This is a genomic window from Limnohabitans sp. MORI2, assembly GCF_027925025.1.
Taxonomy (GTDB): Bacteria; Pseudomonadota; Gammaproteobacteria; order Burkholderiales; family Burkholderiaceae_C; genus Limnohabitans.
The window spans coordinates 280,840-336,206 of sequence record NZ_AP027058.1 but is presented as its reverse complement, the minus strand read 5'-3'; the positions used below and the strand labels follow the sequence as shown (position 1 = coordinate 336,206).

The 55,367-nt window shown below is 57.4% G+C and carries 57 protein-coding genes and 1 pseudogene (2 of these 58 only partly in view); 37 read left to right on the top strand and 21 right to left on the bottom strand.

Translation table 11 applies throughout. The annotated features are described in order from the left end of the window. A protein-coding gene (locus tag QMG27_RS01730) for an OsmC family protein (protein ID WP_281812542.1) crosses the window boundary here: on the bottom strand, positions 1-10 show its 5' portion. The gene continues 440 nt to the left of window position 1, outside the view; 10 of the gene's 450 nt are visible here — the first part of the coding sequence; its start codon is at positions 8-10; its stop codon lies off the left edge, out of view. Between the two features lie 177 nt (positions 11-187). On the opposite strand from QMG27_RS01730, the gene ilvA reads away from it, so the two are divergent. After that, on the top strand, positions 188-1,777 hold the full coding sequence (ilvA, locus tag QMG27_RS01725; RefSeq protein WP_281812540.1) for a threonine ammonia-lyase, biosynthetic: 1,590 nt from the start codon (positions 188-190) through the stop codon (positions 1,775-1,777). Positions 1,778-1,871: 94 nt separating this feature from the next. Here the strand turns inward: ilvA and QMG27_RS01720 are convergent, their stop codons facing one another. After that, entirely contained in the window at positions 1,872-2,339 is a 468-nt protein-coding gene (locus QMG27_RS01720) for a general secretion pathway protein C (RefSeq protein WP_281812538.1), read from the bottom strand. A gap of 48 nt (positions 2,340-2,387) precedes the next feature. On the opposite strand from QMG27_RS01720, the gene gspG reads away from it, so the two are divergent. From gspG to QMG27_RS01655, 13 genes are read left to right on the top strand one after another with little or no spacing between them, the layout of a single operon-like run. Beyond that, entirely contained in the window at positions 2,388-2,828 is a 441-nt protein-coding gene (gene gspG / locus QMG27_RS01715) for a type II secretion system major pseudopilin GspG (RefSeq protein WP_281814705.1), read from the top strand. Positions 2,829-2,848: 20 nt separating this feature from the next. Continuing rightward, complete coding sequence (locus QMG27_RS01710) at positions 2,849-3,325, top strand: prepilin-type N-terminal cleavage/methylation domain-containing protein (RefSeq protein ID WP_281812536.1); 477 nt, start codon at positions 2,849-2,851, stop codon at positions 3,323-3,325. Next, complete coding sequence (gene gspI / locus QMG27_RS01705; protein WP_281812534.1) at positions 3,322-3,675, top strand: type II secretion system minor pseudopilin GspI; 354 nt, start codon at positions 3,322-3,324, stop codon at positions 3,673-3,675. Before QMG27_RS01710 ends, gspI begins: the two co-directional genes overlap by 4 nt. Continuing rightward, on the top strand, positions 3,675-4,364 hold the full coding sequence (locus tag QMG27_RS01700) for a prepilin-type N-terminal cleavage/methylation domain-containing protein (protein ID WP_281812532.1): 690 nt from the start codon (positions 3,675-3,677) through the stop codon (positions 4,362-4,364). The genes gspI and QMG27_RS01700 overlap by 1 nt, the downstream gene beginning before the upstream one ends. Next, entirely contained in the window at positions 4,361-5,311 is a 951-nt protein-coding gene (gene gspK, locus QMG27_RS01695; protein WP_281812530.1) for a type II secretion system minor pseudopilin GspK, read from the top strand. The genes QMG27_RS01700 and gspK overlap by 4 nt, the downstream gene beginning before the upstream one ends. A gap of 7 nt (positions 5,312-5,318) precedes the next feature. Beyond that, entirely contained in the window at positions 5,319-6,512 is a 1,194-nt protein-coding gene (gspL, locus tag QMG27_RS01690) for a type II secretion system protein GspL (protein WP_281812528.1), read from the top strand. After that, entirely contained in the window at positions 6,509-6,979 is a 471-nt protein-coding gene (gene gspM / locus QMG27_RS01685) for a type II secretion system protein GspM (protein WP_281812526.1), read from the top strand. The genes gspL and gspM overlap by 4 nt, the downstream gene beginning before the upstream one ends. Positions 6,980-7,004: 25 nt before the next feature. Then, a complete protein-coding gene (gene gspN / locus QMG27_RS01680; protein WP_281812524.1) occupies positions 7,005-7,844 on the top strand; it encodes a type II secretion system protein N in 840 nt (279 codons plus the stop codon). Between the two features lie 5 nt (positions 7,845-7,849). Beyond that, complete coding sequence (gspD, locus tag QMG27_RS01675) at positions 7,850-10,021, top strand: type II secretion system secretin GspD (RefSeq protein WP_281812522.1); 2,172 nt, start codon at positions 7,850-7,852, stop codon at positions 10,019-10,021. Positions 10,022-10,023: 2 nt separating this feature from the next. Then, positions 10,024-11,412 (top strand): ATPase, T2SS/T4P/T4SS family, encoded by a 1,389-nt coding sequence (locus tag QMG27_RS01670; RefSeq protein WP_281812520.1) that lies wholly within the window; start codon positions 10,024-10,026, stop codon positions 11,410-11,412. Between the two features lie 26 nt (positions 11,413-11,438). Further along, the gene (gene gspF / locus QMG27_RS01665; protein WP_281812518.1) at positions 11,439-12,653 is read left to right on the top strand and encodes a type II secretion system inner membrane protein GspF; all 1,215 of its coding nucleotides are present in this window, start codon (positions 11,439-11,441) and stop codon (positions 12,651-12,653) included. A 3-nt stretch (positions 12,654-12,656) separates the two neighbouring features. Next, on the top strand, positions 12,657-13,559 hold the full coding sequence (locus tag QMG27_RS01660) for a 5'-nucleotidase (RefSeq protein ID WP_281812517.1): 903 nt from the start codon (positions 12,657-12,659) through the stop codon (positions 13,557-13,559). Between the two features lie 5 nt (positions 13,560-13,564). Further along, on the top strand, positions 13,565-15,397 hold the full coding sequence (locus tag QMG27_RS01655) for an ABC transporter ATP-binding protein/permease (RefSeq protein ID WP_281812515.1): 1,833 nt from the start codon (positions 13,565-13,567) through the stop codon (positions 15,395-15,397). A gap of 56 nt (positions 15,398-15,453) precedes the next feature. On the opposite strand, the gene queC is transcribed toward QMG27_RS01655, so the two are convergent. Beyond that, the gene (queC, locus tag QMG27_RS01650; RefSeq protein ID WP_281814703.1) at positions 15,454-16,167 is read right to left on the bottom strand and encodes a 7-cyano-7-deazaguanine synthase QueC; all 714 of its coding nucleotides are present in this window, start codon (positions 16,165-16,167) and stop codon (positions 15,454-15,456) included. 48 nt (positions 16,168-16,215) lie between these two features. Beyond that, entirely contained in the window at positions 16,216-16,806 is a 591-nt protein-coding gene (locus QMG27_RS01645) for a TIGR00645 family protein (RefSeq protein ID WP_281812514.1), read from the bottom strand. Between the two features lie 57 nt (positions 16,807-16,863). Between QMG27_RS01645 and QMG27_RS01640 the strand changes: the two genes are divergently transcribed. From QMG27_RS01640 to QMG27_RS01630, 3 genes are read left to right on the top strand one after another with little or no spacing between them, the layout of a single operon-like run. Beyond that, entirely contained in the window at positions 16,864-17,424 is a 561-nt protein-coding gene (locus tag QMG27_RS01640; RefSeq protein ID WP_281812512.1) for a YggT family protein, read from the top strand. A gap of 19 nt (positions 17,425-17,443) precedes the next feature. Beyond that, a complete protein-coding gene (locus QMG27_RS01635; protein WP_281812510.1) occupies positions 17,444-18,007 on the top strand; it encodes a lipocalin family protein in 564 nt (187 codons plus the stop codon). A 14-nt stretch (positions 18,008-18,021) separates the two neighbouring features. Continuing rightward, complete coding sequence (locus tag QMG27_RS01630; protein WP_281812508.1) at positions 18,022-18,231, top strand: hypothetical protein; 210 nt, start codon at positions 18,022-18,024, stop codon at positions 18,229-18,231. Positions 18,232-18,248: 17 nt separating this feature from the next. Here QMG27_RS01630 and QMG27_RS01625 read toward each other — a convergent pair whose 3' ends face one another. Then, positions 18,249-18,470 carry an HNH endonuclease signature motif containing protein gene (locus QMG27_RS01625; protein WP_281812506.1) on the bottom strand — a complete coding sequence of 74 codons (222 nt, stop codon included), beginning with the start codon at positions 18,468-18,470 and terminating at the stop codon, positions 18,249-18,251. Between the two features lie 10 nt (positions 18,471-18,480). Continuing rightward, positions 18,481-19,758 (bottom strand): annotated as a pseudogene (locus QMG27_RS01620) (malic enzyme-like NAD(P)-binding protein); the annotation flags it as partial. 124 nt (positions 19,759-19,882) lie between these two features. Between QMG27_RS01620 and QMG27_RS01615 the strand changes: the two are divergent. Next, complete coding sequence (locus QMG27_RS01615; RefSeq protein ID WP_281812504.1) at positions 19,883-20,821, top strand: class I SAM-dependent methyltransferase; 939 nt, start codon at positions 19,883-19,885, stop codon at positions 20,819-20,821. An 11-nt stretch (positions 20,822-20,832) separates the two neighbouring features. Here the strand turns inward: QMG27_RS01615 and QMG27_RS01610 are convergent, their stop codons facing one another. Further along, the gene (locus QMG27_RS01610) at positions 20,833-21,792 is read right to left on the bottom strand and encodes a sodium-dependent bicarbonate transport family permease (protein ID WP_281812502.1); all 960 of its coding nucleotides are present in this window, start codon (positions 21,790-21,792) and stop codon (positions 20,833-20,835) included. Between the two features lie 90 nt (positions 21,793-21,882). Between QMG27_RS01610 and QMG27_RS01605 the strand changes: the two genes are divergently transcribed. Both QMG27_RS01605 and QMG27_RS01600 read left to right on the top strand, forming a co-directional pair. Continuing rightward, entirely contained in the window at positions 21,883-22,278 is a 396-nt protein-coding gene (locus QMG27_RS01605; RefSeq protein WP_281812500.1) for a YkgJ family cysteine cluster protein, read from the top strand. Between the two features lie 58 nt (positions 22,279-22,336). Next, positions 22,337-22,927, top strand: coding sequence for a hypothetical protein (locus QMG27_RS01600; RefSeq protein WP_281812498.1), 591 nt, complete (start codon positions 22,337-22,339; stop codon positions 22,925-22,927). Here QMG27_RS01600 and QMG27_RS01595 read toward each other — a convergent pair. Beyond that, positions 22,913-23,353 (bottom strand): SET domain-containing protein-lysine N-methyltransferase, encoded by a 441-nt coding sequence (locus QMG27_RS01595; protein ID WP_281812495.1) that lies wholly within the window; start codon positions 23,351-23,353, stop codon positions 22,913-22,915. The two genes, QMG27_RS01600 and QMG27_RS01595, sit on opposite strands and share 15 nt — an antisense overlap. Further along, positions 23,346-23,873, bottom strand: coding sequence for a MarR family transcriptional regulator (locus tag QMG27_RS01590; protein WP_281812493.1), 528 nt, complete (start codon positions 23,871-23,873; stop codon positions 23,346-23,348). The genes QMG27_RS01595 and QMG27_RS01590 overlap by 8 nt, the downstream gene beginning before the upstream one ends. Positions 23,874-23,943: 70 nt before the next feature. Here QMG27_RS01590 and QMG27_RS01585 point away from each other — a divergent pair, with 70 nt between their 5' ends. After that, the gene (locus QMG27_RS01585; RefSeq protein WP_281812491.1) at positions 23,944-24,912 is read left to right on the top strand and encodes a tripartite tricarboxylate transporter substrate-binding protein; all 969 of its coding nucleotides are present in this window, start codon (positions 23,944-23,946) and stop codon (positions 24,910-24,912) included. A gap of 5 nt (positions 24,913-24,917) precedes the next feature. Continuing rightward, positions 24,918-26,249, top strand: a complete 1,332-nt coding sequence (locus QMG27_RS01580) for a sulfatase-like hydrolase/transferase (protein WP_281812489.1) — start codon at positions 24,918-24,920, stop codon at positions 26,247-26,249. Here QMG27_RS01580 and QMG27_RS01575 read toward each other — a convergent pair whose 3' ends face one another. Further along, entirely contained in the window at positions 26,250-28,157 is a 1,908-nt protein-coding gene (locus QMG27_RS01575) for an FAD-dependent monooxygenase (RefSeq protein WP_281812487.1), read from the bottom strand. A gap of 130 nt (positions 28,158-28,287) precedes the next feature. On the opposite strand from QMG27_RS01575, the gene QMG27_RS01570 reads away from it, so the two are divergent. Beyond that, complete coding sequence (locus QMG27_RS01570; RefSeq protein ID WP_281812485.1) at positions 28,288-28,725, top strand: MarR family transcriptional regulator; 438 nt, start codon at positions 28,288-28,290, stop codon at positions 28,723-28,725. Here the strand turns inward: QMG27_RS01570 and glmS are convergent. After that, entirely contained in the window at positions 28,708-30,600 is a 1,893-nt protein-coding gene (glmS, locus tag QMG27_RS01565) for a glutamine--fructose-6-phosphate transaminase (isomerizing) (protein WP_281812483.1), read from the bottom strand. The genes QMG27_RS01570 and glmS overlap by 18 nt on opposite strands. 134 nt (positions 30,601-30,734) lie before the next feature. Here glmS and QMG27_RS01560 point away from each other — a divergent pair, with 134 nt between their 5' ends. Further along, entirely contained in the window at positions 30,735-31,226 is a 492-nt protein-coding gene (locus QMG27_RS01560; protein WP_281812481.1) for an Lrp/AsnC family transcriptional regulator, read from the top strand. Positions 31,227-31,299: 73 nt separating this feature from the next. Here QMG27_RS01560 and glmU read toward each other — a convergent pair whose 3' ends face one another. Beyond that, positions 31,300-32,697 carry a bifunctional UDP-N-acetylglucosamine diphosphorylase/glucosamine-1-phosphate N-acetyltransferase GlmU gene (glmU, locus tag QMG27_RS01555; RefSeq protein WP_281812479.1) on the bottom strand — a complete coding sequence of 466 codons (1,398 nt, stop codon included), beginning with the start codon at positions 32,695-32,697 and terminating at the stop codon, positions 31,300-31,302. On the opposite strand from glmU, the gene QMG27_RS01550 reads away from it, so the two are divergent. Next, positions 32,696-33,589 (top strand): DUF6279 family lipoprotein, encoded by an 894-nt coding sequence (locus QMG27_RS01550; protein WP_281812477.1) that lies wholly within the window; start codon positions 32,696-32,698, stop codon positions 33,587-33,589. The genes glmU and QMG27_RS01550 overlap by 2 nt on opposite strands. Positions 33,590-33,612: 23 nt before the next feature. On the opposite strand, the gene QMG27_RS01545 is transcribed toward QMG27_RS01550, so the two are convergent. Further along, positions 33,613-34,188 carry a 5-formyltetrahydrofolate cyclo-ligase gene (locus QMG27_RS01545; RefSeq protein WP_281812475.1) on the bottom strand — a complete coding sequence of 192 codons (576 nt, stop codon included), beginning with the start codon at positions 34,186-34,188 and terminating at the stop codon, positions 33,613-33,615. Positions 34,189-34,318: 130 nt separating this feature from the next. On the opposite strand from QMG27_RS01545, the gene QMG27_RS01540 reads away from it, so the two are divergent. The 3 genes from QMG27_RS01540 to groL all read left to right on the top strand — a co-directional run bounded on the left by QMG27_RS01540 (position 34,319) and on the right by groL (position 38,439). Then, entirely contained in the window at positions 34,319-36,241 is a 1,923-nt protein-coding gene (locus QMG27_RS01540; RefSeq protein WP_281814700.1) for a lytic transglycosylase domain-containing protein, read from the top strand. A gap of 224 nt (positions 36,242-36,465) precedes the next feature. Next, positions 36,466-36,753, top strand: coding sequence for a co-chaperone GroES (groES, locus tag QMG27_RS01535; protein ID WP_281812473.1), 288 nt, complete (start codon positions 36,466-36,468; stop codon positions 36,751-36,753). Between the two features lie 33 nt (positions 36,754-36,786). Then, positions 36,787-38,439 (top strand): chaperonin GroEL, encoded by a 1,653-nt coding sequence (gene groL, locus QMG27_RS01530; RefSeq protein WP_281812471.1) that lies wholly within the window; start codon positions 36,787-36,789, stop codon positions 38,437-38,439. A 92-nt stretch (positions 38,440-38,531) separates the two neighbouring features. Here the strand turns inward: groL and tal are convergent, their stop codons facing one another. Then, complete coding sequence (gene tal / locus QMG27_RS01525; protein WP_281812469.1) at positions 38,532-39,473, bottom strand: transaldolase; 942 nt, start codon at positions 39,471-39,473, stop codon at positions 38,532-38,534. Between the two features lie 58 nt (positions 39,474-39,531). On the opposite strand from tal, the gene QMG27_RS01520 reads away from it, so the two are divergent. Both QMG27_RS01520 and QMG27_RS01515 read left to right on the top strand, forming a co-directional pair. Next, positions 39,532-40,446 (top strand): complex I NDUFA9 subunit family protein, encoded by a 915-nt coding sequence (locus tag QMG27_RS01520; protein WP_281812467.1) that lies wholly within the window; start codon positions 39,532-39,534, stop codon positions 40,444-40,446. After that, a complete protein-coding gene (locus QMG27_RS01515) occupies positions 40,446-41,666 on the top strand; it encodes a multifunctional CCA addition/repair protein (protein ID WP_281812465.1) in 1,221 nt (406 codons plus the stop codon). Before QMG27_RS01520 ends, QMG27_RS01515 begins: the two co-directional genes overlap by 1 nt. Positions 41,667-41,996: 330 nt before the next feature. On the opposite strand, the gene QMG27_RS01510 is transcribed toward QMG27_RS01515, so the two are convergent. Together QMG27_RS01510 and QMG27_RS01505 are read right to left on the bottom strand one after the other, a co-directional pair. Next, positions 41,997-42,191 (bottom strand): DUF2905 domain-containing protein, encoded by a 195-nt coding sequence (locus QMG27_RS01510; protein ID WP_281812463.1) that lies wholly within the window; start codon positions 42,189-42,191, stop codon positions 41,997-41,999. An 8-nt stretch (positions 42,192-42,199) separates the two neighbouring features. After that, entirely contained in the window at positions 42,200-43,333 is a 1,134-nt protein-coding gene (locus QMG27_RS01505) for an SAM-dependent methyltransferase (protein ID WP_281812461.1), read from the bottom strand. Between the two features lie 68 nt (positions 43,334-43,401). On the opposite strand from QMG27_RS01505, the gene QMG27_RS01500 reads away from it, so the two are divergent. From QMG27_RS01500 to ttcA, 4 genes are read left to right on the top strand one after another with little or no spacing between them, the layout of a single operon-like run. Next, positions 43,402-44,235, top strand: coding sequence for an SDR family oxidoreductase (locus tag QMG27_RS01500; protein WP_281812441.1), 834 nt, complete (start codon positions 43,402-43,404; stop codon positions 44,233-44,235). Next, positions 44,232-44,621 carry a dihydroneopterin aldolase gene (locus QMG27_RS01495; RefSeq protein ID WP_281812439.1) on the top strand — a complete coding sequence of 130 codons (390 nt, stop codon included), beginning with the start codon at positions 44,232-44,234 and terminating at the stop codon, positions 44,619-44,621. The genes QMG27_RS01500 and QMG27_RS01495 overlap by 4 nt, the downstream gene beginning before the upstream one ends. Before the next feature lies 1 nt (position 44,622). After that, positions 44,623-44,994 carry a dihydroneopterin aldolase gene (locus QMG27_RS01490; RefSeq protein ID WP_281812437.1) on the top strand — a complete coding sequence of 124 codons (372 nt, stop codon included), beginning with the start codon at positions 44,623-44,625 and terminating at the stop codon, positions 44,992-44,994. 4 nt (positions 44,995-44,998) lie between these two features. Then, positions 44,999-45,910, top strand: a complete 912-nt coding sequence (gene ttcA / locus QMG27_RS01485) for a tRNA 2-thiocytidine(32) synthetase TtcA (RefSeq protein ID WP_281812435.1) — start codon at positions 44,999-45,001, stop codon at positions 45,908-45,910. Positions 45,911-46,088: 178 nt separating this feature from the next. Here ttcA and QMG27_RS01480 read toward each other — a convergent pair whose 3' ends face one another. The 4 genes from QMG27_RS01480 to QMG27_RS01465 form a co-directional block, all read right to left on the bottom strand. Continuing rightward, the gene (locus QMG27_RS01480) at positions 46,089-46,952 is read right to left on the bottom strand and encodes a fumarylacetoacetate hydrolase family protein (protein ID WP_281812432.1); all 864 of its coding nucleotides are present in this window, start codon (positions 46,950-46,952) and stop codon (positions 46,089-46,091) included. Positions 46,953-47,033: 81 nt separating this feature from the next. Further along, positions 47,034-47,672, bottom strand: a complete 639-nt coding sequence (slmA, locus tag QMG27_RS01475; protein WP_281812430.1) for a nucleoid occlusion factor SlmA — start codon at positions 47,670-47,672, stop codon at positions 47,034-47,036. Positions 47,673-47,687: 15 nt separating this feature from the next. Further along, entirely contained in the window at positions 47,688-48,560 is an 873-nt protein-coding gene (gene argB / locus QMG27_RS01470) for an acetylglutamate kinase (protein WP_281812428.1), read from the bottom strand. Positions 48,561-48,592: 32 nt separating this feature from the next. After that, positions 48,593-49,450, bottom strand: coding sequence for a hypothetical protein (locus QMG27_RS01465; protein ID WP_281812426.1), 858 nt, complete (start codon positions 49,448-49,450; stop codon positions 48,593-48,595). Between the two features lie 138 nt (positions 49,451-49,588). Between QMG27_RS01465 and galE the strand changes: the two genes are divergently transcribed. From galE to QMG27_RS01450, 3 genes are read left to right on the top strand one after another with little or no spacing between them, the layout of a single operon-like run. Then, a complete protein-coding gene (galE, locus tag QMG27_RS01460; protein ID WP_281812424.1) occupies positions 49,589-50,611 on the top strand; it encodes a UDP-glucose 4-epimerase GalE in 1,023 nt (340 codons plus the stop codon). Continuing rightward, on the top strand, positions 50,608-53,394 hold the full coding sequence (locus QMG27_RS01455; RefSeq protein WP_281812422.1) for a sugar transferase: 2,787 nt from the start codon (positions 50,608-50,610) through the stop codon (positions 53,392-53,394). Before galE ends, QMG27_RS01455 begins: the two co-directional genes overlap by 4 nt. Position 53,395: 1 nt before the next feature. After that, positions 53,396-54,421, top strand: a complete 1,026-nt coding sequence (locus QMG27_RS01450; protein WP_281812420.1) for a glycosyltransferase family 4 protein — start codon at positions 53,396-53,398, stop codon at positions 54,419-54,421. Between the two features lie 17 nt (positions 54,422-54,438). On the opposite strand, the gene QMG27_RS01445 is transcribed toward QMG27_RS01450, so the two are convergent. Continuing rightward, positions 54,439-55,367 carry the 3' portion of an ATP-binding protein gene (locus QMG27_RS01445; RefSeq protein WP_281812418.1) on the bottom strand. Its footprint extends 253 nt past the window's final position, so 929 of the gene's 1,182 nt are visible here — the last part of the coding sequence; its start codon lies off the right edge, out of view — the gene reads right to left on this strand; its stop codon occupies positions 54,439-54,441.

Genomic DNA, 55,367 nt, shown 5'->3' with positions numbered 1-55,367 from the left:
TGCATTCCATGAGTGTTTCTCCAATAAATTTCTAGCGTGATTGTCTGCGAAATGTTGCACCGCAACAAAATTTGCATACAATTTGGGCTTGTCTCCTCCACCCTCAAAAGTGGATTCATGCCCCGAGTTGCAAAACTCGGGGCTTTTTTTCGCCTGTGCTGATTTTTTCATAAGAGACAATCACCTCATGTCTACCCGCACCACCAAAGCGCGCGCGCTGCAGCCCGCCGATTACTTGAAAAAAATCTTGACCGCCCGTGTGTACGACGTGGCGAGTGAATCTGCGCTGGAGGTGGCGAAAAACCTCAGCCGTCGAATTCACAATACCGTGCTCTTGAAGCGCGAGGACCAGCAGCCCGTGCACAGCTTCAAACTGCGCGGCGCGTACAACAAGATGGCGCACCTCACGCCCGAGCAGCTAAAGAAAGGCGTAATTTGCGCCTCAGCTGGCAACCACGCCCAAGGAGTGGCATTGGGCGCAAAGCGACTGGGTGTCAAAGCCATCATCGTCATGCCCACCACCACGCCCAGCGTGAAGATTGAGGCCGTTAAGGCTTTGGGCGGCGAGGTGGTGTTGGCAGGCGATAGCTACTCGGACGCCTACACCCACGCCCTCACGCTGGAAAAGAAAAACGGCATGACGTTTGTCCACCCGTTTGACGACCCCGATGTGATTGCCGGCCAAGGCACGATTGCCATGGAAATGCTGCGCCAGTTGCAAGGCCTCAACCTGCACCAACTCGACGCGGTGTTTGTCGCCATTGGCGGCGGTGGCCTGATCAGCGGCGTGGCCAACTACATCAAGGCCGTGCGCCCCGAAATCAAAGTAATTGGCGTGCAAATGGACGACTCGTCCGCCATGATGCAGTCGGTGCAAAAAGGTAAACGCGTCACACTCAACGACGTGGGTTTGTTCTCCGATGGCACAGCCGTGAAGCTGGTGGGTGAAGAAACCTTCCGCGTGAGCAAAAACTTGGTGGACAGCTACATCACGGTTGACACCGATGCCGTGTGCGCCGCCATCAAAGATGTGTTTGTGGACACCCGAAGCATCGTTGAGCCTGCAGGCGCCTTGGCCGTGGCCGCGATCAAGCAATACGTGGCTGAGCACAAAACCAAGGGTGAGACTTACGCCGCCATTTTGTGTGGGGCGAACATGAACTTCGACCGCTTGCGCTTTGTGGCCGAGCGCGCCGAGGTGGGTGAAGAACGCGAAGCCTTGTTCGCTGTGACCATCCCCGAGCAACCGGGCAGCCTGCGCCGCTTTTGCGAGCTGATTGGCAAGCTGCCTAGCTTTGGCGGCAGCAAATCGCCCCGCAATGTGACCGAGTTCAACTATCGCATGAGCGACCAAGCCAAAGCCCATGTGTTTGTGGGTTTGACCACTGGCATCAAAGGCGAAAGCAGCAAGATTGCAAGCCACTTCACCAAGAGCGGCTTTGAGGCCATTGATCTCACCCACGACGAGCTGGCCAAAGAGCACATTCGCCATATGGTGGGCGGGCATTCGTCGCTCGCGCATGAAGAACGCATCTTGCGCTTTGAGTTCCCCGAGCGCCCCGGTGCACTGATGAAGTTCTTGCTGGCCATGCGCCCCGGCTGGAACATCAGCCTCTTCCACTACCGCAACCAAGGCGCGGACTACGGTCGCATCTTGATGGGCTTGCAAGTGCCAAAGACCGACAACAAAGCGTTCACCGCATTCTTGGATGGCTTGGGTTATCCGTATGTGGAAGAAACGCAAAACCCAGCGTATCGCTTGTTCTTGCAGCGTTAAATCGATAAGCGCAAAAAGCAAAAGGGGTAGCTTGGCTACCCCTTTTTAGTTTGCATCAACGCTTGGTTGGTGGCTTGTTTGTCTCATAGCCAGCTTATTTCTTAGCGGGCAGTTCAAGCGCCAAGGTTTGCGGCCCGTCCAGCGCAGCACCTAGCGTCACGCGCCGCCCCTCAGCCGATTGCAACACCAAGCCATCCGCCACCACAGCGCCCACGCGGAAGGGCTTGGCGGCTTTGCCGTCCACCGCGATGAGCGCAGCGCCTGCATTGGGCCCACCTGCCATCACGCCTTGCAACTGAAACCGGCTGGCCAGCGTCGGCGCAGCCACTGCTTGCACAGGCGCAGCACCCAGGCTACGCGCAGCGGCAGAGACATCTACCTCAGGCAAGGCCTGCGCAGCAGTGGTGGCATTGCTGGGTGCAGCACCCGTGGCCGACCAACGCAAGCCCCAAGTCACCGCACTGAACGCCACAACGCCCCACACCAACAAGGTGGCGGCGGGCAACACCACACGCGACGAAGCGCTCAAGGCGGTGGCAAATGAAGGGCGGTAGCGAAGCATGAGCGGATTATGATTGATCATTGATAGGAAATTTTTGAAATGCCTGATATGCAAGCCCAACAAAACGCCCCCAAAGCCAAACGCCAACGCGGCTTCACGCTGATCGAACTGATGGTCGTGCTCGCCATCATTGGCGTGTTGGCTGCACTGGTGGTGCCTAACGTGCTCAACCGTGCCGACGACGCACGCGTGACCGCAGCCAAAACCGATGTGGGCAACCTCATGAACGCGCTCAAGCTCTACCGCTTGGACAACCAAAACTACCCCACGGCCGAACAAGGTCTGAACGCCTTGGTGGTCAAACCCACGGCAGGCCAAGTGCCGCTGAACTGGAAGCCCTACATCGACAAGCTCCCCAACGACCCTTGGGGCCGCCCTTACCAATACATGAATCCTGGCGTGAAGGGTGAAGTGGATGTGCTGTCACTCGGCGCTGACGGCCAACCCGGCGGCGAAGGCAAAAACGCCGACATCGGCAGCTGGCAATAAAACAATCGCGCCCATCAGCCATGCAACGCCAGCACGGCCTCACTTTGTTGGAGCTGTTGGTGGTGCTGGCCATCATTGGCTTGAGCGTGGCTGGTGTGAGCTTGTCACTACGCGACAGCAGCCAAACTCAGCTAGAGCGTGAAGCACAACGCTTGATCGCCGTTTTAGAAGCAGCCCGTGCGCAATCGCGCACCAGTGGCATTGCCTTAATTTGGCAAGCCACACCCGAAGGCTTTGTCATTCGGCCTGCAATCGCACCCAACCCAATTGCAGCCCGCACAGAAACTTGGCTAACGGCGGGGACCCAAGCAGTGGTCAGCACGGTCAATGTTTCACCAAGCAACGTTGCGCCTACCAACTTGGTGGTGCTAGGCCCCGAACCCATCTTGGCGCCCGCTCGCATCACACTCAGCGTGGCAACGGCCAACAACGCAAAAGCAGCCCCTGCGCTGACCCTTGGCACAGACGGGCTGCGCCCCTTTCAGGTGTTGCCATGAAACAGCGCGGCTTCACACTCATCGAGGTGTTGGTGGCGCTCGCCATCGTGTCGATTGCTCTAATGAGTGGGCTCAAGGTCAGCGGCGCGCTCACACGCAACGCGCAACGCCAAGCCGATGTGCTGCTTGCGCAAATTTGTGCGGACAACGCCTTGAACCAATTACGCCTCTCGCAACAACTGCCCAGCGTGGGCGACTCGCGTCTACCCTGTCCGCAGGCCGAGCGCAACTTTGAAGTGGCGCTGACGGTGCGCACCACGCCCAACCCTGCGTTTCGTCGTGTGGACGCACAAGTGTTTGACACTGCCACCCCTGTGCTCAACATCACCACCGTCTTGGGGCGTTACTGATGGCCAACGCCAAGGATCAACGCGGCTTCACGCTCATTGAGCTACTCATCGCCATCACGCTCATGGCGGTGCTGGCGGGCTTGGGCTGGCGTGGGCTCGACAGCCTCATGCGCAGTCGCGACATCACGCAAGCGCAGGTCGACCAAACCGCCGTGCTGCAGACCGTGCTCGCGCAATGGCAAGCCGACCTCAATGCGGTGCAACCCGTGCCTAGGCTTTCCGAAGCAGGCGTACTGTGGGATGGCCGCACACTGCGCATCACGCGCCGCGCCACCGCATGGCGTGCCGATGGCGCTGACGCAGGCTTGTGGGTGGTGGCGTGGACATTGCGCGGCAACCAATGGCTGCGCTGGCAATCGCCGCCCCTGCAAACGCGTGCAGCTTTGCAACAAGCATGGGCCAATGCCGAACGCTGGGGCCAAAACCCGAGCAGTGATGACGCGTTGCTTGAGACCCAATTGATCCCCCTTGACGCATGGCAGCTCACCTACTTTCGTGGCAATGCGTGGACCAACCCACTCTCGAGCGCGAGCGACAGCTCGGGCGTGAGCCAGCAAACCAACACGCCTAACCAAGGCGCAATGCCCGACGCCATTCGCCTACAAATTGACCTGCCCGCCACCACCAGTGTGCGAGGCCGCATCACCCTCGACTGGGTGCGCCCCAACTTCAGCAACACCAAAACATGAAGCACATGGCAGGCTCCTCACAACGTGGCGCAGCTTTACTCGCCGCCATGCTCACTGTGGCTTTGGTGGCTACGTTTGCGGCAGGCGCTTTGTGGCAGCAATGGAAATCCATCGAAGTGGAAGGCGCGGAGCGCCAACGCACGCAAGCACGTTGGTTGCTGACGGGCGCACTGGACTGGGCACGCGTCATCTTGCGCGAAGACGCGCGTGCGGGCGACGCCAGCGCACCTACCGATCACTTGGCTGAGCCTTGGGCTGTGCCGTTGCAAGAAGCCCGTTTGTCTAGTTTTTTGGCTGCGTTGCCCGATGGCACAGGCAACACCATCGATGACGAAAAGTTTGCACGCCATGTGCTTTTATCAGGTGCTGTGAGCGACTTGCAAGGCAGGCTCAATGTGACCAACTTGATCCAGGGCGAGCAACTCGATGGCAAAGCCATGCTCGCTTTTGAACGCCTGTTTGACGCCTTGAGCATCCCGCCAGCCCAACTCAACCTACTCGCCCAAGGCTTGTTGGCCGCACAAAAGCAAACCAGTAATTCCCCCCTGATGCCACAACGCGTGAGCCAACTGAGCTGGTTGGGTTTATCGCCTCAAGCCGTGCAAGCTCTGAGCCCACACATTGCCTTGCTGCCCACTCGCACGGCTGTGAACCTCAACACGGCCAGCGTGCAAGTGCTCTACGCCAGTGTGCCAGGCCTGAGCATGTCAGATGCCCAGCGCTTGGTGCAACAGCGCGAGCGCCAACACTGGACCAGTGTGGATGCTTTTCAAAAGGCATGGGGTCGCCCCATCAACTTGACCGACACCCACAGCGTGAACACGCAATACTTTGAGGTGCTGGGCCGTCTACGCATGCCACAAACCACCCTGCAAGAACGCTCTTTGGTGCAGCGAGACAACCAAGAAGTGAAGGTCATTTGGCGCGAGTCTGGCTCTCTACAATGACAAATCCATGCTGATCATCGCGCTGCCCCACTCTACCCACGCCAACACTGGCTATGCCCACGTTCATTCGGACGGGCACAGTGTGTTGCGCAGTGCCACGGGGGCGGCTACCACCCTGTCTGCACACGCGGGCGAAGTGGTGGCGGTCGTACCGCACAGCCGTTTGGCTTGGCTGCGCGTGCAGCTGCCGCCCGCCAGCCATGGCCCACGTTTGCAAAGCGTGTTGCACGGCTTGTTAGAAGACCGTTTGCTGGACGAGCCGCAACAACTGCACATCGTGCTTGCGCCTGATGCCGAACAAACCGCCCGCACTGGCGGCGACACCTTGGTGGCCGTGTGCGACAAACAATGGTTGCGCGAGGCACTCTCGCCCTTGCAAGCGGCCGGCCTAACGGTGCAACGCATCGTCCCCGAGCTGTCGCCCAGCGACACACCCGTGCTGCAAGTGATGGGTGAACCCGACCATTCGCAAAGCGTGCTGTGCCACGCGCACGGCGTAACGCTGCTGCCACCCAACACGGCTCAATGGCGCGCGTTTACCGAACTGAACCAAGACGATTTACAAATCCAAGCCGAGCCAGCCATGGTGACCCGCGTGCAACACACCCTGCAGCGCCAGCCCATGATGCAAAGCGCGGCGCAACGTTGGGTCAAGTCCAGCCAGTCGGCTTGGGACTTGGCACAAGGCGAATGGGCCCAAGGCCCACTTCAACGCCTGCAACGCCAAGTGCTCGCCGCATGGCAAACCGTTTTAAACGCGCCCGATTGGAAGCCAGTGCGATGGGGCGTGGTGGCGCTGATCGCTTTGCAAGTGCTGGGTCTCAACGCTTTGGCATGGCGTGAGCGCAGCGCTTTGAACGCACAGCAAGCCTCGCTGCAAAGTATTTTGCAAACCACGTTTCCGTCGGTCACCTTGGTCATCGATGCACCTTTGCAAATGCAGCGCGAAGTCGATGCATTGCAACAAAAATCAGGCTCGGCATCGAGTACCGACCTTGAACCTTTGCTCGCAGCCTTGGCCGGTGTGCTCCCAGCAGGGCAAACACCGCAGCAAATTCACTATGCCAACCATGCGCTGCGTGTGCAGGGCGTGACGTTTGACAGCCATGCCCCTGGCATGGCTCGCCTCAGTGCTCAGGGCCTGAACCTGCGCCAAGACGGCAACGACACTTGGGTGTTGCAAGCGGAGGGCATGAAATGAAACGCTGGCACACCTTGAGCCCTCGCGAACAACGCAGCATCTCGTTGCTGGGCGCATTGCTTGCCGTGCTGCTGTTTTGGTTCATCGCCATCGCACCCGCGCTCAACACCTTGCGCGATAGCGATCACCGCCGAGCGCACATCCATCAACAACAAGCCCACATGTTGGCCTTGCAAGCGCAGGCCCAAGCACTGCAAGGCCGCACACCGCTTGCGCGTGACGAAGCGCTGCGCAATTTGCAAGGCCTCACACCCAGCGCACAGATGCAAATCAACGTGCAAGGCGATCGCGTGAGCGTGCAGCTCAAAGCTGTGCCCGCCGCAACCTTGGCCAATTGGTTGGCGCAAGCCCGCAGCCAAGCCCAAGCTTTGCCGTTGGAAGCACATTTGACACGCGGCAGCACCGCCATGACATGGGACGGAAGCCTTGTGTTGAGCTTGCCCAACCGTGGCGTGACAGCCAATTGATCGACACGCCACAGACTCACCCACCATGCAACGCCATCCAAGCCCCATGACACACACCCCCACACGCTGGGCGTGGACTGGCGCGGTCATTGGCTTGGTGTTGGCGTTCATCACCCAAGCCCCCGCACATTGGTTGACGCACGCCATCGAGCAAGCCACCGGTGAACGTGTGCTGTTGCCCGATGCACAAGGCACGGTGTGGAATGGCACAGCGCAGTGGGTGTTGAATGAAGGTCCACTCAACATCGCGGCCACGCCCAACACGGCACGACCTGCCAGCACCACAACGCTGCCAACACGCGTGACGTGGCAGCTGGGGCCTCGCATCGACTGGACCAACTTTCGCGTCAGCCTCAGCGCCACCGTAGCTTCTGCGTGTTGCACGCCACAACCTGTGCGCGTGGATGTTTCACCTGTGTGGCGCGGCCTGCGCATGCAAATGAGCGACCACACGTCCAACTGGCCTGCCAATTGGCTGGTGGGCTTGGGTGCACCTTGGAACACCGTGCAACCTGAAGGCCAAATGCAACTGCACACCACGCAGCTGCAATGGACACAACAAGCAGGCAAAGAGACGTTATATGGCCAAGTCGAGCTGCAAATGCAACAGCTCTCCACGCGCCTATCCACATTGCGCCCCTTGGGCAGCTACCGCGTGCGTGTGCAGGGCGGCGACACCGTAGCCCTCACACTGGACACGCTCGAAGGCAGCTTGCTTTTGCAAGGCACAGGGCAACTGATCAATGGGCGCGTGCAATTCAACGGCGAAGCATCTGCAGCATCAGATGCTGAAGCAGCGCTCTCTAATTTATTGAACATCCTTGGCCAACGCCAAGGCGCTAAGTCGATTTTGAAAATGGGTTAATGCGTATGGCTAAGCAACACACTGTTTTTCATCCCTCAGCTTTGGCACTCGCCATCAGCCTGAGCCTTACACCTGCGCTCATCGGCTTATCGCTTTCGCATGCAGCACCGCCGGCCAAGAAATCTGCCGCACCCACCTCGCAGCAACCCATCACCCTGAACTTTGTGAATGCAGAGATCGAGTCTGTTGCACGCACCTTGGCCACACTCTCCAATCGCAACTTGGTGGTGGACCCGCGCGTCAAAGGCACGATCAACCTCACCACTGAGTTGCCTGTGTCACCCAACGAAGCCTGGAGCCAATTCTTGGCAGCCTTGCGCTTGCAAGGCTTTGCGATGGTCGAAACCAAAGGTCTTTACAAAATCGTGCCCGAAGCCGACGCCAAGCTGCAAGGCGGCAATGTGCAAGAGATTCAACCCGGCCGAGGCGGCTCGGGCAGCGGTCAAATCGTCACGCACATCTTCAAGCTCAACTTTGAGCAAGCCAACAATTTGTTGCCCGTGTTACGCCCACTCATCAGCGCCAACAACACCATCAACGTCAACCCTGGCAACAACTCCATCATCATCACGGACTACGCCGATAACTTGCAGCGCATGGCCCGCATCATTGCCACGCTGGATGTGTCCAACGCCAGCGATGTGGAAGTGATTCAACTCAAGCACGCCATTGCGGTGGACTTGGCGCCTCTAGTGCTGCGCTTGGTCGAGTCCGGCAGCAATATGCCCCAAGCGGCTGCAACACCTGGTCAGACCGGTGCCGAATACAAAACCACACTGCTGGCAGAGCCACGTAGCAACACCCTCATCTTGCGAGCGGCCAACCCTGCTCGGGTGGCTTTGGTCAAATCTTTGGTGGCCAAACTAGACCAACCCGGCGGCACGAACCCCAGTGGCAACATTCATGTGGTGTACTTGAAAAATGCCGACGCCACCAAACTGGCCACCACACTTCGCGCCGCAATGAGCGGGCAAGCCACGGGCGTAACAAGCACAGGTGCAGCGCTGACCACAGCACCCACACCCACAGCGTCACCCTTGGCGAACAACCCCTCATCAGCGGTCAGCACGACCGCATCGGCTGGCGCAGCCACAGGCGGTCAAATCCAAGCAGACACAGCCACCAACTCACTCATCATCACCGCACCTGAACCGCAATACCGCCAACTGCGTGCCGTCATTGACATGCTCGACCAACGTCGCGCCCAAGTGATGGTGGAGAGCTTGATTGCCGAAGTGAACGCAGACAAAGCCGCTGAGATGGGTATCCAATGGCAAACCGCCAATGGCCAAAAAGGAGGCACGGTGGGCATCATTGGTACCAACTTCAACAACCCCATCACCACCACTGCAGGACAAGGCAACATCTTGAGTGCCTCCGGCGGAACATCGACAGCCTTGAGCGCACTAGGCGGTGGCTTGAACATCGGCAACGCCAAGCAAATCAATGGCACGTATGTACTCAGCAGCCTAGCCACTTTCTTGCAGCAAAACGGCGAAGGCAACGTGCTGTCAACACCCACACTTTTAACCCTCGATAACGAAGAAGCCAAGATCGTGGTGGGCCAAAACGTCCCCTTCGTCACAGGCCAATACACCAACAACAACACGACCAACGGCTCAGTCAATCCCTTTCAAACCGTCGAACGAAAAGACGTGGGCTTGACGCTCAAAGTCAAACCCCAAATCAGCGAAACGGGCACAGTCAAACTCACCATCTTCCAAGAAGTGTCTAGCGTGGTGCCTAACTCTGTGGGCTCATCCACGGGCTTGATCACCAACAAGCGCAGCATTGAATCCAACGTATTGGTCGATGATGGCTCCATCATCGTGCTGGGTGGTTTACTGTCTGACGAATACTCTGGCGGGGCAAGCCAAGTACCTTTGTTTGGCGACATTCCAGTGGTGGGCTGGTTGTTCAAAAGCGAAAGCCGCAGCCGCGCCAAAAAGAACTTGATGGTCTTCTTGCGCCCCGTGGTCATGCGTGATGCAGCAGCATCCGATGCGCTGAGCAACAGCCGTTACCAACAAATGATGGGCCTGCAACAAAACGCACAACCCGGCTTCAACCCCATTTTGGGTTCCGGCAATTCGCCTGTGCTGCCCCCTGCCCCCGTGCCCAAGCCCAAAGCTGAAAAAGCAGACACGCCTGCACCTGCAGCCACACCCGTCCAATAAACATGCGCCGCCCGCTGCCCTACGCCTTTGCCCGCACCCACCAGCTGTTGCTGGAGGACGATGGCCACACGCTCACGCTGTGGCACAGCGATGCACCTGACCTGAGTGCGTGGAGCGAAATCACACGCACCCACGACGTGCAAGCGTTTGAGTACTTGGACAAAACCACACTCGCCAAACGCATCAGCGAAGCCTATGCCCAAGCCGACAGCAACGCCGCTGCCGTGGTGAGCGAGGTGGAGAGCGACGCGGACCTGACCCGCATGATGCAAGAGCTACCCGCCGTGGAAGACTTGCTCGAAGCTGCCGACGACGCGCCCATCATCCGCATGCTTAATGCACTGCTGACGCAAGCCGCACGCGATGGCGCGAGCGACATTCACATCGAACCGTACGAGCGCCATAGCAGCGTGCGTTTCCGTGTCGACGGCACGCTGCGCGAAGTGGTACAACCCAACCGCGCTTTGCATGCGGCGCTGATTTCGCGCTTGAAGATCATGGCCGAGCTGGACATTGCCGAGAAGCGTTTACCGCAAGACGGCCGCATTTCGCTGCGTCTCGGCCAGCGCGCGATTGACGTGCGTGTGTCCACCTTGCCCAGTGCGCACGGCGAACGCGCGGTGCTGCGTCTGCTCGATAAAACTGAGAGCAAGCTCACGCTGCAAGCGGTAGGCATGGAAGGCGACACCCTGCGCCGCTTTGAAGCGCTGGTGCATCAGCCCCACGGCATCATCTTGGTCACTGGCCCCACAGGCTCGGGCAAAACCACCACGCTGTATGCCGCGCTGCAAGGGCTCGACGCCACGCGCAACAACATCATGACGGTGGAAGACCCGATTGAATACGAGTTAGCGGGCGTGGGCCAAACACAGGTGAACCCCAAGATTGATTTGGACTTTGCCAAGGCGCTACGCGCCATCCTGCGCCAAGACCCAGACATCATCATGATTGGTGAAATTCGCGACTTTGAAACCGCGCAAATCGCCATCCAAGCCTCGCTCACCGGCCACTTGGTGTTGGCCACGCTGCATACCAACGATGCAGCCAGCGCCATCACCCGATTGACCGACATGGGTGTGGAGCCTTTCTTGCTCAGCTCGTCGCTCTTGGGCGTGTTGGCACAACGCTTGTTGCGCAAGACGTGCATGCATTGCGCTGGCCAAGGTTGCGATGAATGCGGTCACAGCGGCTACCAAGGCCGCACGGGTATTTTTGAATTACTCACCACCAACGACGACATTCGCGCACTCATTCACAACCAAGCCAGCGAAGCACAGCTGCGCGATGCAGCGCTGCGCAACGGCATGACGCTTATGCGTGACGATGGCGAGCGCTTGGTGCGTGCGGGCATTTCCACTCGCGAAGAACTGATTCGCGTTACGCGTGACTAACGCTGAGCGACCGAGCCACACCCACCATGCCCGCCTATTCGTTTGAAGCCCTCGATACCCAAGGCCAAACGCGCCGTGGTGTGCTAGAGGCCGACACCGCACGCACGGCACGCAGCCAGTTGCGTGCGCAAGATTTGGTACCGCTCAAGGTCGAACCTGTGCAACGCACAGGCAGCGGCTTGAACACCGTGATTTGGGAAAGCAAAGTTTTCAGCAGCACCGCGCTGGCGGTGTGGACGCGTCAGCTCTCGGGCTTGGTCAATGCTGGCCTACCGCTCGAACGTGCCTTGAGCGCCTTGGCCGACGAAGCCGAAACACCCCGCCAACGCGACTTGGTGTCTGCTCTGCGCACCGAGGTGAATGCAGGCGCGCCGTTTGCCAAAGCACTGAGCCAACACCCCCGCGAATTCAGCGCCATCTTCACCGCTGTGATTGGTGCAGGCGAGCAAAGCGGGCACTTGGGGCTGGTCCTCGAACGCTTGGCCGACGATTTGCAAGAGCAACAAAACTTGCGTGGCAAGTTGTTGGCTGCTGGCTTGTACCCCGCCATCGTGTGCGTGGTGGCCTTGGTCATCGTGCTGTTTTTACTGGCTTACGTTGTGCCACAAGTGGCGCAGGTGTTTGGCAGCAACCAGCAGCAACTCCCCGCGCTCACCAGCTTCATGCTGGCCCTGAGCAGCTTTGTACAGAACTCTTGGCTGTGGGGCTTGGTGTTGGTCGCCTTGCTTTCCGCAGGCGGACATATCGCTTTGAAACAAGCCGATGTGCGCTTGCGTTTTGATGCCATGTGGTTGGAGCTACCTCTCATTGGCCGCTTGGCTCGCGGCTACAACGCCGCGCGATTTGCCAGCACGCTGGCCATGCTCGCCACCGCAGGCGTGCCGATTTTGAAAGCCCTGCAAGCGGCAGCCGACACACTCAGCAACACAGCCCTCAAACGCGATGCACAAGACGCATTGGTGCTGGTGCGTGAAGGTGCGCCATTGGCATCGGCCATTGCACAGCACCCACGCTTTCCGCGTTTGTTGGTGATGTTCTCTCGCTTGGGTGAACAAACCGGCACACTGCCCACCATGCTGCAACGCGCCGCAGCACAACTGAGCGAAGAAGTGCAGCGGCGCGCTTTACAACTGGCCACCATACTTGAGCCCTTGCTCATCGTGGCGATGGGCGCAATGGTGATGCTCATCGTCTTGGCAGTGATGCTGCCCATCATTCAACTCAATCAATGGGTGAGGTAAATCATGGGTGTTTCTCTCGACGGTAAATTGGTGGTGGCGATTTCGTCACGCGCCTTGTTTGACTTTGAAGAAGAAAACCAAGTCTTCGAACAAGGCGACGACCGCGCCTACATGAACTTGCAACTCGACCGCCTGGAAACACCCGCCAAACCCGGCGTTGCTTTTTCGTTGGTACAAAAGCTCTTGGCCTTCAACACGGCTGAGGCACAGCGCGTGGAAGTGGTCATCCTCTCACGCAACGACCCAGTGAGTGGCATGCGTGTGTTTCGCTCGGCGCAGCACTACGGCTTGCCGATTCAGCGTGGCAGCTTCACGCGTGGGCAATCGCCTTGGCGTTATTTGCGCCCGCTTAACGCCAACTTGTTTTTGTCCACACATTTGTCAGATGTGCGCTCGGCACTCGATGCCGGCGTTCCCGCCGCACAGGTGTACCCACACTCAGCCCACGCCTCAGACGCCAACCCGCATGAAGTGCGCATCGCATTTGACGGTGATGCCGTGCTGTTCAGTGATGAAGCAGAACGCGTGTTTCAAGCCCAAGGCCTCGACGCGTTTCAGCAACACGAAAAAACCAAAGCGGCACAGCCTTTGTCGGCAGGCCCCTTCAAGCCCTTGCTCGCCGCATTGCATCAACTGCAACAAGCAGGCACAGCGCACATGCGCATTCGCACCGCACTCGTCACCGCCCGCAGCGCGCCTGCACACGAGCGCGCCATTCGCACGCTGATGGACTGGAACATTGAAGTGGACGAAGCCATGTTCTTGGGCGGCTTGGAAAAAGGCGAGTTCTTGCGCGAGTTCGAACCCGACTTTTTCTTTGACGACCAAACCGGCCACATCGAATCCGCCGCCCGTCACGTACCCGCAGGCCATGTGGCCAGCGGCGTGCGCAACACCGAAGTCTAAAAAACATGAACGCATTCAGAAGCGTTGCCCATAACGTGGCAACCAATTGGCAAAAAAGCCGTTTGCAACTCAGCCGCGTCTGGGCTTTGTCGCTGCCCTATTTCCAATCCGAAGAAAAGTGGCGGGCCCGTTTGCTGCTGGCCGCTTGCGTGGGCTTGAACCTCGGCATGGTTTACATGATGGTGTTGCTCAACGACTGGAACCGCGTGTTTTACGACGCGCTGCAAAACCGCAATGCCGAGGTGTTTTGGCATCAGCTGGGGGTGTTCGCCATGCTGGCCACTTGCTTCATCATCGTGGCGGTGTATCGCTTTTACCTCACACAGTTGCTTGAGCTGCGCTGGCGTGCATGGATGACGCGCGACTACTTGCAACGCTGGCTCAACGGCCATGTGTTTTACCAAATCGAATTACAAAGCAAGCACGGCACCGACAACCCCGACCAACGGATTCAAGAAGATGTGCAGCAGTTCACCGCCGACACCGTGGGCTTGTCGCTCGGCTTGCTTGATGCCACCGTCACGCTGCTCAGCTTTGTGGGCATCTTGTGGTCGCTCTCAGGCGGTTTTAGTTTTGAGGTAGCGGGCGAGACCTACAACATCCCCGGCTTCATGGTGTGGATGGCTTTGGCCTACGCTTTGGCCGGCAGCTTGATTGGCCACTTCATTGGTCGCTCCATGGCCTCGCTCAACTTTGCGCAACAACGCTTGGAAGCTGACTTTCGTCACCACCTCATTCGCGTGCGTGAGTACAGCGAAGCCATTGCGCTCGACCGTGGCAACAGGGTGGAGCGCCAATCACTGCAAGAACGTTTCAAGCTCGTGCTCGACAACTTCATGCGCTTGCTGCGCGTGCAAAAGCGCTACACCTGGTTCAACTCAGGCTACGGCCAAGCAGCGGTGGTGTTTCCCATGTTGGTGGCGTCGCCCCGCTATTTCAGCGGTGCGATTCAGCTGGGTGAGTTGATGCAAATTTCATCCGCATTTGGCCAAGTGCAAGAGTCGCTGAGTTGGTTCATCAGCAACTACAGCCGATTGGCGTCGTGGCAAGCCACCACGCTGCGTTTGACCTCGTTTCAAGATCAGATGAATGCGGTTCAAACCAGCACCCATGCATCCAACAGTGATGGCCCTTCGTTGACGCCGCCACGAACCGGCATCAATGTGTTGCACACCACGCCACTCACCATCTCGCTGCCCAACGGCGAGGTGTTGTTGGCCGACACCTCGCTCAACGCCAACGCAGGCGACACGGTGCTCATCAGCGGCCCTTCGGGCTGCGGCAAGTCGACCTTGCTGCGCGTGCTCGCGGGCATTTGGCCGCACGTCAGTGCACCCACGCACGACCGTCGTGGTGAGCCCATCACCTATGGCCCCGTGGTGCTGCCCGACCGCAGCATGTTCATGCCGCAGCGCCCATACTTTCCGCAAGGCACCTTGCGCCAAGCACTGGCCTATCCCGACAGTGCCGAACACTACAGCGATGAAGCCCTGACGAACGCGCTGTACGACGCCCAGTTGCCGCATTTGGTGGATGAGCTCGACACCGCAGGCCAATGGACGCAGCAGCTCTCAGGTGGCGAGCAACAACGCTTGGCCTTGGCCCGCGTGCTGCTCAAGCGCCCTCGTTGGGTCTTTGCCGACGAAGCCACCAGCGCCTTAGACGAAGCCACTGAAAAAGTGCTGTACGAAAAGTTATTGAAGATGGTGCGTGAAGAAGGCGGCGGTTTGGTGTCCATCGCCCACCGTGCCAGCGTGGCCAGCTACCACGACAGCACTTGGCAGTTTGAGCCTGCGCCCGAGGGCAGTAGCGCAAAGTTTGTGCTCGTGACGCAATAAAAAAGCGTGTGCTTCGCAGCACACGCTTTTCGCTTACCCAATTAACGGCTCTGCGCTCACTCTTTCCAGCGCGCCCACCCCTTGGCCCGCAAATCGCACGCTGGGCATGTGCCGCAGCCATAGCCCCAATCCTGGCGGTGCGTGCGGTCGCCCATGTAGCAGGTGTGGGTGTGCTCGACGATGAGATCGACCAACTGATCGCCACCCGTGGCGTGTGCCTTTTGCCCGAGGTCGTGCGCGAGCTGCCAGGTTTGCGCTTTGTCGATCCACATGAGGGGCGTTTCAATCAACAAGCGGCGGTCCATGCCGAGTGACAAGGCGATTTGCATGGCCTTCATGGTGTCGTCGCGGCAGTCGGGGTAGCCCGAGAAATCGGTTTCGCACACGCCGGTGACGATGACATCCAAACCACGGCGATACGCCAGCGCCGCCGCGAGGGTGAGGAACAACAAATTGCGCCCCGGCACAAAGGTGTTGGGCAGGCCTGAACTTTCCATTTGAAACGCCATGTCGCGCGTGAGCGAGGTTTCGCTCACTTGGCCCAGCACGCCCAAGTCGAGCAAATGGTCTTCGCCCAATTTCGCCCCCCACTCAGGGAACTGTGCGCGCACTTGGGCCAGCACTTGCATACGAGCTTCGAGCTCTACCAAGTGACGCTGGCGGTAGTCAAACGCCAAGGTTTCGACGCGCTCGTATTGCGCCAAGGCGTGCGCCAAACAGGTGGTGGAATCTTGCCCGCCCGAAAACAGAACGAGTGCGTTGCGGTGAATGGGATTGCGTGCTTGCATGAGAGTGGCGTGCTGCTGAATGCGGGCTATTTAGTGTGAAGAAGGCGCGTGCGAGGTGTGAGCTGCGTGCGAGATCTTGTCAGTCAATGCAATGGCCAAAGCGCTGAGCAAGAAGGTGATGTGAATGATGGTTTGCCACATCAACACTTTCTCGTCGTAATTGGCCGCATTGATGAAGGTCTTGAGCAAGTGGATGGACGAGATGCCAATGATGGCCATGCCCAACTTGACCTTCAAAATCGACGCATTCACATGGCTGAGCCACTCAGGTTGGTCTGGATGGTTTTCAAGGTACATGCGTGAAACAAAAGTTTCGTAGCCACCGACGATGACCATGATGAGCAAGTTAGAGATCATCACGACGTCTATCAGACCGAGCACCACCAACATGGTGATGGACTCACTCAGATGTGTGAGTGTCATGCCGTTTTTGTAGCCAATGCTGGTCACCAACGCATCTAGCGCAGCCTGGCTGCCAAATGCAGCCTCAATCAAATGCACCAGCTCCACCCAAAAATGAAAGACGTACACCGCCTGTGCCGCAATAAGGCCTAAATACAAAGGCAGTTGCAACCAACGACTGGCAAAAATAAATCGAGGCAAAGGAGGAATTGGCTTCATAGGGAACAATCTGAAGTGAACGCACAAATTTTGCCTGAGCCCGCCTAAACTCCAGCCATGTTGATACAAATTTTCTCTTTGATCCTGCATTTCATCGTGGGCCTGGTGGCTGGCACCTGTTTGCTACGTATGTACATGCATTTGCAGCGCATCAACCTGTCGTCCAGCGGCGGTAACCCTCTTGCACCCTTTGTGTTCAGCATCACCAACTGGATTGTGTTGCCGGTGCGCCGCTTTGTGCCGGCCATTGGCCGCTTGGACACAGCCAGCTTGGTCGCCGCGTATGCGGTGCTGCTGGCCAAGCACTCGTTGCTGTGGATCATGGCGGGTGCGAGCGCTCATTGGTTGAGTTTGGTGACCAACGCAGGCTTTGAGCTAGTGAGCGTCATTCTGTCGAGCATGATGTGGATGGTCATCGGCTACGCGCTGATCTCTTGGTTCATCGCTGCATCGGATGTGCGCTACTTTTTCGCTCAGTTGGTCGAACCATTGCTGCGCCCCATTCGCCGCGTATTGCCACAAATGGGCGCTGTGGATTTGTCGCCCATCGCGTTGATGTTGTTGATTCAAATCGCTGAAATCGTGCTGCACAACGTGCAGATGCAAGTGGTTTTCTGAACTCAGACGAGGGGTGATCATGTCGCTCAAACACATCAGCTTAGCCGTCGTTTTGACGGTGTCCGCATTGGGTGCATATGCACAAGCCACTGCAGCGGCCACGACCTTACCGCCTGTCAATACCATTGATTCGCTGAACGTGTCGCGCTACATGGGCACTTGGTATGAAATTGCCAAATTTCCCAATCGTTTTCAAACCAAATGCGTGGCGAATACACGCGCCCAATATTTGGCTCAAACCGATGGATCCGTACAGGTGCTCAACAGCTGCATGACGGGTGATGGCAGCACCATCGACGCGCTAGGCAAAGCACATCAAGTCGGCCCAGCCACATCACCCAAACTGCAAGTGCGATTTGCGCCTGCATGGTTGAGTTGGTTACCGATGGTATGGGGCGATTACTGGGTGATAGACCTCGATACAGACTACCAACTAGCAGCCGTGAGTGACGCCAAACGCGAGTACCTGTGGGTGTTGTCGCGCACGCCACAGGTGAGCCCCAAAGCATATGACGCTTTGCTGTTGCGCCTCAAAGCGCAACACTTTGACGTGCAAAAACTCGAACAAACACCTCAACGCTAGAAAGAGAGTCCACCATGCGGGTCAAACAAATTCTCACCGATGTGCAACTGGTCATTGCCGATCTTGAAGTGCATTTGAATGGCGAACTTCGCTGCAGCCCCACACTGTGCGCACTCATTCCTGCAGCGAATGGTCATGACGAAAAGATCGTGCCACTCAACACGCCGGATGGTCGACCTATTTTTATGAACCTAGAAAACGCGATTCAGCCAACTCACGACTGATTCGGGACACAACACCATCAAGCCTTGGTTTTGGCATGCCGCAGGTTGTTGCAGCGGTCATGGCTGATGGCCAAATTTTCTTGATGGCTATTGCCGCCCTCGCTGAGCGGCTGAATGTGTTCTAGCGTGGCATCGGCATGCGCCACATGCTCCCCGCAGACCCAACACGGCACCACACCATGCAATTGGCGTGAGACCGTTTTATAGATCTTGTCGCGGGTGAGCTTGAGCCGACTCAAGGCTTTACTTGATCCATGCTGCCAAAGTTTTGGCGTAAGCGTCAAAGTCTTTGATGGGGCGCTTGGCCACACCCGACGCTTCAGCCGCACGGGCTACCGCAGGCGCGATGCGCTGGATAAGGCGTGTGTCGAATGGCTTGGGAATGATGTTGTCCACACCAAAAGCCAAGTCCAAGCCAGGATAGGCGGCTTGCACTTCGGCAGTCACTTCGAGCTTGGCCAAGTCGGCGATTTCACGGACGCAAGCAATCTTCATCTCTTCTGTGATTTTGGTTGCACCGCAATCCAAAGCACCACGGAAGATGTACGGGAAGCACAACACGTTGTTCACTTGGTTGGGGTAGTCCGAGCGGCCCGTGGCGATGATGCAATCAGGGCGCACGGCTTTGGCCAACTCTGGGCGAATCTCAGGCTCGGGGTTGGCCAAGGCCAAGATGAGCGGCTTGTCGGCCATGGTCTTGACCATGTCTTGCGTCAATACGCCAGGCGCAGAGCAGCCCAAGAACACATCGGCGCCATTCACGGCATCGGCCAAGGTGCGTGCATCCGTTTTTTGTGCAAAGCGAGCTTTGGATTCGTCGTAGCCACCGGGGCGGTCTTGGTAAATCACGCCTTTGGAGTCACACACATAAATGTTCTCGGTCTTCACGCCCAAGCCCACAAACACGCCCAAGCAAGCCAAGGCCGCAGCACCTGCACCAGACACGGCCACTTTGACCTTGGTGATGTCTTTGCCAGCCAACTCCAAGCCGTTCAGCATGGCGGCAGCGGAGATGATGGCCGTGCCGTGTTGGTCGTCGTGGAAAACGGGGATGTTCATGCGCTTGCTCAGCTCGCGCTCGATGTAGAAGCACTCGGGGGCTTTGATGTCTTCGAGGTTGACGCCACCAAACGTGGGCTCCATCGCCGCGATGATGTTCACCAGTTTGTCTGGGTCGTGTTCGTCGAGTTCGATGTCAAACACATCAATGCCTGAGAACTTCTTGAACAAGCAGCCCTTGCCTTCCATCACAGGCTTACCGGCCAATGCGCCGATGTCGCCCAAGCCCAACACCGCTGTGCCATTGGTGATGACGCCCACCAAGTTGCCACGGCTGGTGTATTCGTAAGACGTGAGAGGGTCTTTTTCAATCTCCAAGCAAGGGTACGCGACGCCAGGTGAATAGGCCAAGCTCAGATCGTGCTGGTTGTCCAGCGGATGAGTGGGTTCCACACGGATCTTGCCCTTGGTAGGCGAGCGGTGGTATTCAAGTGCGGCTGTGCGTAATTCTTGTTCTGCTGGGGTCATGAGATGTCCGAACTATTTTCTAAAAAAGGGTCCATATCCTAACGCGCAGCCCTTACCCTCTTGGCTCATCGGGCTAGTACATACACTTACGCACTTTCCTCCTACTTTGCCCTGCCAAGCCCACATGCAAGCCTTGCTCAACGCCATTGCCACCAAGGCCCTATCCACCGACGCACAACGCGTGTTTCATGGCCGTGGCGGTTTACACCCTGGCTGCGAGCAGTGGGCCTTGGATGCTTTTCCACCGGTGATTTTGTTGACCAGTTTTCAACCCGTGAGCGAGGAAGACCTTGCTGTGATTGGTGTCGCGCTGTCGACACGGTGGGCACAGATTGCGCCCAACCAGCCTTTGAACTGGGTGTTTCAATGCCGCGCCGAAGGCCACCTTGAAACGCGGCTGATGAGTGGCTCAGTGCCTGATCCGCATGTGGTGACAGAGAACGGCAGCCGCTTTCGGGTGCATGTGCTCAAAGGCCAAAACCATGGCTTGTTTTTAGACATGGCTGAAGGTCGCGAATGGGTGCGAAGGTTCGTGCACAACTACGGCGCGGACCAACCACGTCTGAAAGTGCTCAACCTGTTTGCCTACACCTGCGCCTTCTCAGTCGTGGCCATGCAAGCCGGCGCTAAGCAAGTGGTGAACGTGGACATGAGCCACGGTGCGATGGCCATTGGCCAACACAACCATGCGCTCAACGGCATCAGCACAGGCGCGACATTTTTGATGCACGACATTTTCAAGACGTGGGGCAAGATCACGCGCAGTGGGCCTTATGGCTTGGTCATCGTCGATCCACCCAGCTATCAAAAAGGCAGCTTCGTCGCCACCAAAGACTACGCCCGGCTCATGCGCCGCTTGCCCGAGTTGCTGGCCCCAGGTGGCTATGCGCTGTTATGCCTCAACGCGCCCGAGTTGGGCTTGGACTTTTTGCAAGACCAAATGAAAGCACTTGCACCTGAATTGAACTTTGTCGAACGCGTGGCCAACCCCGCGGTGTTTGCCGATGTGTCGAGCGAGCGTTCGCTCAAAGTGTTGGCATATCAGCTGCCAGCTTTATCTTGAGCGCCATTCATTCACAGACGACTGGCGATGTCCACATAAATGGGAATGCCAAAAATGATGTTTAATGGGAACGTCACCCCCAGCGACAAACCAAAATACAAGCTAGCGTTGGCTTCGGGAATGGCGTAGCGCACCACGGCCGGCACAGCGATGTAAGACGCGCTCGCAGCCAGCACCATCAGCAAAGCAGTGTCTCCGTGCGACAAGCCCAACCACCCACTGAGCACAAATGCCATGCCCGCGTGGCAGATAGGCCCCATCACGCCATAGGCCATCAACAAGGGTGAAGTGCCCTTCAAATGGTTGAGATTTCTGGCCGTTGACAAACCCATGTCTAACAAGAAAAAGGCCAACATGCCTTTGAACAAGTCAATCGAAAACGGCGCCATCATGGCCTTACCCGTTTCTCCCGACACATACCCCACCAACATAGCACCCAAGAGCAATAGCTGCGCACCATCTGTGAATGACTCATGCAACACATGCGTGATAGACGTATTGCTAGACGCTACACCTGCTGTTGATGTGCGTCGTGCTGCACTTGCAAATAAAACAGCCATGATGATGGCGGGAGATTCCATCAACGCCATCGCCGCAGCCATATGGCCTGAATAAGCGATGCCATGCGTATCTAAGTACTGCACCGTCGTGATGAAAGTCACCGCGCTCACCGAACCGTAGGTTGCAGCAATGGCTGCGGCATCAAACTTAGAGGTCAAACGCTTGAGTATTTGATACCCCACAAACGGGATCACAGTTGCTAAAAATAACGCAGCACACAACCCCTCCATCACCTCTAAAGTCAGGCCCGTTTTAGCCAATGCAAAACCACCCTTGAGGCCAAGAGCCATCAACAGGTAAAGTGCTAAAAATCTTGCCACTTGAGGTGGTATTTCTAGGTTTGAACGGACCAATCCTGCAAAAATACCAAGCAAGAAAAACAAAATGGCGGGATCAAAAAAATTACTCATAAGCATTCCTGGATGCATTCTGAGCGGTTTTTGATCTCCCTAATAAATCTATGTTTAACGCCGACAAAACGGCCGAATAAGGTCTGATGCATGCGATCACACATTTCGATTGTTGATGTCGACAACTGCGACACTTGGACCCGCTACCGCAGCGGCCTGTGCAACACCTGCGCTGCCAACTGTTGCACCATGCCCGTTGAGGTGAAGATGGCCGATTTGATTCGCTTAGAACTGGTCGACACCTTTGAAGCTGAGCACGAAGAGCCCAAACAGATCGCCAAGCGTCTGCAAAAAATGGGGGCGATCGAGCACTTCAATTTCAAGAACAGCATCTTCACGCTGTCGCGCCGGGCTAATGGCGATTGTCAGAATCTAGACGCCAAAACACGGCGTTGCACCGTGTACGACAAGCGCCCCAACACCTGCCGCTTACACCCACAGGTGGGCCCCAAACCGAACTATTGCCCATACGGAGCTGTGCGCTAAAGTTGATCAACGCGTCTCTCACATCTGCGTGATGTCACACCACCAAAGGGGAACTTAGATGCATCAACCGTTGATCAGCCTCAAATCATGCATTGTCAAAATGGCTATCGTCATGACGCTCATGGCGATACTTCAAAACAGCTTCGCCGCTGAGCCAGCGTTAGAAGGACGCAAACAGGTCTATGCCGTCACACGCGATGGAAATCGGCTCGCCATTGGCCATGTGAAGTTCACCCCCATTGATAGCCAAACCTCTCGTTTTCAGTTGACACTGGACAGCCCGCTTTTTGTGGACCACTTTCTGTCGATGAAAGAGTTCAAGTGCATTGACAGTGCTGTCGAGGTGAGTTGTCATGTGCCCTACCCGTATCGCAACCCGCAGACGGTCACGCCAAACAACTTCGCATGGCTGGAGCACAGCTTGTTGTTTTTATTCAAGCAACCCAGGGATTTCGGTGCGAAGCTTTGGAATGGCAGCTATTACCAATTTGAAAAGGTCGGCTCTCGCTTGATCGGACGAGCTCAAGCGATTGACCTCAATCACATCAGCGCCCCGTCTGACACGCCAGAACTAGCGCCCTACACACCCGACCTACGCACTGATGCAACAGCGGGCAGTCGATGGATTGACCATTTAGTCATTGAGTAACGTGCCTTTGCATTTTTTGGCCCCGCATCGGCAAACGTATTTGGCCTTCAGCTCATCCGTCACAGGTTCGTCACTCACCAAGCCATAGTTGAACGTGAGTTCTTCACCGCGCCACACTTGTCGACGGGTGTGAATAAAGATTCGACCATCGATCTCTACCGGCTCACAGTTGGGGCGACACGAATGGTTGATCCAGCGCGAGGCATTGCCGCCATACAAACCATCAATCACACGCGTGTCGTCAATGTGAAAGTAAAACGTGTGCTCTGGGTTGTTCGGGTCATGCGGGTGGCGGCGTTGTGCCTCGGCCATCGAAATGATTTCACCCACGTACTCGACAACCCGCTCGCCCGCAGCCATATGGCGCAAGGCAAACACGCCCTTGCCATGCACGGCCGATGAGAGAACCTCAATGTCATTAGCCACGCGCACGTTTCCCTAATTTTCGATCGGCCTTCACATCGGTCGCAAAAGTCGCATTGATGTGATGCGCTTGCCGCGTCAAAGCTGACAGCATGTTTTGCAACAACGTCAGTTCTGCATCACTCAACACTGAAACCCAATGGCGATGAATATCCGCCACTTGAGGAAAAATCTCCTGGACCACTGTCAGCCCCTGCGCTGTCAATGACACCACCGCACGGCGCGGGTCGTTGGTGAGCTTGTGGCGCTCAATCAAGCCCTTCGTCTGCAATATGCCGATGGCTTTGGACGTACGGGCACGATCTAACCGAATTTCTTGCGCCAAGCTCGACGGAGACAGCGCACCCGCCTGCCACAAATGCGCCAACAAGCGCCACTCTCGCCTCGTGATGCCGTAGCGCCCTTCCAGCAAGCGAATCACCGACGCGCCGCCAACCGCATGCAAGTGATGCAGCTGAAAACTCAGCAAGTCTTCTAGTCGCGCAGGCTCGCGCATGGTCGTCATTTCAGGGTTTTCGATCATTTGAGTTGATTTGATCAATTCAAAACAAGCATCGTATTCTTCACCGTAGCAACCTTTCACGGAGACATCAATGACAAAACGCTTGTGGATAAAGACCATTATGCTTGCCGCAGCCAGCGCGATGTGCGGATCAGTCTGGGCACAAAACGGCCCCATCAAAATCGTGGTGGGCTATCCACCGGGTGCCACATCTGACATCCTCACACGCGTACTTGCTGACGCCATGTCCAAGCGATTGAACCAACCCGTCATCGTTGACAACAAAGCTGGGGCAGGTGGTCAACTGGCCAACTTGGCCGTGAAGGCGGCCGCCAATGATGGAACCACCTTGCTGATGACACCCGTGGCATCCATGTCGATCTTTCCGCACAGTTATGCAGGGCAGCTGAAATACGACCCCTTCAAAGACTTCACCCCTGTCACACACCTCACCAATTTCCAAATTGGTTGGGGCGTGTCGAACAAGGTGCCTGCCAATAACTTGAAAGAGTATGTGGCTTGGGTGAAATCAAATCCAGCACAAAACGGTTTCTTTGGGTCGGCTGCACCCGGGTCTTTGCCGCATTTCATGGGGCTGATGTTTGCCAAAGATTCAGGGTTCAACTTAGAGCATGTGTCCTACCGTGGCACTGCCCCTGCCATGCAAGCCCTGGCCTCTGGTGAAATTCCAGCTTTGTCTACCGTGGCCGCCGATATCCAATCGTTGGTCGATGGCAAAAAAGCAAAATTGATTGCCGTGGCTGGCGAAAAACGTAGCATTCGCTTTCCAGATGTTCCCACATTCAAAGAGCAAGGTTTTGATGTGGTCGCCTCGGCTTGGTATGGCCTGTTTGCGCCTGCCGGCACACCACCATCCGTGATTCAAGCGTTGTCAAAAGCAGCCATGGATGCTGTCAACGACCCTGTCGTTCGCAAAAAACTCATCGACATGGAACTTGAACCCACAGGCTATGGCCCCGAGAAATTGGCCGACATCATGAAATCCGACTACGACAAATGGGGCCCACCTATCAAAGAGTCGGGCTTTAAACCACAGTGAATCTCATGACACATACTCGCCCCAACATCATCTTCATCGTGGCCGATGATTTAGGCTACGCCGATCTAGGCTGCTATGGAGGACGAGAGGCCGAATTCGGCCCTGTCTCCCCTCACATTGATGCACTGGCAGCCCATGGTCTGCGACTGACGCAAGGCTATAGCAACTCGCCTGTGTGCTCTCCCACACGTTTCGCATTGATGACGGGACGCTACCAATACCGCTTGCGCGGTGCAGCAGAAGAACCCATCAACAGCAAGAGCAAAGGCAGCAGCACCTTAGGGCTGCCACCTGAGCACCCCAGCTTGCCCTCATTGCTCAAAGCTGCGGGCTACAACACGGCACTCATTGGCAAGTGGCACTTGGGTTACCCACCTCACTTCAGCCCCTTGAGCTCGGGCTATGACGAGTTCTTTGGCCCCATGTCAGGCGGTGTGGACTATTTCAGCCACTGCAGTAACAACGGCACGCACGATCTCTATGCCGGAGAAGAAGAGGTTGAGTCGATCGGTTATTTGACCGACTTGCTGTCACAGCGTGCTGTCGATTACGTGCAGCGGCAGTCCAAAGACGCGGCTAACGACAAGCCCTTCTTTTTGAGTCTGCACTACACAGCCCCTCATTGGCCCTGGGAAACACGCGAAGATCACGCCTTGGCCGAAGAAGTCAAAAGCAATCTGTTTCATTTACACGGTGGGAATATCCATACCTACCGCCGCATGATTCATCACATGGACGAAGGCATTGGTTGGATCATCGACGCGCTCAAAGCCAATCAGCAATTCGACAACACCCTGATTGTTTTCACCAGTGACAACGGCGGCGAACGTTTCAGTGACAACTGGCCTTTGGTCGGTGGGAAGATGGACTTGACAGAGGGCGGCATCCGCGTGCCATGGATCGCCCATTGGCCACAGGTCATCGCCCCAGGCAGCGTTTCCACTCAACACTGCATGACGATGGATTGGACGGCAACTTTGCTCGATGTAGCAGGTGCCACCGCCGCGCCCGACTACCCTTTAGACGGTGTGTCTTTGAAGCGCCTCTTGCACGATCCAACGCATGTGTTTGAACGCCCCATGTATTGGCGAATGAACCATCGTGGGCAATGCGCCATGCGCCTTGGTGACTGGAAGTATTTACGGGTCGACAACAACGACTACCTGTTCAACATCAGCCAAGACGAGCGCGAGCGCGCGAATCTAGCGCATCGCGAAACAGAGCGACTTCAAACCATGCGTGACGCTTGGGAGCAGTGGCATAAAACCATGCCACCGATCCCAGCCGATGCCACTGTCAGCTTAGGCTACAGCGTCAAAGACATGCCTCAGCGCTGATTACTTCAACACGCCTGCAAAGTAGGCGGATAGCTCATCGTAGGCATCCAGCGGTAACACGTGCGCCACGTACTGGTCTGGGCGCACCACGATCATGCAACCTTGGTCGCGGTTGATGCCGCGCATGTCGTAAATATCGCCGACGCCTTTGTGATCCACACAGAACACTTTTTCGTGGTCTTGCAGGCCAAGCTTGCCGGTCTTGGGCTTCAATAGCGAAGGCATGTGTTCGTAAGCCAACTGGTCGAAGGTTTGTTGGAACACGGCACGGAAGTCGATGATGGCGTCAATGTCCTCACCCTCGCGCGTGTGCTTGACCACGGGGGAGTTGGCATTGGTTTGCAGCCAATCGGCCAGTTTGTGAATGGTGCCAGCTTGCGAGTGGTCTGCTTTGCCTGCGAAGGCGTAAATGCGCCAGCGCGCATCGGCCTCGGCCACATGACCCAGTTGCATTTGCTTGGCATCGGCCAATCGCACCACCGGAGCTGAGTGGAAACGACGCCCCACCTCTTCGCCTTTGGCCAAGTCTTGATGGGCGCTGGCGGCAAACAAGTACGAGGTGTCGTACTTCACCGCCGTGCCGCCCGTGAACTCGAGGTTGGCTTTGAACTGGCGAATGATGCGTGGCTCTTCCGTACCGTCGCGTTCAGCTTGGGTGGTAGGGGCCGACATGATGCGGGCCCATTCGTGGTCGGTTTCCACCAAGCGCTTGGCTTCGGTCAAACGCTCTTTGGAATAGCTGCGCAAGAGGCTCGCGTCAGCGCGACCTTGCAACACATGCACCAGCTTCCAGCCGAGGTTAAAGGTGTCTTGCATGGACACGTTCATGCCCTGTCCCGCTTTGGGCGAATGGGTGTGACAGGCATCGCCTGCGGTGAACACGCGAGGGTTGCCTGTACCGTTCTCACCAAGGTCATCAAACTTGTCGGTGATGCTGTGGCCAATGTCGTAGATCGACCACCAGACGATTTCTTTCACATCGATGCTGTAGGGTTTGATGATGCGGTTGGCCGCGGCAATCATGTCGTCTTGCGTGAGCTTGCGTTGCGCGGCTTTTTCATCTGGGCGCAGCTTGTCCAACTCCACGTACATGCGGAACACGTAGCCACCCTCGCGCGGCAAGATGAGCACGTTGCCCTCCTTGGCGGAAGAGATCAAACACTTCTGACGCACGTCTGGGAAATCGGTGTTAGCCAAAATATCCATCACACCCCAGGCCTGGTGCGCAGCATCGCCATGCAACTCACCGCCGATGGATTTGCGCACCTTGGAGTGTGCGCCGTCGCAGCCCACCACATAGTTGGCGCGCACGGTGCGTGTGGCCCACCAGTTGATGCCTGTGGCATCTTTGAGCGTCACGGTCACGGGGTGGTCGTCGGTGGTGGGGTCGATGGTGAGGCTTTCGACTTCCCAGCCGTAGTCGGGCTCTAAGCGTGAAGGCGAGTTTTTCATCACCTCCAAGAACAACTCATGCAAGCGTGCTTGGTTGATCAAGATGTGCGGCATTTCCGAACTGTCGTCGGCCACGTCTTGCACACGACCCACGCGTTTGATGTGATCGGGGTTCTTGGGATCGGGCATCCAAAACGCGGTTTGGTTGACCCAATATGTTTCGCGCTTGACCTTGTCGGCAAAGCCAAAGGCTTGGAACATTTCCATGGTGCGCGTGTTGATGCCGTCGGCCTTACCCTTGATGATGTTGCTGGGCATGCGCTCGATGATCATCGTTTCGATCTCGGGGAACTGCGACAGCTGCGCTGCCAAACAGAGCCCCGCTGGACCAGTGCCGGCAATCAGCACATCCACTTTTTCGGGCAAGGGCTCGTTGGTGCCACGGTTGCGGCGGTTGGGGGCTGCTTGCTTGATGTCGGGGTTGCCACCGCGAAAACCGTCTTTGTAAAACTGCATGTCTTGTCTCCGTTGGATTGAAAGCGCCGAAACCTCGGCATGACGAAATAATAACTGTACTTATCATTATCCGTCAACATGGTATGTATGATTACCATTTTGGTTTTCCCTAACCCTAAGGAACACAGGCATGTCCGTGCAAGACATGGCGGGTCATTTGATACGCCGCCTTCACCAGCAATCTACCCAGCTGTTTGTGTTGCGCACGCAAGCCGCAGGCTTTGACCTCACGCCCGTGCAGTACGCCGCCATCGAGGCCATTTATGAAAACCCAGGCATCGACCAAGCCCGTGTGGCCGAAATGATTGGCTACGACCGCGCCACCATTGGCGGGGTGATTGAACGCTTAGAGAAAAAAGAGTGGATCAGCCGCGAAGTGAGCGAGCAAGACCGCCGCGCCCGCGTCTTGTCACTCACCGCACAAGGCAAAAAGATTCGGGCCACACTAGCGCCCATCGTGCAAGAGCTGCAAAAAGACATCTTGCAGCCCTTGAACACAGCCGACCAAGCGCGCTTTATTGAGTTGGCGCGCAAGGTGGTGTGGACTACATCACTCGACAGTGACTGATTTCGCGAGGTTACGGGGCTTGTCCACATCCGTGCCCCGCGCACACGCGGTGTGGTAGCTGAGCAACTGCAAGGGCACGACGTGCAGAATAGGCGACAGCACGCCATAGTGCTCAGGCATGCGAATGACGTTCACGCCTTCGCTGCTTTCAATCTTGGTGTCGCCATCGGCCAGCACATACAGCACGCCGCCACGGGCACGTACCTCTTGCATATTGCTCTTGAGCTTTTCCAACAGCACGTCGTTGGGGGCCACCGTCACCACGGGCATGGCGCTGGTCACCAAGGCCAAGGGGCCGTGCTTGAGTTCACCGGCAGCATAGGCTTCGGCGTGGATGTAGGTGATTTCTTTGAGCTTCAACGCGCCTTCGAGCGCAATGGGGTAATGCGTGCCACGGCCCAAGAACAAGGCGTTTTCTTTGCTGGCAAATTCTTGCGACCACGCAATGAGCTGGGGCTCCAGCGCCAGCACCGCTTGCAGCGCCGCAGGCAAGTGGCGCATGGCTTTGATGTGCGCTGCTTCTTCGTCGTCGCTCAAACGGCCTTTGGTTTGCGCCAAGGCAAGCGTGAGCAAGAACAGGGCTGCGAGCTGTGTGGTGAACGCCTTGGTCGACGCCACGCCAATCTCTGCGCCTGCGCGCGTGACGTAGGCCAACTTGCACTCGCGCACCATGGCGCTGGTAGACACGTTGCAAATGGTGAGCGTGTTGGTCATGCCCAAACTCTGCGCGTGGCGGAGCGCGGCTAAGGTGTCAGCGGTTTCGCCGGACTGGCTGATGGTGACCACCAAAGTGTTGGGGTTGGGCACCGATTCGCGGTAGCGGTACTCGCTGGCAATCTCCACTTGGCAAGGCACTTTGGCAATCGCCTCAATCCAATACTTGGCGGTGCAACCGCTGTAGTAGCTGGTGCCGCAGGCGAGGATGAGCACGTTGTCGATGGCTTTGAACACCGAGTACGCACCGTTGCCAAACAACTCGGGCGTGATGCCCTCAATGCCTTCCAACGTATCGGCAATCGCACGGGGTTGCTCGAAGATTTCTTTTTGCATGTAGTGGCGATAAGGCCCCAGCTCTGCCGCGCCGCTGTGCGCTTGCACGGTTTTGACTTCGCGGGTCACCGGCTTGTGGCTGCGGTCTTGCACCCAGTATTTGCCAATTTGAATGTCCACCACATCGCCCTCTTCGAGGTAGACGATTTGGTCGGTCACACCGGCCAAAGCCATGGCGTCACTGGCGAGGAAGGTTTCGCTGTGCTCTTTGCCCACGCCCAAAATGAGCGGCGAGCCTGCGCGTGCGCCGATGACGCGGTGCGGTTCGTCTTTGTGGAACACGGCAATCGCATATGCCCCGTGCAACTGGGTGATGGCCGTTTTGACCGCCTCAAATAAATCGCCGTTGTAGAGGCTATCCACCAAATGGGCGATGACCTCGGTGTCGGTTTGGCTCAAAAACTCGTAGCCCTTGGCTTGCAATGCAGCGCGCAGTTCGTCGTGGTTTTCGATGATGCCGTTGTGGACCAAGGCCACACGCCCCACCTTGTTTGGCACATCGCCGGTGTACACGCCTGCACCAGCTCCCGTGCCGTGGCTGAAGTGGGGATGCGCGTTGTGCACCGCAGGCGCGCCGTGCGTGGCCCAGCGCGTGTGCGCAATGCCAATGCCGCCTTCGATGTGGTCGGCCTTGACTTGGTCCATCAGCTCAGACACGCGGGCTGTGCTGCGCGCACGTTGCAGGCCGCCTTGCTTCGCGCCGAGACTGGCCGAATGCACCGCCACGCCGCAGGAGTCATAGCCGCGGTATTCGAGCCGCTGCAAGCCTTGCACGAGGATGGGAACGATGTTGCGGGTAGAAACGGCGCCGACGATGCCACACATAAAAGCACTCCTGAATTGGGTTGCCGGAATATTAAGCACACCAATAAGAAATTTCTTGTTTATTTATTTATATTTTTGAACGAAAATTCCACCAAAAACTCTATTTGGAATTTAATTTCAAATTAAACACACTTATGAAACAAGAATATCTAGACGAAGTCGATTTGAAGCTGCTCAACGCCTTGCAACACGATGCGTCTCTCAGCAACGTGGGCTTAGCCGAGCAACTCAACATCTCGCCCCCCACCTGCCTGCGCCGCGTCAAACGCCTAACTGATGAGGGCTGGATTGAGCGACAAGTCGCCATCCTCAACCACGACAAACTCGGCGCTGCGCTGGGCCACGGATTAAGTGCGTTGATGGAAGTCACGCTTGACCAACAAGGTGCAGAGCACCTCAACGCCTTCGAGCAACGCGCCGTGGCAGACGACGCCGTGCAGCAATGTTGGCGCGTCTCACCCGGGCCAGACTTTGTGTTGGTGGTGCAAGCGGCAGACATGCCCGACTACTTGGCCATCACGCAACGTCTGCTCACGCAGGATGCGAATGTGCGGAATGTGAAAGCGTTTTTTGCGACCAAGCGGGCGAAGTTCACCAGCACGTGGCCTGTGTTGCGCAAGTCATAAACCAACGGCATCTAGACTGGCGAGAAAACAATAGCAGCGCATAAAAAAGGCAGCCTAGGCTGCCTTTTCAGTTTTAAGCCTTAGGCTTTTTCTCAGGCCGCTTGTAGTTGGCAATGCTCACTTGCTTGCCACGCGCCACGCTCAGTGCGCCAGCCTCGGTGCTCTTGGTGATGGTTGAACCACCACCCACCGTGCCGCCCGCGCCAATAGTGACAGGCGCCACCAACACGCAGTTACTTCCCACATGCACATCGGCCTCAATCACGGTGCGGTGCTTGTTAGCCCCGTCATAGTTGGCAGTGATGCTGCCTGCGCCGTAGTTGACGCGCTCGCCCACCGTGGCGTCGCCCAAGTAGGCCAAGTGATTGGCTTTGGAACCCTTGGCCATCGTGGAGTTTTTGACTTCCACAAAGTTGCCAATGTGCACTTCAGCAGCCAACTCTGCGCCGGGGCGCAAGCGGGCAAAGGGGCCAATGAGTGCGCCCTCGCCCACGCTCACGCCCAGCTTTTCTCCGTCGATGTGGGTGAAGGGATGAATCACTGCGCCAGCGGCGATGGTGCAGTTGGCAATGACGCAGTTCGCGCCAATCTTCACGCCTTGCCCCAACGACACGTTGCCTTGGAAGATGCAGTTCACATCAATTTCCACATCTTGCGCGCAGGTCAATGTGCCGCGCACATCAAAGCGTGCGGGGTCGATGATGCGCACGCCATCGGCCATGAAGGCGTGGGCTTGGCGCAGTTGATACGCACGTTCCAGCTCGGCCAATTGCGTGGGGCTGTTGACGCCCGCCACTTGCGCGGCGTCTGAAATTTTGTGGGCCACCACCGGCACGCCATCGGCCTCGGCGAACTTAACCACATCGGTCAAATAAAACTCTTGCTGTGCATTGTTGTTATCGAGGCGGGCAAGCCATGGTTTGAGCAACTTGGCAGGCACCGCCATGATGCCGCTGTACACCTCTTTGATAGCGCGCTGCTGTTCATTCGCGTCTTTGTGCTCCACGATGGCGTGCACCTGACCGTTGAGGCTTCGGACGATACGCCCATAACCAGTGGGATCTTCGAAGTCGATGGTGAGCAGCGCCAGCTGTTTGCCATCGCACAAGTCGAGCAACGCCTGCAAAGTCTCGGCTTGCGTCAAAGGCACATCGCCAGAGAGCACCACCACCACACCATCATCAGCCAATAAAGGCACCGCTTGTTGTACCGCGTGACCAGTGCCAAGCTGAGGCATTTGGCGGGCAAATTGCAGCTTGTCAGCGGCATTCGCATGGGTCAGTGCTGGCTCAACTTGGTCTGCTCCGTGGCCCGTGATGACGATGGTGTTGCGCGCTTTGAGGGTACGTGCCGTGTCAATCACATGCTGCACCAAAGCCTTACCCGCCAAACGGTGCAAGACCTTAGGCATACTGCTCTTCATTCGGGTGCCTTTGCCGGCAGCCATGATCACCACATCTAATGCCGTCATGTCATTCATCCTTATCTTGCGCAGAATTATCCGCCATGCCTCTGCGGGGCTAGCACTGGCCATACTCATGGGTTTGAGCGGATGCAGCACTCTCAAGGTGGCCTACAACAGCAGTGATGAGTTGCTTTACTGGTGGCTCGATGGCTACGTCGATTTGCAAGGCGACCAAAAACAATTCACCCGTAATGCATTGAGCGACCTGCAACGCTGGCATCGCCAACAGCAACTGCCCGAATATGTGGCCTTGCTCAAACACATGCAAGCCATGGCACCAAACGACATCACACCCGCTCAAGTGTGCGCTGTGACCGAAGACATGAAAACCAGTTTCATCGGTGTGTTGCGACGCATCGAGCCTGCATCGGCTCAACTGTCGAGCCAACTCAGCTCCGACCAACTGCGCAGTGTGCGCCAACGCTTTGACAAAACCAACAAGACGTGGCGAGAAGACTGGCTCGACCCCAATGCCGAAGAACGCTTGCGCTACCGCACCAAGCTAGCAACAAGTCGGCTAGAAGACTTTTATGGGCGATTAGACAAACCCCAACGCGAGGCGCTTCACCAGTGGCTCAGCACATCCATCTTTGACCCCGCTTTGAGCTACGCCGAGCGCGAGCGCCGCCAAGCCGACACGATGCGAACCTTGCAGCGCATCGCACAAGAGGGGCCCAGCAAACAAGAGTCAGCACAAGGCTTGCTGCACGCATTGGTGGACCGCAGCTTCAACTCACCCAACGAACGCGCGCGCACTTACGGCAAAGACCTGTGGGACGAAAACTGTGCAGGCTTTGCCAAACTGCACAACAGCACCACCCCCGCACAACGCGAGCGCATGGTGCAAGCGCTGCGCGGCTACGAGCAAGATTTCAAAACATTGATGGCGCAAAAATAAACGCCATAAAACAATCGCAAGGTTTAGCCCATCGGCCAAACCACCCCGTTGTCATTGAGCAGCGCATCGAGCGGCATATCGTGCGGCTCGGGCATCAGGTCTGGCAAAAAGCCGTGTGTGAAACCCAAGCCTGCGGTGAACGGCTTGGGTTGCAAGGTCGCCAAAGTCCGGTCATAAAACCCACCGCCATAGCCCAAGCGGAATCCTCCAGGCCCATAGCCCACACAAGGCACAAACAACAAAGTGGGCACCACCACCTCGGTGTCTTTAGGCTTAGGAATGCCATAAGCATCTTCTTCCATCGGACAGCCGGGATACCAAGCGTGGAAGGTGAGGGTTTTGTGTGCCTTGTCCACCACAGGCAAACCGATGCGGCGGCGTTGTGGCTCGTCTAGCAACTCACCGTCTTCTTTCCAGCGGTGCAGCACGGGCAGTGGGTCAAACTCGCCCTTGATGGGCCAGTACGCACCAATCACCGTGTCGGGTCGGTTGAACAACCAAATGCGCATCACGCGCTGCAACATGTCGGCCCTCTCCAGCCTATCGGGCAAGTTCAAACGCTCTTCAATGAGCTGCTGGCGCAAGGTTTTTTTGTCCACAGATAATCAAGCCATGAAATTTCGAGTCATTGTGTCACTGTTTGCCGGCGTTTTCTTTGCGTTTGGTGCTGTTCAACCTGTTGTGGCTGCGCCCACCAACAACGCCCAAGCAGATGCCGTCATCACCGACATGGCCCAAGCCTACAAGCGCGGCGACCGCAAACGCCTGAGCGCCCTGCTGCCACAAGCCAAAGGCCACATCCTCGAACCATGGGCGGCCTATTGGGAACTCAAAGCCCGCCTAGACGAAGCCTCGCACAGCGAAGTACGCGCCTTCTTTAACCGCTACCCCGCCACTTACCAAGAAGACCGCTTGCGCAACGACTGGCTGTTGCTCTTGGGCCAACGCCGTGACTGGACCACGCTCAGCGACGAACACCAACACTACCGCATGCGCGATGACCGCGAACTGCGCTGCTACTTTTTAACGGTGGAGCTGCTAGAAAAAGGCCAGCACGCCAGCCCATCCATTGCCGAGGAAGTACGCAAAAACTGGATGGCCATGAAAGAAGCCGATGATGGCTGCACCTTGGCCGCCGACCGCCTGTACTTCAGCAAACAATTCACCGCCCTCGACATTTGGCGCAAAGCCCGTTTGATGGTGGAACACAACCGCCCACGCACCGCGCGCAACGCCGTGCAAATTGTGGCCCCCGATGCGGCCAATGGGGTGCCAGACGCCATCAACAATGCCGAGAAGTTTTTGGCCAAACACATTGCCGCGCCTCAAAAAGTGCGTCAAGAGTTGGTGGTCATGGCCCTCATCAAAGTGGCCACCACCGACCCCGACAAGGCCGACAAGCTGATGCGCAACAAGTGGCAGCCTTACCTTACCGCCGAAGAACGCCACTGGATGTGGGGCGTGATTGGCCGTCAATCGGCCATGCGTTTGGATGACGATGCCCTCGCCCACTTTGCCCGTGTCGCCCACGACAAAGACTTGAACGACGACATGCTGGGCTGGAAAGTACGCGCTGCCTTGCGCGCTGGCAACACACCGAAATGGCCTGTGGTGGAAAGCGCCATCACAGCCATGAGCGCTGAGGCTCGTAAAGACCCGACTTGGATTTACTGGCACGCACGCGCCTTGTTGGCTCGCAAAAAAGTGACTCCGCAAATTCAACAAGAGGCCAACGCCATGCTCGAAGGCATCGCAGGCGTGCGCGGGTTTTACGAACAACTCGCCCTCGAAGAACTGGGCCGCAAAGTCGTCGCCCCTGCTCGACCACCTGCACCCACAGCAGAAGAGATGGAAGTGGCACGTCGCAACCCATCGCTACAACGTGCGCTGTATGCCATCAGCATCGGCTTGCGCTCTGAGGGCGTGCGCGAATGGAACTACGCCACTAATTTGGTGGATGCCCAAGGCAAAGCCGGCATGATGAGCGACCGTGAGCTGCTGGCCGCCGCGCAACTCGCCTGCGACAGCCAAGTGTGGGACCGCTGCATCAACACCAGCGAGCGCACGCGCGTGGCCATCGACTTTGAGCAACGCTTCCCCATGCCGCACAAAGAGGCGGTCATTGCCCGCAGCAAAACCATCAACCTTGACCCCGCTTATGTGTACGGCCTGATTCGCCAAGAAAGCCGCTTTGTCACTGACGCACGCTCACACGTGGGCGCATCCGGCCTCATGCAAGTCATGCCCGCCACGGCCAAGTGGACCGCACGCAAAATTGGCTTGACGGGTTTTACACCTGACCAGATCAGCGACCGCGACACCAACATCGCCATCGGTACGGGCTATTTGAAGCTGGTGCTCGACAGCTTTGAAGGCTCCATGCCCCTGGCTGCCGGCGCGTACAACGCAGGCCCCAGCCGCTCGCGCCGCTGGCGTGCGCCCAACGATGGCGACGGCCCTGTGCTGGAAGGCGCCATCTGGGCCGAGAACGTGCCGTTCAACGAAACGCGCGACTACGTGAAAAAGGTCTTGTCCAACACCACCAACTACGCCGCACTCATCACGGGGCAGCCGCAGTCGCTCAAAGCCAAGCTGGGCATGGTTGGACCACGCTCGGCCACTGCGCCGGCTGAAAACTTGGATCTACCTTGAGTGCTCATCACTACAAATTAGCACTCACTCACCTTAAACACGAAGCACCGCCTAGTCGGTGCTTTTTTCATGTTTTTAAACTTTCCCTCTTGAATTGGCATCAGATGGCCTAAAATTAGCACTCAATGACGGCGAGTGCTAACACCACCCCGTCAGTGGCTTTATCAGCGTCCAGCTAGCTTGGGCGCTCTGCTTTCAACCCTTAGTTCCTATTTGGAGATGCAATGAAACTTCGTCCTCTCGGCGACCGCGTGATCGTTAAACGTATCGAAAGCGAAACCAAAACCGCCTCTGGCATCGTGATTCCTGACTCAGCCGCTGAAAAGCCTGATCAAGGTGAAGTTGTGGCTGTCGGCCCAGGCAAGACCAATGACAAAGGCGAGACCAAAGCTTTGACAGTGAAAGTCGGCGACCGCGTGTTGTTCGGCAAATACAGCGGCCAAACCGTCAAGGTCAATGGCGACGAACTGTTGGTCATGAAAGAAGAAGACCTGTTCGCCGTCGTCGAATAAGTTCACTGATTTAGAAATTTAAGGAAATACAAAATGGCAGCAAAAGACGTAGTTTTCGGCGGCGAAGCCCGCGCACGTATGGTCGAAGGCGTGAACATCCTCGCCAACGCCGTGAAAGTGACTTTGGGCCCCAAAGGCCGTAACGTGGTGCTCGAGCGCTCTTTCGGCGCCCCCACCGTGACCAAGGACGGTGTGTCCGTGGCCAAAGAAATCGAACTCAAAGACAAGCTCATGAACATGGGCGCACAGATGGTGAAAGAAGTTGCTTCTAAAACTTCTGACAACGCTGGCGACGGCACCACCACTGCGACCGTGTTGGCCCAAGCCATCGTGCGCGAAGGCATGAAGTACGTGGTTGCCGGCGGCAACCCGATGGACTTGAAGCGCGGCATCGACAAGGCCGTGGCCGCGTTGATCGAAGAGCTGAAGAAAGTCTCTAAGACCACCACCACTTCTAAAGAAATCGCCCAAGTCGGTTCGATCTCTGCCAACAGCGACCACAGCATCGGCGAAATCATCGCCAACGCCATGGACAAAGTGGGCAAAGAAGGCGTCATCACTGTGGAAGACGGCAAGTCATTGCAAAACGAACTCGACGTGGTCGAGGGCATGCAATTTGACCGCGGCTACCTGAGCCCCTACTTCATCAACAACCCCGAGAAGCAAGCTGCTTTGCTGGACAACCCCTTCGTGTTGTTGTTCGACAAGAAGATCAGCAACATCCGCGACTTGTTGCCCACTTTGGAAGCCGTTGCAAAAGCTGGCCGTCCATTGCTCATCATCGCTGAAGACGTCGACGGCGAAGCCTTGGCAACTTTGGTGGTCAACACCATCCGTGGCATCTTGAAGGTTGTGGCTGTCAAGGCTCCAGGCTTTGGCGATCGTCGCAAGGCCATGTTGGAAGACATCGCCATCTTGACTGGCGGCAAAGTGATCGCCGAAGAAGTTGGCTTGACCCTCGAAAAAGTGACTTTGGCAGACCTCGGTCAAGCCAAGCGCATCGAAGTGGGCAAAGAAAACACCATCATCATCGACGGCGCTGGTGCAGCTGCTGACATCGAAGCTCGCGTGAAGCAAATCCGCGTGCAAATCGAAGAGGCAACTTCTGACTACGACCGCGAAAAGCTGCAAGAGCGCGTGGCCAAGTTGGCTGGCGGTGTTGCCGTGATCAAGGTGGGCGCTGCCACCGAAGTCGAAATGAAAGAGAAGAAAGCCCGCGTCGAAGACGCCCTGCACGCCACCCGCGCTGCAGTGGAAGAAGGCATCGTGGCTGGCGGCGGCGTGGCTTTGCTGCGTGCACGTCAAGCTGTGGGCGCCTTGAAGGGTGACAACGAAGACCAAAACCACGGCATCGCCTTGGTGTTCAAAGCCATCGAAGCGCCTCTGCGCGAGATCGTTTACAACGCCGGCGGCGAAGCCAGCGTGGTGGTGAACAATGTGTTGGCCGGCAAGGGCAACTACGGCTTCAACGCATCCAACGACACCTACGGCGACATGATCGAAATGGGTATCTTGGACCCAACGAAAGTGACACGCACTGCTTTGCAAAACGCAGCGTCTGTGGCGTCTCTGATGTTGACCACCGAGTGCATGGTGTCAGAAGCTCCGAAAGAAGAGTCTGCTGGCGGCATGCCCGACATGGGTGGTATGGGCGGCATGGGTGGTATGGGCGGCATGGGCATGTAATTGCCTCGCTGCTTTGCCTGAGCACTTCGGTGCTCTTGCCAAACAAAAAAGCCCCGCATTGCGGGGCTTTTTTTCGTCTGTACTCAGGGTACTTAATGCATGAGCGCTTCCAGCTTCACCGCATCCACACAGAAGGCACGAATGCCTTCGGCCAGCTTCTCTGTGGCCATGGCGTCGTCATTCAAGGCGTAACGGAACGAGGCCTCGGTGTGATGCACGGCAGGCAAATCCAGCTGCATCGCAGCTGTTGCACTCAGCGCTTGCGTCAAAGGCTGGGTCGATGCACCCAGCTGCGCGAGCAACTCAGGCGCAATGGTGAGCAAATCACAACCTGCCAATGCAGTGATTTGGCCTACGTTTCTGAAGCTCGCACCCATCACCTCGGTCTTGATACCGTGGCGTTTGTAGTGGTTGTAAATCGCACGGACCGACTTTACGCCGGGGTCGTTGGCATTGGCGTTATCGGCCTCTACCCACGCAGCGCCCGCCGACTTTTTGTACCAGTCGTAAATGCGACCCACGAACGGGGAGATCAGTTGCACCTTGGCATCGCCGCACGCCACCGCTTGGGCAAACGAGAAAAGCAAAGTGAGGTTGGTGCGAATGCCTTCGCGCTCTAACTCGGCAGCGGCTTGAATGCCTTCCCAAGTGGACGCGATTTTGATGAGCACGCGTTCGCGCTTGATGCCCTGCGCTTCGTACAAAGCCATGATGCGCTTGGCACGCGCCACGGTGGCAGCTGTGTCAAAGCTCAACCGCGCATCCACTTCGGTGGAGACCCGCCCTGGGATGGTGGCCAAAATTTCGCAGCCAAAGCGCACCAACAAGCGGTCGATCTGCGCGTCCATCGGCTCGTTGCCGTGCTCTGCCACCACCGCCTTGAGCAAAGGCAGGTATTCGGGCTTTTGCACCGCTTTGAGGATCAGTGATGGGTTGGTCGTGGCGTCTTCGGGCTGGAACTGTGCGAGCTGCTTAAAGTCGCCGGTGTCGGCCACCACGGTGGTGAATTGTTTGAGGGCGTCGAGTTGGTTCATGGGGTGATTATCCAATTTCGTCAGAAAAGCCTAACGGCTTCGCGCTACAGTGTGTTTTATGCCTTCTTTCACGCCTCAAAAAATCCTCATCCTTGGTGGCAGCGGCTTTGTGGGCCGTCATGTGTGTTCACGCCTGAGCCTACAACACCACCAAGTCACCGTGCCCACACGCCGCTTGCCTGCACGCCACATCCAAATGATGCCGGGCGTGAGCGTGGTGCAAGCCAATGTGCACGACGCCAAACAACTGCAAGCCTTGGTGCATGGCCATGACGTGGTCATCAACCTCATTGCCATCCTGCACGGCAACGAAGATGAGTTCAATCAAGCCCACGTCACCCTGCCTGCTAATTTGGCACGTGCGTGCCATGCAGAAAACGTCACGCGTCTCATCCACATCAGCGCCTTGGGTGCCGATGTGCATGGCCCCTCTATGTACCAGCGCAGCAAAGCGCGAGGTGAATTGGCCTTGCAATCCGCCGCACAAAAAGCGCCATTGGGTTTGACGCTGCTGCGCCCCAGCGTGATCTTTGGCAAAGACGACCAGTTCATCAATCTGTTTGCCAATCTGCAAAAGGTGTTCCCCGTCATACCGCTGGCAGGCGCGAACACGCGCTTTCAACCTGTGTGGGTACACGATGTGGCGCAAGCCATCGTGCATTGCGTGAACACCCCCAGCACCGAAGGCCAAGTGTTTGAACTGTGCGGCCCCGACATCCTCACGCTGGCGGAGTTGGTGCAACTCGCAGGCCGCTGGGTGGGCAAACAGCGCCCCGTCATCTCGCTGCCCTACGCCATCGGCTGGCTGCAAGCACTGCTGATGGAGTGGGCTCCCGGCAAGCCGCTGATGAGCCGCGATAACTTGGACTCAATGAAGGTACACAACGTGGCCATCGGCCACTTGCCCGGCTTGCGTGCCTTGGGTGTATCAGAGCCCAAGTCCATCAAACGATTGTTCGTCGCAGGCAAGTGATGAAAACCTACCTCGTCGGCGGTGCGGTGCGCGATGCCCTCATGGGCGTCAGCGGCTCCGACCGCGACTGGGTGGTGGTAGGCGGCACACCCGAAGCCTTGGTGGCGCAGGGCTATCAGCCTGTGGGCAAAGACTTTCCCGTGTTCTTGCACCCGACCACACACGAAGAATATGCGCTGGCCCGCACCGAGCGTAAAACCGCACGCGGCTACCACGGCTTTAGCGTGTACGCCGCGCCCGACGTGACGCTGGAGCAAGACCTTGCGCGACGCGACCTCACCATCAACGCGATTGCGCAAGACGAGCACGGCAACCGCACCGACCCCTACGGCGGCGAACGAGACATTGCCGCCCAAGTGCTGCGCCATGTGACCGATGCCTTTCGCGAAGACCCTGTACGCATCTTGCGCGTGGCCCGCTTTGCAGCGCGCTTTCCCGAATTCACCGTCGCGCCTGAAACCGTTGCGCTCATGCGTGAGATGGTGGCCGATGGCGAAGTGGATGCACTGGTCAGCGAACGCGTATGGCAAGAACTCTCACGCGGTCTGATGGGTGCCAAGCCTTCGCGCATGCTGCAAGTGCTGCGCGACTGCGGCGCTTTGCAGCGACTGCTGCCAGAGGTTGACAAACTCTACGGCGTGCCACAACGCGCCGAATACCACCCTGAGATTGACACAGGCATTCACCTAGAAATGGTGCTCGATGCATCGGCCCGCATGAACGCCCCGCTGGAAGTGCGCTTTGCATGTCTGTGTCACGACCTCGGCAAAGGCACAACGCCTGCCGACGTATTGCCCCGCCACATCGGCCACGAGCAACGCAGCGAAAAACTCACCCACGCTCTGTGCGCGCGTTGGCGTGTGCCTGTGGTCTGCAAAGAACTGGCCGAGCTGGTGGCGCGTGAGCACGGCAACATTCATCAAAGCTTGAGCTTTGGTGCTGAAGCAGTTTTGCGCTTGCTGGTGCGCTGCGACGCACTGCGCAGGCCTGAGCGGTTTTTATTGGCGTTGCAAGCGTGCGAGTGTGATGCACGTGGGCGATTGGGCAAAGAAAATGAGGCGTATGCGCAGGGGCCTCGGTTAGCTTCGCTATTGAAGGCGGCGCAGTCTGTTGACAGTGCTGCTGTGAGTGCGCAGGCTTTACAAGATGGTCTTACCGGTCCAGCCATAGGTAAGCGGCTAGACGCGGCAAGGGTTGCAGCCATTGGCGCTGCGCTTTGAGTTTTTCGCTTTAAGTTCGACGCTGCGAAATGGCAAGGGCGGTAACCGCTCTGCTCCTACGCCGCTAAAGCGGCTAGATGTCGCTGCCGCGGTCACCGCCCTTGCCACTTCGCCGCTTTGGGCTCGCGTTGCATTGCGATTCGCGCATAGGCAGTTGCAGCCAATCAGAAAGTAACGATCGACCGGGTTTGAATGCATGCATGCAAACAACCAAACGCGTCAAGCGGAGTTGGGTGTGCCTGCGGCAGCGACATCTAGCCGCTTCAGCGGCGTAGGAGCAGAGCAGGTACACCCAACTCCGCTTGACACCGAGGGGGAGTCCAAAAACGACTACAAAACCTTAGAGATGCCCGCACAAACGAGGCTGAGAATGATCGTAGAAGCCAGCGGAATAAATATCTCGCGCCCAAAAATCTTGAACCGAATATCCCCAGGCAAGCGTCCAAACCCCAACTTCTGAAGCCAAGGCGTCAGCGCGTTGATGAGCAACAGCGCGAGGAAAACAACAATCAACCAGCGTGTCATGCCGCGGCTTACAGCGCGTAAGTGCGGTCACCTTGTGCAAAGCCCATCGGCTCCCACTCGGTCGTGCCAAAGGCCACCACTTTGAACAACTCGCCCATCTCGTGCTCGGTGATGAGCTTTTGCGCCATGGTTTTTTCATCCAGCGGTGCATCCACCAACGGTGGCAACAAACCGCAGTTGATCAAAAAATGCGCTTGGCTGGTGTAGCCCAACACGTTCAAGCCCGCGTCTTGCGCGGCCAGCGCCACGCCTGTGAAGTTGACGTGTGCGGTGATGTCTTTGCCGCCCACATCCACCAATGGGTCTGGGTCTGACTTGTGCAGCTTGTGACACATCAACGTGCCCATGCTGCGTTGGGGATGGAAGTATTCGCTCTCAGGAAAACCGTAGTCAATGAGGAATGCCGCACCGCCTTTGCCCGTGGCCGCTTCGCCCGCTTTGAAGCGGTCGGCCAAGGTGGCGACAAAGGCTTCGGCTTGGTGGTGAATTTCGGTGAGGTAGTCGTGCTCACCCATCACCTCGACGGGTGGGCGCAGGTCGGTCACGCGGTCTTCCCATTGCAATGGTGACGCAGCATCAGTACCCCACACCACACCGCGCTCATGCCACACACCGCCTTTGCGCACCAGCAGTTGCACAGGCATGGCATCGAGCACTTCGTTGCCCACCACCACGCCGCTGAGTTGCTCGGGCAAGGCGTCCACCCACTGCACTTTGTGCGCGTGGGCCTTGAGCGTTTCTTGTTGGCGCTCACGCAAGCTGCCGGACAAATCGACGATGGTGTAACGCTTGACGCTGTCGCCCAAGCTGTCGAGCAACTGCAAAGCCAAAGCGCCAGAGCCTGCGCCAAATTCCCACACCTCGTCCGTGCCTGTCACTTGCAAAGCCTCAGCCACTTGATGGGCCAAGGTGTGACCAAAGTGTTTGGACATTTCGGGAGCGGTAGCGAAGTCGCTGCCGGTCTCAGGCGTGAGGCCAAATTTACGCAGACTGTTGGTGTAGTAGCCCATGCCCGGCGCGTACAAAGCGAGCGCCATGAAACGGTCAAAACTCAGCCAGCCGCCTGCATTGGCAATTTGGCGGTTAATCAAGGCGTACAAAGCCTGTTGGCTCGGGTCGTTGGATAATTGGGGGATCGTCATTGGGTGCTGATCGTAACTCGACCCACCCCTCCCTTTTTTCCGCTTTTTCACCACAGGCACCTCACACCATGCGCTCTTGGGCACTCATCACTGGCGGCAGCGTTCGCTTAGGTCGCGAAATCGGCCTCGCCTTTGCGCGCGCGGGTTGGAATGTGGCCTGCCACTACAACCATTCAGAGGCCGAGGCCAACGCCTTGTGCGCCGAACTGCGCGCCATGGGCGTCGATGCACTGGCCGTGCAAGGCGACTTGGAAGATGAGGCCAGCTGCCAAAGCATTTTTGACACCACTGTGGCCATCACCGGCCACGCGTTGCAATGTGTGGTGAACAACGCGTCGCTGTTTGTACCTGACGAGGGGGCTGACTTTGACGAAGCGCAGGCTTTGGCGCAAATCAAGGTCAACCTCATGGCGCCGATGCGCTTTGGCAAATGGATGGCGGCCCTCCACGGTACGTCTGCACAGAGCAGTGACAAGACGACTGAGGCAGGTTCTGGGACAGCGCAGGCAATGACCTCCGCCAAGCCCAGCGTCATCCATGTGCTGGACCAAAAGGTGTTCAACCTCAACCCCGATTATTTTTCGTACACGCTCTCCAAACTCGCGCTCGAACGCGCAGTCAGCTTGCAAGCGCAATCGCTCGCGCCCACTTTGCGTGTCAACGCCGTGGCCCCTGGGCTGATGTACCTCAGCGGCCCACAAACCCAAGACAACTTCAACCGAGCCGCAAACGCCAACTTGCTGCGCCAGCCCATCAACCCCGCCGACGTGGCCAGCAGTGTGGTGTTTTTGGCCGACAACGCCAGCATCACCGGCACCACCGTGCGCGTGGACAACGGCCAACATTTGGTACCACTCGCACGCGATGTGATGTTTGTGGTCGAGGAGCTTTTCAAATCATGAATGACCACCTTTTACGCAACTGCCGCCGCCTGTTTTTGCGCGGCCTAACCGTGCAAGCGCACATTGGCATCCACGACTTCGAGTTGCATGCGGCACAACGCATCGTGATCGATGTGGACTTGTATGTCTCATTTGCAGGCACTAGCCCCAAAGACGACCGCATCGACGAAGTGGTGGACTACGACTTTGTGCGCGCCGTGGTGCACGCACGCATCGCGCAAGGCCACATCAACTTACAAGAAACTTTGTGCGACGACATCCTCACACGCCTGCTTGAACACACCGGTGTGATGGCCGCACGCGTGTCTACCCGCAAGCCCGACGTTTACCCCGACTGCGAAGCGGTGGGCGTGGAAGTGTTCCGCGCCAAACCTGGAGTGCTGTGACATGGCCAGCAAAGGCACACAAATTTTGAACCTCACCGGCCTGCGCTTTGATGCCAACTTGGGCATCTTGGAGCACGAGAAGATTGACCCGCAACCCATTCAAGTGGACGCCGAGTTGAACCTTGGCACACAGCCCCTGCTGCCGCATGACGATGACATTTGCCATGTGCTCGACTACCGCAAGGTGCGTCAAATCATCATCAGCGAATGCACCGCCGAGCATGTGAACTTGCTCGAAACCCTCATTGGCAAACTCGCCCACCGCCTCATGCAACTGCCGGGTGTGTTGGGCGTGCGCGTGAAGATCGCCAAGCTCGAAATTTTTGAAGACTGCGAAGTCGCCATTCGCATGGAAACTGGACAATGGAATTAATCAAATGACGACCGTAGAAAAAGACCTCAACAAAGATCCGAAACAACTCAAGATCGAGCACGAGAACCACAAGCTCGAAAAACGCCTGTGCCGCCAAGTCGGGCAAGCCATCGTCGACTACAACATGATCGAAGAAGGCGACAAGATCATGGTCTGCATGTCAGGCGGCAAAGACAGCTACGCCATGCTCGACATCTTGCTGATGATGCAGCAGCGCGCCCCCATCAGCTTTGAGCTGATTGCGGTCAACCTCGACCAAAAGCAGCCAGGCTTTCCTGCCGATGTGCTGCCCAAGTATTTGGCGCAAGTGGGCGTGAAATTCCGCATCGAAACGCAAGACACGTATTCGATCGTCAAAGAAAAAATTGCCGAAGGCAAAACCATGTGCAGCCTGTGTTCGCGCTTGCGCCGCGGTATCTTGTACCGCGTGGCGGGCGAGTTGGGTTGCAACAAAATCGCGCTCGGCCACCACCGCGATGACATCTTGCAAACCTTCTTCTTGAACATGTTCTACGGCGGCAAGCTCAAAGCGATGCCCCCCAAACTGGTGAGTGACGGCGGCGACCACATGGTCATTCGCCCCCTCGCCTACGTGGCCGAGAAAGACTTAGAACGCTGGGCCAAAGTGCGCCAGTTCCCCATCATCCCGTGCACACTGTGCGGCAGCCAAGACGGCCTGCAACGCCAAGTGGTGGGCGACATGCTGCGCGAGTGGGAAAAGAAACACCCAGGCCGCATTGAAAACATGTTTGCCGCGCTGCAAAACGTCGTGCCTTCGCATTTGATGGATCACACCAAGTTTGATTTCAAAACTTTGGTGACCACAGGCGTGGCGTCAGAGGATGGCGATAAGGCGTTTGACCATGAGGAGTTTCCTATGGCGACGTTGCCCGGGATGCAGGTGGTGTCTCTTTAAGCTTTTTGCTTCGCGAGCGCCCAAAGCGTTGCGTACATGGGGTGTGGCGGCTGACGATTTCTGGTACTCCAGCATGAGGAAGCCGCCACACCCCATGTGCGCAACGCGACCTCACTCGGAGAAAACAAAACAAAAAAGCCACCCAAACAAGGTGGCTTTTCAATAGAGCAGAAAAGGGTCAGAGCTTAAAAGCCACCACCTTCTGGTGCTGCTCACCCAAACCTTCAATGCCCAATGTCATCACATCGCCGCGCTTCAAATACACAGGCGCTGGCTTGCCGTCTTTCTTCAAGCCCATGCCCACGCCGGGAGGTGTGCCCGTGCAAATCACATCACCAGGTTTCAAGGTCATGAACTGGCTCAGGTAGCTCACAATTTTGGCCACGCCAAAAATCATGGTCTTGGTGTTGCCGGTTTGCATGCGCACACCGTTCACATCGAGCCACATATTAAGTTTTTGTGGGTTGGCTATTTCGTCACGCGTGACCAACCAAGGGCCGATGGGGCCAAAGGTGTCGCAGCCCTTGCCCTTGTCCCAAGTGCCGCCGCGCTCTAGTTGGTATTCGCGTTCGCTCACGTCGTTGATCAGGCAGTAACCTGCCACATGCTCAAGCGCCGCTTTTTGCGACACATAGCGAGCTTCAGTGCCAATGACGATACCCAGCTCCACTTCCCAATCTGTCTTCACCGACCCCTTTGGCAACATCACATCGTCGTTCGGGCCTTGGATGCAGCTGATGGCTTTGGTGAACACGATCGGCTCTTTGGGAATGGGCATGCCTGCCTCTTCGGCATGGTCGGCATAGTTCAAGCCAATCGCCAAGAACTTGCCCACATTCGCCACAGGGCAGCCCATGCGAGGCTTGCCCTTGACCAAAGACAGCTTGTCCGTGTTGAGCTTGGCCAACTTCGCCAAAGCTTTGTCGCTCAGCTGATCGGGCGTCACATCGGCGATGACTTTGCTCAAGTCACGCAACTTGCCTGCGGCATCAATGAGGCCTGGTTTTTCTTTGCCGGGGTTGCCGTAACGCACGAGTTTCATGAGTCGCCTTTGAAAATTTAAAAAATCGGGTTGGGATGAACGGCTAAATTTTGTCGTCATGCGAGTGACGCAACAAGCACATCAGCGACACATCAAAGCAAGCGAAGCTTCCAAGTGGTCCAGCGGCGAACGCTTAAAGCCTGAACGCGTAAAGCGCTGCAACTGCCCCAGCGCAAAAGCCATCAACACCGCCGCACGCACTTGGGCGTCAGCGGTGGGTGAGGCTGATTTGTTGGCCTCGGCAGCCGCACGCAGCACTTGGCGAAGGGCCGATTCGATGCGCTCAAACAATTGGTTCATGCGCTGGTGCAAACGCTCGTTTTCAAACACCAAGGCATCGCCCACCATCACGCGGGCCATGCCTGGGTTTTTCTCGCCAAATTGCAACAGCACCGTCACCATGCGTATGGCCTTTGATGCGCCATCGCCTTCGCGCTCGGCGATTTGATTGACCAAGCCAAACACGCTGTGCTCGATGAAGTCAATCAAGCCTTCGAACATTTGCGCCTTGCTGGCGAAGTGGCGGTACAGGGCCGCTTCGCTCACATCCAACTTAGAAGCCAATAACGCCGTGGTGATGCGCTCTGCGCCTGGCTGCTCCAACATACCCGCCAACGTTTGCAAAATTTGCTCACGCCGTTGGCCCGGTTTCATGCGGTGGCGCACCTTGGGTTCTTCACGGTCAGGGGCGGCTTCGTCGGGCAAGGCGTTGTCGGACATGGCTTAGAAAGTAAGTTAGTGCGACCTAATCATGGTGCCAAAGGCTTGTTCCGTCAACACCTCAAGCAGCATGGCGTGTGGCACGCGGCCATCGATGATGTGCACCGCTTTCACACCACTGTTGGCGGCATCCAAAGCGCCAGCAATTTTAGGAATCATGCCGCCGCTGATGGTGCCGTCTGCAATCAGCTCATCGATGCGACGCGGTGTCAGCTCGGTCATCAACTCGCCTTGCTTGTCGAGCACGCCACGAATATTGGTGAGCATCAACAGTTTTTCGGCGCTCAACACGGTGGCCAGTTTGGCAGCCACCACGTCGGCGTTGATGTTGTAGCTCTCGTTGCCCTCGCCAAAACCAATCGGGCTCACCACAGGAATGAACGCATCGTCTTGCAAGGCTTTGACCACGCTGGGGTCGATGCTGACGATGTCGCCCACTTGGCCCACGTCGTAGGTCTTGCTGGGGTCTTTGCTGTCGTGCACGGTCAGCTTCTTGGCGCGAATCATCGCGCCATCGCGGCCAGTCAAGCCAACAGCTTTGCCGCCCGCTTGGTTGATGAGGCCCACGATGTCTTGCTGCACTTCACCGCCCAACACCCACTCCACCACTTCCATGGTTTCGGCGTCGGTCACGCGCATGCCTTCGATGAACTCACCCTTCTTACCCAAGCGTTGCAGCAAGCCTTCAATTTGCGGGCCGCCGCCGTGCACCACCACGGGGTTCATGCCCACGAGCTTGAGCAACACCACGTCTTCGGCAAATGCTTTTTGCAACGCGGGGTCAGTCATGGCGTTGCCGCCGTATTTGATGACCAAGGTTTTGCCGTGAAACTTACGGATGTAGGGCAGCGCTTGGGCCAGGATGTCGGCGGGAGAAAAATCGCTCATGGTTTCAAACTCCGTGGGTAGTCGGTCTAGGCTTATTCAGCGTGCTCAACGGCTGGGGCAGGCTGTGCAGCTTGTGGGCCCAACACGCGCTCACGCACCATCTCGCGCAAGAGCTTTTTCTCTTGGAAGCTCAAGGCACGCTCCAACACGCGACGCACGCCGAGCAACAGCTGGCGGTCCACCTCTTGTGGAATACCGCGTGTGTTTTGCAGCTCTTCGCGCAAGTCTTCGCGCAGGTCTTCTGGCTCTTCGTCCCACCATGCGGTGATGACGGTGTTGAGCTGCTCGCGCAGTTGCTCGGGGTCAATCGCAGGCGCAGCGTGCACCGAGCTGGCGTGTCGAGCACCGCCCTCGCGCAAGGCCTGAGCACCCAACACCACGCGCTGGTCGGCTTGCGACAGCAAGCGTGCCCAACCTGGGTCTTCACGGTTCAGTTGGGCCATATTGCGTGAAGCTTCGTCGGCCAGCAGGTGCACCGACACACCGTGTAATTGGGCTTCGTCAATCAGGCTGATCAAGCGCTCGTCATCGCTGCCCACCAAAATGTGGTCGCAGGCGCCACGTTCGGCCAAGCGCTTGAGGTCGGCCCCCAAGGTACGCAGCATCGACAAGCCGCCGTCTTGGCTGTGAGGCATCACGGCACGGGTAATTTGTGCAGGCACCGCTTGGTCGTCTGGCGTGTCGCTGTACCAGTAAATGCGACGCAGGTTCAGGTCGAGGCCGTTGTGGCTCAAGGCGTTGCTCAGTAACTGATGCAACTGTGGGCGCACGTGGTCTTGTGCGGTGTCGGTCTGGCCTTGCAACCACGCCAAAAAACGGGCGTCGATGAGGGCAATGCAAGATTCAGCGCCAGCGTGTGCGCCTGCTTGAGGGGAATGTGTGCGTTTCATGGAAGTACTAAAAAGGTAAGAAGATAGAAATCACTCACCAGAGCACTAACTGTGCGCACTGGCAAGCTGGTTTTATTTTAGGCCGCAGACCGCATATTCACAGGGGATAATCGCCAAAACTTATAAATTTTTCACGGCATGACACAACCCATTTTGATCACTGGTGGCACGGGCTTTATTGGCTCCCACACTGTCGTCACCCTCGCTGAAGCGGGCCAACCTGTGGTCATTTTGGACAATTTGTGCAATTCGAGCCCCAAAGTACTCGACCGATTGGCCCGTTTGAACGCCAGCCCCATCGAGTTTGTGCAGGCCGATATTCGCGATTCAGCGGCGCTTGACGCCCTATTTGCCCGCCACCACTTTGCAGGCGTCATCCACTTTGCAGGCCTCAAGGCCGTGGGCGAATCGGTCGCTCAACCCCTGCGTTACCTTGAGAACAATGTCAGCGGCACCCTCAACCTGCTGCAAGCCATGGACCGCGCCAATGTGCGCCGCATTGTGTTTAGCTCGTCAGCCACCGTGTATGGCGACCCCGTGAGCGTACCCATCCCCGAAACCGCGGCGCTGACTGCCACCAACCCCTATGGCCGCACCAAGCTCATGTGCGAAGACGCGCTGCGCGAGCTGCACGCGGCTGACCCACGTTGGAGTATTGCTATCTTGCGCTACTTCAACCCTGTGGGCGCGCACGAAAGCGGTTTGCTGGGCGAAGCACCCAACGGCATTCCCAACAACCTCATGCCCTACATCACCCAAGTGGCCTTGGGCCAGCGGGCGCACTTGCAAATCTTTGGCAACGACTACCCCACACCCGATGGCACAGGCGTGCGTGACTACCTGCATGTGAGCGACTTAGCCGCTGGCCACTTGGCCGCACTGCGTGCCTTGAACGAGCCCAAACTCCTCACCGTCAACCTCGGCACAGGCCGTGGCGTGAGCGTGCAAGACATGGTTGACACATTTGCACGCGTCAACGGCGTGCCCATCCCTCACCAAGTTGTGCCCCGCCGCCCTGGCGATGTGGCCCAGTGCTTGGCCGATCCACGCCAAGCCAAAGCGTTGCTGAATTGGGAAACCCAGTTTGACCTTGAACGCATGTGCGCCGACGCGTGGCGCTGGCAGTCTATGAACCCACAAGGGTTCGACACCCCGCTATGAAAAACCAAGACGACGGCACACTGTCCCTGTTTGACGACTTTCCGCCAGCCCCTGATCCTGCAACATTGCCGCCCGTTGCGCCTGCGAAAAAGCCACGTGCCAAGCGCAAAGCTGCAGAGCCTAAAGTCGTAGTGACTGACGCCCATGTGAGCGAGCCAGCACAAAACACCACATCGCCGGTCCCCAGCGAAACCGCTGAAACCGAGCCAACGGAACAATCCGTCGACCAAGGCGTTCACGTCGAAACCACGCTTCACCTGGCAGGCCTTGTCGAGCCGCAACGCCGCCGCAACAGCCCATGGGCTGGCCTAGACCTCGCAGCCATACAAGCCAACGCGCAAGTACCGCATGTGATGATCGTCATCACCCGCGGTGAAGCGGGTGGCGCGCAATCGCATGTGCGCGACTTGTGCCAAGCCTTGCAAGGGCGCGTGCAATTCACTGTGGTCATTGGTGGGCCCATCGAAGCGTCTGTGTTGGGCCGTGAACTCACGCAACTCGGCATCACCGTGTGCCCCATGCCTGACATGGTGGAGTCGCTCAACCCGCTCAAGCTGTGGCCAGCAGTTAAGCAGGTGACCGAACTCATCCACACGCACCAGCCTGACCTTGTGCATGGTCACAGCGCCATTGGTGGTTTGGTGGCACGCGTGGCTGCACATCGTGCACAGGTGCCTTCCATCTACACCGTGCATGGCTTTGGCTTCAAACCCGAAGTGCCACTGGTGCGCCGCACCGCTGCAGGCTTGGCCGAACGCATGATGGCGGGTTGGACCTCGCACATGATTTGCGTGTCCAAATACGAACGTGACTTGGCGTTGAACTTGGCCATTGCCCCTGAGCGTGTGCACGTCATTCCCAACGGCATTGCGCGTTTGCCAAAGCCTGAGCAGCCCCTCAATGAGCCCCCCACGGTGGTCACGCCTCGCCTCATCATGGTGGCCCGTACCAAAGCCCCCAAACGCCACGACTTGCTGTTGCAAGCCTTGGCCAAAGTGCGCAACACTTTAGGGCACGAACTGCCCGTCACTTTGGCAGGCGATGGCCCGCTGACCGAAGCGCTTCGCGCACAAGCCCAATCACTCAACCTCAAACACATCACTTGGGCGGGTGACGTGAGCAACGTGAGCGAACTACTCACACAGCATGAGGTGTTTGTGCTGCTGTCTGACCACGAAGGCATGCCCATCACCGTGCTCGAAGCCATGCGTGCTGGCCTGTGTGTGTTGGCCAGCAGCTTGCCCGGCATTCGCGAGCAAATCAACGCTTACCAAGATGGCATCTTGGTGGCCAACACCCCCGAAGCCGTGGCTGAAAAACTGCTGCAACTCGTGCGCGACCCACACATGCGCAAGCGCCTGGCCCGTGCCGCACAGCAAAAATTTGAAGACAGCTTTGTCGCCGAAACCATGGCCGAACGTGTGCTGCAGGTCTACCGCCAATGCACGCAAGAAGCCAGCGACACAAAAGCCCCAACGCATGCAGAGGCCAGCACGCAACACAACGCAGGCCTCGTGTCCGCCTCGGTACGCCGCCGCGACGCCTTGCAACGCTGGGCCCTGTGGGGCGTCTGGATGTTGCTACCTAGCCTCATGGCCGCGCAGCTGTTGGAAGACGCGGGTGTCATGACCTACCAGTTTGGCGAGACGTTGTGGTGGTGCGTGCTGCCCTATGCGGTAGCTACGCACTTGCTCATGCGCGCCTCCAATTTGCCTGTGGCCGAGCGCAGCGGTGTGTTGTGGGTGTCCACCACCGCGCCGTTTTTGTTCACACCGTTAGGCTTTGCGCTGTTGCAGCAACCGTACTCACGCGCCGCCGTGGTGTGGGCCTATGCCGCCACCACGCTGTGGCTGTGGTGGGGGTATCGTCGCCACGTCAAACACCGCGCCTTGCGCTTGGTGCACATCGACACCACCGTACCCGCACAACTCGCAGCCTGCCTCAAGCCCAACACACTTGACCCACAAGCCGTGCAACTCATCGCGTGGAACCCCAACAGCGACACACCGCTGCCCGCCTGCGACGGCGTGGTACTTGACCGACATGTGCGCAGCACCGACGAGCGCACGCGTTTGTTGGGCGAGCTGAAGATGCAGCACCTGCGCCTGTACAGCGTTGAAGCCGTGGCCGAACTCACCAGCGGCCGCAAGATGCTGCCCACCGCCACTGACACACTTTGGGAGATCAACAACGACCCCAGCTACGACCGCGCCAAGCGTTTGCTAGATGTAGCCACCGTCATCGCGCTCTCACCCTTGTGGGTACCTCTGGCCATTGGTGTGGCATTGGCTGTGCGCTTCGACTCCAAAGGCCCCGCGCTGTATTCGCAACCTCGCGTCGGTCGCGATGGACAAGTGTTCACGCTGTGGAAATTCCGCAGCATGGTGCATGGCTTGCAAGCCCCAGGCGTGCACTTTGCACAAGCCGAAGACCCACGCATCACCCGTGTGGGGCGTGTGCTGCGTCGCACGCGTTTAGATGAACTGCCCCAACTCTTCAACGTGCTCATGGGCCACATGAGCCTCATTGGTCCACGCCCCGAGCAAACTGCGTTTGTGCGCGACTTTGCAGCCACCATCCCGAGCTACCCCTACCGTCACTTGGTGCGCCCGGGCCTCACCGGATGGGCCCAAGTGCAGCAAGGCTACGCCGACAGCGCTGACACCACGCGCATCAAACTCAGCTATGACTTGTATTACGTGGCGCATTACTCGCTCGCGCTCGATTTGCTGATTGCTGCCAAAACCGTCAAGACCGTGTGCACTGGTTTTGGCGCACGCTGAAATGACCACCGCCTCTCACGCACGTCGCATCCTCTTGCTAGAGGAACCCTCATGGGGCGGCGTGCACACCATGACGCGCACCTTGGCCAATGCGCTCAGTGCACAAGGCTGGCAAGTCACCGCCTTGTCTTGGCAACAAACGCAATGGCCCACATTGGTGAGTGCGGCCAAGGAGCACGATGTCATCGTAGCCACACACAACTTTGGCCCCACGTATTGCGGCGCAGCGCTCAAAGCCATCACGGGCAAGCCACTGGTCAGCTGGGTGCATGGCCCGTTAATGGAGGTGCTACACGAGGCGGGCACCTCGGCGGTGAAGAAACTTTGGCTGCGTTTGCTCTACAAACAAGTCAGCCAGTTTGTGTGCGTGTCACGCACCACGCAAGACTCGCTGCTCAGCTTCATCACGCTGGGCAAGCAACAACGCTGCACCGTCGTGCCCAACGGCATTGCCCCCATGCCCGAAGGCCAAGCCATTCATGTGCATGCAGGTCATGGCGGCGGGGGCATGCCGCCTTTGCTGCTGGGCTATGTGGGCCGCTTGTCTGCTGAAAAACGTCCGCACTTGGCCATCGATGCGTTGCGCTACTTACCCGACGAAGCACAACTGGGCATCGTGGGCGATGGCCCCGTGCACCGCAAAATAGTGCACGACAGCATGGACTTGCTCTCGCAAGGCCGCCTGCACTTTTTAGGCAAACACCCCAGCGGTGCAAGCCTGTACAAGCCATGGCAAATGACGTTGCTCACCTCACGCTACGAGGGTTGCCCCATGACGGCCCTCGAATCCCTCGCTTGCGGTGTGCCGTGCGTGTCGCTGCCCATCCCCGCCATGCGCGAGCTGTACGACCTAGATGCACCCTATCTGCTAGCCCGAGGCGATGCGCCGGTGTCGTTGGCCGAAGCCGTGATGACCACCCTCAGTCTGCCCGAACAGCAAGTACGAGACGACATGGCCCGCATCGTGGCGCGTCATCACATCGATGGGTTTGTGGGGAACTGGCAAGAGGTGCTGCGTGCCCTGTGAATCAGCGTTGTAGTTCGCTAGCCCCACAGCGTTGACAGCGGGGCGGCCCAAATGCCATTACCAAGTGGCATGGTTTCGTCCCCGTCATACAACAGCACCCCCATCTTGAAACTATCTCCCGCCAAATCAGCAAGCTTCTTAAGGCCCCGTAAGTCTGACTTTTTCACCGTAGCCGATGCCTTAACCTCGACCCCTACCAGCTGTCCCTGTGCGTTTTCAATCACCACATCGACCTCCACCTTGTCCGCATCGCGGTAGCACATCAGGCGGTAATCACCCTCGGCTGTGGCACTGTGCTTAAGCAACTCCGAAAACACAAAGGTCTCAAGCACATTGCCAAAGCGTGTTTTATCCTTAGCCACCTCATCAGGCGTCAAGTCTATCAATGCAGCTAGCAAACCTGCATCTACAAACTGAAGCTTGGGCGTTTTCATGACGCGACTTAAGCGATTGCGTGCCCACACATCAACGCGTTTGAGCAAATACATATGTTCAAACACGCCCAAATAGCTAGATGCTGTTTTTCCATCTAGGCCCACTTGCCCACCCAGCTGGGTGTAGTTGCACATTTGCCCCGCGGTTTGTGCGAGCGCATTTAAAAAGCGAGGTAAATGCCCTAGCTTTTCTATGCCAGACACATCGCGTACATCGCGCTGGATGATGGCATCCAAATATTGCCTGGCCCACGCAGTGCGCCGCTTGGGCGTGGACCTTGCCATGGCTTCAGGGTATCCACCTCGCAGCACACGTTCCACCAAGTCATCTGCTCGCGCGTCCGAGCCCGGCTGTGGCAACTGACCTGCAAATGCAGCATCTAGCCAATTAGTTGTTCTCCCTTGCACTTCACTCTGAGATAAGGGCAAAAGTGTCAACGTTTCCATTCGCCCAGCCAATGAGTCAGCCACAGTGGGCATTGCCATCAAATTGGCAGAACCTGTCAATAAGA

What these genes read in the sequence shown, in the direction of transcription:
- ilvA (WP_281812540.1), top strand. Translation starts at nt 188, where the DNA reads ATGTCTACCCGCACCACCAAAGCGCGCGCGCTGCAGCCCGCCGATTAC.
- QMG27_RS01720 (WP_281812538.1), bottom strand. Translation starts at nt 2,339, where the DNA reads ATGCTTCGCTACCGCCCTTCATTTGCCACCGCCTTGAGCGCTTCGTCG.
- gspG (WP_281814705.1), top strand. Translation starts at nt 2,388, where the DNA reads ATGCAAGCCCAACAAAACGCCCCCAAAGCCAAACGCCAACGCGGCTTC.
- QMG27_RS01710 (WP_281812536.1), top strand. Translation starts at nt 2,849, where the DNA reads ATGCAACGCCAGCACGGCCTCACTTTGTTGGAGCTGTTGGTGGTGCTG.
- gspI (WP_281812534.1), top strand. Translation starts at nt 3,322, where the DNA reads ATGAAACAGCGCGGCTTCACACTCATCGAGGTGTTGGTGGCGCTCGCC.
- QMG27_RS01700 (WP_281812532.1), top strand. Translation starts at nt 3,675, where the DNA reads ATGGCCAACGCCAAGGATCAACGCGGCTTCACGCTCATTGAGCTACTC.
- gspK (WP_281812530.1), top strand. Translation starts at nt 4,361, where the DNA reads ATGAAGCACATGGCAGGCTCCTCACAACGTGGCGCAGCTTTACTCGCC.
- gspL (WP_281812528.1), top strand. Translation starts at nt 5,319, where the DNA reads ATGCTGATCATCGCGCTGCCCCACTCTACCCACGCCAACACTGGCTAT.
- gspM (WP_281812526.1), top strand. Translation starts at nt 6,509, where the DNA reads ATGAAACGCTGGCACACCTTGAGCCCTCGCGAACAACGCAGCATCTCG.
- gspN (WP_281812524.1), top strand. Translation starts at nt 7,005, where the DNA reads ATGCAACGCCATCCAAGCCCCATGACACACACCCCCACACGCTGGGCG.
- gspD (WP_281812522.1), top strand. Translation starts at nt 7,850, where the DNA reads ATGGCTAAGCAACACACTGTTTTTCATCCCTCAGCTTTGGCACTCGCC.
- QMG27_RS01670 (WP_281812520.1), top strand. Translation starts at nt 10,024, where the DNA reads ATGCGCCGCCCGCTGCCCTACGCCTTTGCCCGCACCCACCAGCTGTTG.
- gspF (WP_281812518.1), top strand. Translation starts at nt 11,439, where the DNA reads ATGCCCGCCTATTCGTTTGAAGCCCTCGATACCCAAGGCCAAACGCGC.
- QMG27_RS01660 (WP_281812517.1), top strand. Translation starts at nt 12,657, where the DNA reads ATGGGTGTTTCTCTCGACGGTAAATTGGTGGTGGCGATTTCGTCACGC.
- QMG27_RS01655 (WP_281812515.1), top strand. Translation starts at nt 13,565, where the DNA reads ATGAACGCATTCAGAAGCGTTGCCCATAACGTGGCAACCAATTGGCAA.
- QMG27_RS01645 (WP_281812514.1), bottom strand. Translation starts at nt 16,806, where the DNA reads ATGAAGCCAATTCCTCCTTTGCCTCGATTTATTTTTGCCAGTCGTTGG.
- QMG27_RS01640 (WP_281812512.1), top strand. Translation starts at nt 16,864, where the DNA reads ATGTTGATACAAATTTTCTCTTTGATCCTGCATTTCATCGTGGGCCTG.
- QMG27_RS01635 (WP_281812510.1), top strand. Translation starts at nt 17,444, where the DNA reads ATGTCGCTCAAACACATCAGCTTAGCCGTCGTTTTGACGGTGTCCGCA.
- QMG27_RS01630 (WP_281812508.1), top strand. Translation starts at nt 18,022, where the DNA reads ATGCGGGTCAAACAAATTCTCACCGATGTGCAACTGGTCATTGCCGAT.
- QMG27_RS01615 (WP_281812504.1), top strand. Translation starts at nt 19,883, where the DNA reads ATGCAAGCCTTGCTCAACGCCATTGCCACCAAGGCCCTATCCACCGAC.
- QMG27_RS01610 (WP_281812502.1), bottom strand. Translation starts at nt 21,792, where the DNA reads ATGAGTAATTTTTTTGATCCCGCCATTTTGTTTTTCTTGCTTGGTATT.
- QMG27_RS01605 (WP_281812500.1), top strand. Translation starts at nt 21,883, where the DNA reads ATGCGATCACACATTTCGATTGTTGATGTCGACAACTGCGACACTTGG.
- QMG27_RS01600 (WP_281812498.1), top strand. Translation starts at nt 22,337, where the DNA reads ATGCATCAACCGTTGATCAGCCTCAAATCATGCATTGTCAAAATGGCT.
- QMG27_RS01590 (WP_281812493.1), bottom strand. Translation starts at nt 23,873, where the DNA reads ATGATCGAAAACCCTGAAATGACGACCATGCGCGAGCCTGCGCGACTA.
- QMG27_RS01585 (WP_281812491.1), top strand. Translation starts at nt 23,944, where the DNA reads ATGACAAAACGCTTGTGGATAAAGACCATTATGCTTGCCGCAGCCAGC.
- QMG27_RS01580 (WP_281812489.1), top strand. Translation starts at nt 24,918, where the DNA reads ATGACACATACTCGCCCCAACATCATCTTCATCGTGGCCGATGATTTA.
- QMG27_RS01575 (WP_281812487.1), bottom strand. Translation starts at nt 28,157, where the DNA reads ATGCAGTTTTACAAAGACGGTTTTCGCGGTGGCAACCCCGACATCAAG.
- QMG27_RS01570 (WP_281812485.1), top strand. Translation starts at nt 28,288, where the DNA reads ATGTCCGTGCAAGACATGGCGGGTCATTTGATACGCCGCCTTCACCAG.
- glmS (WP_281812483.1), bottom strand. Translation starts at nt 30,600, where the DNA reads ATGTGTGGCATCGTCGGCGCCGTTTCTACCCGCAACATCGTTCCCATC.
- QMG27_RS01560 (WP_281812481.1), top strand. Translation starts at nt 30,735, where the DNA reads ATGAAACAAGAATATCTAGACGAAGTCGATTTGAAGCTGCTCAACGCC.
- QMG27_RS01550 (WP_281812477.1), top strand. Translation starts at nt 32,696, where the DNA reads ATGTCATTCATCCTTATCTTGCGCAGAATTATCCGCCATGCCTCTGCG.
- glmU (WP_281812479.1), bottom strand. Translation starts at nt 32,697, where the DNA reads ATGACGGCATTAGATGTGGTGATCATGGCTGCCGGCAAAGGCACCCGA.
- QMG27_RS01540 (WP_281814700.1), top strand. Translation starts at nt 34,319, where the DNA reads ATGGCCCAAGCCTACAAGCGCGGCGACCGCAAACGCCTGAGCGCCCTG.
- groES (WP_281812473.1), top strand. Translation starts at nt 36,466, where the DNA reads ATGAAACTTCGTCCTCTCGGCGACCGCGTGATCGTTAAACGTATCGAA.
- groL (WP_281812471.1), top strand. Translation starts at nt 36,787, where the DNA reads ATGGCAGCAAAAGACGTAGTTTTCGGCGGCGAAGCCCGCGCACGTATG.
- tal (WP_281812469.1), bottom strand. Translation starts at nt 39,473, where the DNA reads ATGAACCAACTCGACGCCCTCAAACAATTCACCACCGTGGTGGCCGAC.
- QMG27_RS01520 (WP_281812467.1), top strand. Translation starts at nt 39,532, where the DNA reads ATGCCTTCTTTCACGCCTCAAAAAATCCTCATCCTTGGTGGCAGCGGC.
- QMG27_RS01515 (WP_281812465.1), top strand. Translation starts at nt 40,446, where the DNA reads ATGAAAACCTACCTCGTCGGCGGTGCGGTGCGCGATGCCCTCATGGGC.
- QMG27_RS01510 (WP_281812463.1), bottom strand. Translation starts at nt 42,191, where the DNA reads ATGACACGCTGGTTGATTGTTGTTTTCCTCGCGCTGTTGCTCATCAAC.
- QMG27_RS01505 (WP_281812461.1), bottom strand. Translation starts at nt 43,333, where the DNA reads ATGACGATCCCCCAATTATCCAACGACCCGAGCCAACAGGCTTTGTAC.
- QMG27_RS01500 (WP_281812441.1), top strand. Translation starts at nt 43,402, where the DNA reads ATGCGCTCTTGGGCACTCATCACTGGCGGCAGCGTTCGCTTAGGTCGC.
- QMG27_RS01495 (WP_281812439.1), top strand. Translation starts at nt 44,232, where the DNA reads ATGAATGACCACCTTTTACGCAACTGCCGCCGCCTGTTTTTGCGCGGC.
- QMG27_RS01490 (WP_281812437.1), top strand. Translation starts at nt 44,623, where the DNA reads ATGGCCAGCAAAGGCACACAAATTTTGAACCTCACCGGCCTGCGCTTT.
- ttcA (WP_281812435.1), top strand. Translation starts at nt 44,999, where the DNA reads ATGACGACCGTAGAAAAAGACCTCAACAAAGATCCGAAACAACTCAAG.
- QMG27_RS01480 (WP_281812432.1), bottom strand. Translation starts at nt 46,952, where the DNA reads ATGAAACTCGTGCGTTACGGCAACCCCGGCAAAGAAAAACCAGGCCTC.
- slmA (WP_281812430.1), bottom strand. Translation starts at nt 47,672, where the DNA reads ATGTCCGACAACGCCTTGCCCGACGAAGCCGCCCCTGACCGTGAAGAA.
- argB (WP_281812428.1), bottom strand. Translation starts at nt 48,560, where the DNA reads ATGAGCGATTTTTCTCCCGCCGACATCCTGGCCCAAGCGCTGCCCTAC.
- QMG27_RS01465 (WP_281812426.1), bottom strand. Translation starts at nt 49,450, where the DNA reads ATGAAACGCACACATTCCCCTCAAGCAGGCGCACACGCTGGCGCTGAA.
- galE (WP_281812424.1), top strand. Translation starts at nt 49,589, where the DNA reads ATGACACAACCCATTTTGATCACTGGTGGCACGGGCTTTATTGGCTCC.
- QMG27_RS01455 (WP_281812422.1), top strand. Translation starts at nt 50,608, where the DNA reads ATGAAAAACCAAGACGACGGCACACTGTCCCTGTTTGACGACTTTCCG.
- QMG27_RS01450 (WP_281812420.1), top strand. Translation starts at nt 53,396, where the DNA reads ATGACCACCGCCTCTCACGCACGTCGCATCCTCTTGCTAGAGGAACCC.